This window comes from Providencia sp. PROV223, from assembly GCF_028479245.1.
GTDB classification, from domain to species: domain Bacteria; phylum Pseudomonadota; class Gammaproteobacteria; order Enterobacterales; family Enterobacteriaceae; genus Providencia; species Providencia rettgeri.
In genome coordinates this window covers 1-48,414 of the sequence record NZ_JAMPNG010000024.1, presented here as the reverse complement: position 1 = coordinate 48,414, position 48,414 = coordinate 1, and the positions used below count along the sequence as shown (strand labels likewise).

The window sequence follows — 48,414 nt, the reverse complement described above, 5'->3', positions numbered from 1 at the left end:
TTCAATTTCATCCCTATTCGCAGGGCCATTAATCATGAATATAACCACCACGATACAAAGTAGTGAGTAACAGCTCACGGTTTGTTTGGTATGTAGCGAAATTTTAATGAAATTAGAGGTTGAATGCTAATGAGAGACTCAGAGTAGTAAGTAACAGCTCACAAGTTGTTTGGTGGGTAGCAGAGTTTTAGTAAAATCCAATGGATATAGCGGGTTGGTGGTTTACCTATCACCTCGATGAATGGAATTGCCTGGGAAATAAGTGACAGTCCACTTAAAAAATAAAGTGGAGCAGTGAAGGTAAGCTTGAACCATCATTTCTTAAATAGGTATGAAATGAATTCATTTATATACCCTACCGATAGATAAATTCTAATCTATTAAAATAAATAATGAATTAGTAAGGTTAGTTCATCGATTTACTCTACTTTACTTATTTGGATTTTTTCTATTTTATGGTTTTTATAGTGTTAATTAGTATGTACAAAAAGTATGTGTTTATCATTTAAATATTAATAATATCAATAGATAAAATGTTATAAGCCATTTTTTCTGATATAACAGCAATTCATCACCATTTTAAATTTACGTCTAAAATTTATTCGAATGGTTATTTTTATATATAAAAATTGTTAAATTGATGTTTTATTTTATTGTGCTTATAATGAGTAAATCAACTTAAGATATTACATTAGATATAAAATTTGTTTATAAATAGAATTTTCAATGGAAAGAACACAGTCCAAGGTGTCGTTAATAGCATAAGCTGTAATCATTAACTAACTGTATTTCATGTAAATATTGTTTATGTGCCAAAGGTGGATCACATGAAAAAGGCAAAAAGCGCTAATCATAAGATTTTTGATCAAATTCTTTCTGTAAATAAGCAGAATGAATTTGAATTTAACAATGGGCAAGATGGTGCAATTATTCTTTCTATACTTGTGATGTTTTTTGTACCATTTTTACTATTAAATGCAGCAAGAATTTATTTTGGAATAGATTACAGCTTTGTCGCGGTGATCTCCATGTTGGCGGTTAGTGCCATCATCACATACACATTGTATAAGCGTCTAAAAATGGATTCTGAATTTGCTGAAAAGCATATTGTATTAGACCAATTATTGATGCGTTATACGCCAAAAAATAAAGCAGAGTTTAAGAGCCTTCAAGAAGAGAGAAAGGCAAACCCATCAAGTACTTATTCACTTGTTGAAGATTGGGCTAATAGAGAAAGACTGCACTATGCAAATTAGCACACACTAACAATCTAATAAATGTTTGCATATCCCTCGGCTACTTTTAGTTGGGGGATTTTTTATCTATTGCAAAGGCTGGCCCTACATTGAGGGCTAGATTAATAAAAATAACTAATTCCAATTTTTACCTAGAAGATATGCAATTTCGAGAGATTGCATTTTGTTGAGTCTAGGGTCATATAATGACTGATATTTATAACTAATATCTTCTTCGCTGATTTCAAGGATACCTCCCTGTGCACTCAGTAACATCTAGTCCTGTCATTTCTAAATGGGCACCTCCTAGATGTACTCCTGCCTCCTTTAATATATGAATGAACTGAATCATTTCATTAGTAATACCCGTAAAATAACGTGTTTTATATCCTTCTTTGGCATTTTTAGTATTACCATGCATAGGGACAATCATCCAAATGACGGGCTTGCCACTGGGCTGAATTGATTTTATGAGAGCCGGGAGTTTTTGTTTAATAACACCTGCTCCCATTCTAATGATGAGAACTGTTTTTCCTTTTTCTTGACTAGGGTTTAATTTCTTTATTAATTTCAGCAATGTATATGATGTGATATTTGGCCCGCATTTGATACCAATAGGTTTTTCCACCTCTCTTAAATATTCGATATGTAATTGTTATTCATTGTTATTTAATATTTACGTTATATAGAATAAAAAAAACGGCATAAATAGCCGTTTTTTATTCTATATAATTATGAGAGGTCGACGTTAATGCGATTTTCCTTGTTCAATACCAAGCCCAATCTGTGAACGAATAAATTGTTCTTTAAAGCGCTCTCTTTCCATTTTTCCTTGTTCTGAATTATCTGTTACAGAGAATAACCAGGCAGCAATAAACGCAACAGCCATAGAAAAAATTGCTGGGTATTCATAAGGGTAAATTGGTTTCTCATGATGAAGAATGCTGACCCAGATGGTTGGCCCTAAAATCATCAAGACAACTGCAGTAATTAAACCAAACCAGCCACCAGCTAATGCTCCACGAGTAGTCAGTTTGCGCCAGTACATTGAGAGTAAAATGATTGGAAAATTACAGCTTGCTGCAATTGAGAATGCCAAGCCAACCATGAAAGCAATGTTTTGTTTTTCAAACAGAATGCCTAACCCGATAGCAACAAAACCTAAGATAACAACGGTAATTTTAGATACGCGTAATTCATCTTTTTCATCAGCTTTACCATTTTTCATTGCCATCGCATATAGGTCATGAGAAACCGCGGAGGCGCCTGCTAAGGTTAAACCAGCAACAACTGCAAGGATGGTGGCGAATGCAACTGCAGAAATAAAGCCTAAGAAGAAATTACCACCAACTGCATCAGCAAGGTGTACAGCGGCCATATTGGTACCACCAATTAATGCACCAGCAGCATCTTTAAATGCAGGATTGGAACTGACAAGAACGATGGCACCAAAACCAATAATAAAGGTTAATATGTAAAAGTAACCGATAAACCCTGTGGCATAGAACACACTTTTACGTGCTTCTTTCGCGTCACTAACGGTGAAGAATCGCATAATAATGTGAGGGAGGCCTGCTGTACCAAACATTAATGCTAAACCAAGGGATAAGGCGGATATAGGGTCGGAGACCAGCCCTCCAGGACTCATGATAGCAATACCATTTTTATGAACTTCTACGGCTTCTTTAAATAAGGTATTAAAGTTAAAGCCAACATGCTTCATAACCATAACAGCCATGAATGTTGCACCAGCTAATAACAAGATGGCTTTAATAATTTGAACCCAAGTTGTGGCTAACATTCCACCAAATAGGACATACAGCACCATCAATATACCCACAATAACAACCGCGACGTGGTAATTGAGACCAAATAATAATTCAATTAATTTACCCGCACCCACCATTTGAGCAATAAGATACAGTGCAACAACAACCAGAGAACCAACCGCAGATAGAATGCGAATTGGTCTTTGTTTTAATCGATAAGAAGCGACGTCAGCGAAAGTATAGCGACCTAAATTACGTAAGCGCTCGGCAATTAAGAATAGAATGATCGGCCAGCCAATTAAGAAGCCAATCGAGTAAATCAGGCCATCGTAGCCAGAAGTATAAACCAGGGCGGAGATCCCTAAAAAGGAAGCCGCTGACATAAAGTCGCCCGCGATAGCCATCCCGTTTTGGAAACCTGTAATTTTCCCGCCTGCAGTATAGTAATCAGAGCGAGAACGCGTTCTTTTTGACGCCCAGTAAGTTATATATAAGGTAAAGCCGACAAACAGTAAGAACATCACAATCGCCTGAATATTCACAGGCTGGCGTTCAACATCCCCTGTCAATGCATCGGGAAACGCCATTGAGGAGGTAAAAAAGAGAATGAGTGAGAGCAATATTTTCATTTTTCTACCTCTTTTAAAATTTCTGCTGTTAAACGGTCGTATTCACCGTTAGCCCGGATAACGTAAAGCCCCGTTAGTACAAATGAAATGACGATCAGCCCTACACCAACAGGAATTCCTCTTGTAATGTATGAACCTTCGGATATTGGTGTTCCAAGCCAGCTTGGGTCAAAAGCGATAAGAAAAATAAAACCAACATACAGCACGAGCGTTATTATTGATAACAACCATGAAAAGCGACTACGTTTTCTAACCAGTTCTTTAAAGCGAGGGTTATCCTCTACCTTTTCGTAAGCAGTAGCATTCATCAGAGTTCTCCTCTGTTATACTCGTCATACTTCAAGTTGCAGCTTTGTTGACTACACTCACTCACACGAGTTACATACTTGTGTATGCCCCTCGTGCTTCGTTCGCTTGTCGCCTAGCTACCCCTCGAATTATTTAGAGTAAACCATCTTGTTGGGATGTATGTAAGGCCGCCTCTATGAGTTGGCCTTTTGGCGTTATGACATACTCATAGACTGTTTTTCTTCGAGTAGTTTTTCGACAACACCAGGATCGGCCAGCGTGGAGGTATCTCCGAAATTACTGGTGTCTCCTGATGCAATTTTTCGTAGGATGCGACGCATGATTTTACCGGAACGAGTTTTAGGTAGTGAATCCGTCCAGTGAAGTACATCCGGGGTGGCAATAGGGCCGATTTCCTTACGAACCCAGTTGCGAACTTCGGTGTATAGCTCTGGTGATGGCTCAACCCCAGATATTAATGTGACATAAGCATAGATTGCTTGGCCTTTAATATTATGAGGAATCCCGACCACTGCAGCTTCGGCCACTTTCGGATGTGCAACGAGCGCTGATTCTATTTCTGCGGTACCTAAACGATGGCCCGAAATATTCAGTACATCGTCAACACGGCCTGTGATCCAGTAATAACCATCTTCATCACGACGAGCACCATCACCACTAAAGTACATGCCTTTAAAGGTTGAGAAATAGGTTTGCTCGAAGCGTTCGTGATCGCCAAATAAGGTTCGGGCTTGGCCCGGCCATGAATCAACAATCACTAAGTTACCTTCTGTGGCGCCTTCGATAGGCTCACCAAGGTTATCGACTAATGCAGGGCGAACACCAAAGAATGGCAATGTTGCAGACCCTGGCTTTAACATGGTTGCTCCCGGAAGTGGAGTGATCATGAAACCACCTGTTTCGGTTTGCCACCATGTATCAACCACTGGGCAGCGGCTATTACCAATTTTTTTGTAGAACCATTCCCAAGCTTCAGGATTAATGGGTTCTCCCACTGAACCGAGAATTCGTAATGAGCTGCGATCTGTACCTTCAATGGCTTTATCGCCTTCGGCCATTAATGCACGGATAGCAGTTGGGGCGGTATAAAGGATATTGACTTGGTGTTTATCAACCACTTGGCTCATTCGGTTAACTGCTGGGTAATTAGGTACCCCTTCGAACATTAATGTTTTAGCACCATTGGATAATGGGCCATATAATAAATAGCTATGGCCTGTAACCCAGCCCACATCTGCAGTACACCAATAGACTTCACCTGGATGGTAGTCGAAGGTGTATTTAAATGTCAGTGTGGCATAGACTAAATAACCGCCAGTGCTATGCAGAACGCCTTTTGGCTTACCTGTAGAACCAGAGGTATATAGGATGAATAGCGGATCTTCTGCGTTAATTTCTTCTGGAGGGCAATCCGCACTGACCCCTTTGATGACGTCATGCCACCAGAGATCACGCCCTTCTACCCAGCTCGGCGCATTGCCTGTACGTTGGTAAACAATCACATTAGAAACCGTAGTGACTTGCGGGTTAGCGAGTGCGTCATCCACATTTTTCTTTAATGGAATTGCACGACCTGCTCGTAAGCCTTCATCTGCGGTGATGATTAGCTTTGCTTTACAGTCAATAACGCGACCAGAGACCGCCTCAGGGGAGAAACCAGCAAAAATGACTGTATGTATCGCGCCAATACGAGCACAAGCCAGCATCGCGACAGCAGCTTCGACAACCATCGGCATGTAAATGGCGACAACATCGCCTTTACGAATACCTTGTTGTTTCAAAACATTAGCAAACTGACAAACATCATGGTGTAGTTCGCGGTAAGTGACATTTTTTGACGATGAGGGGTCATCGCCTTCCCAAATAATCGCAGTTTGGTCGCCTTTTTCAGCCAGATGGCGATCCAAACAGTTTGCACTTAAATTTAACGTACCATCTTCAAACCAGCGGATATCAATATGGCCGGGGTCAAAAGAGGTGTTCTTGACACGTGTATAAGGTTTAATCCAATCAACGATTTTTCCTTTTTCGCCCCAAAATCCTTCAGGGTCTTGAATCGAGCGTTGGTACTCATCGTTATACTGTTGTTCGTTTATCAGGGCATTTTTTGCAATTTCAGCAGGAACGGGATGTTTAGTTATTTGAGTCATATTATTATCTCCTTGCAGATGTTAATACTATGTCAAAAAATGGTTAACTAAAGCACGATTTTTAAATTTGTTTTTCTTTTGCGCGGAAGATCACGTATTAATTGTAATGAGATTTGCAGGATTATCATTTGATGCTAAATATCAAATTGAAATATAAAGCTAAAAATATAATAAAAGGTAGATTTAAAGAAAAATAAACGATGGGGTTATTGGTATTAGTTACTGAATAAAGGAGTTCTCATAGCGAATATAAATATCCATATATTTACTATGGGTTTGATAATGATTTTCATTAACAGTAAAATAACTATAATAGATAGTTATTCACAAGGTGCGAAGTTACGCAAGTGTTTACCCTATGAGCCTTGTGGTAAAAATGAGAAACATAGCGGTATTTACGTCACTGGAGACAATAATATGAGTTATACATTACCTGCTTTACCTTATGCTTATGATGCGCTGGAACCACACTTTGACAAGCAAACCATGGAAATCCACCATACTAAGCACCATCAAACCTATGTGACTAACACCAATACAGCGTTAGAAAAACTACCTGAATTAGCGGGTTTAGATATCGATGTTTTGATTCAAAAATTGGACCAAATCCCAGCTGATCAACGTACGTTTGTTCGTAACAACGCTGGTGGCCACTCAAACCATAGTCTGTTCTGGAAAGGTTTGAAATTAGGTACTGAATTAAAAGGCGAACTGAAAGCTGCGATTGAGCGTGATTTCGGTAGCGTTGATGCATTTAAAGAACTGTTTGAAAAAGCAGCTGCAACACGTTTCGGTTCTGGCTGGGCATGGCTGGTTCTGAAAGATGACGGTAAATTAGCTGTCGTTTCAACTGCTAACCAAGACAGCCCATTAATGGGTGAGGCTATTTCAGGCGTATCTGGTTACCCAATTATCGGTTTAGACGTATGGGAACACGCTTATTACCTGAAATTCCAAAACCGCCGCCCTGATTATATTAAAGCATTCTGGTCAGTTGTGAACTGGGATGAAGCAGCGGCACGTTTTGCAGCAAAAGCTAAATAATTTTATAAGATAATTTATTTGCCATAAGCGCAGCGTTAATGCTGCGCTTTTTTTATTTATACTCCACCAATTGTTATCTCTACTGGCATTCTTTATGATGGAAGTTCTATTACTTTGCTAAGTGGAGAGCACTGTTCATGTCATATTTTCCCCAGGTCTTTATCGGTAAAGTCCAAGCAACTCAATCTTGTGGGCACAGCGCTATTCACAAGCAAGCTGCCGACGGGTTATTGATGTTAGGGCAATTGGGGCTTGATGGCGATGAACAAGCTGAAAAGCGCTTCCATGGTGGGCCAGATAGAGCACTTTGCCATTATCCTAGGGAACATTATGATTTCTGGGTCAATGCATATCCTGATTTAGCCGATTTATTTGTTGCCTCTGCATTTGGGGAAAATATATCAACGTTGGGTATGACTGAAGAAAACGTATTTATTGGGGATATTTTTGCATGGGGTGATGCGCGTATTCAGGTCACTCAACCTCGTTCCCCTTGTTATAAGCTCAATGGGTTAACGGGAATTGAAAATTTTGCACAAATGATGCAAGACAATGGGCGCTGTGGTTGGTTGTACCGCGTCATTAAAACAGGCAATGTTAGTGAAAATGCGCCATTAACGCTATTGAGCCGCAATAGTGATATTTCAGTACAAGAAGCCATTATGATTGCATTTCACGCTCCTTATGATGAGGAATTATACCAGCGCCTGTTAAGTGCTGCAGGGTTATCCGCAAGTTGGAGCTTAACCATGCAGAACCGTTTAGATAACCACCGCATCGAAGAGTTTAAGCACCGGTTGTTTGGTAAACGTTAATCGCTAGCGAAAAGCTATTGTGCGCTTATAACAAAGAGAGTCTTTAGCCATAAGCGTTTGCTAGCAATATAACGTGCGATATTGAGAATGCCTATATCTTAGGTGTTTGTTGTATAAACTGTTGGTACCACGGGATATTCGCCATTAATTCGAGATGTGTTCCCTGAGCGATAATTTTTCCTTTCTCCATATACACAATTTCATCCGCTTGGCGGGCAAGGTTAGGCTGGTGGGTGACGACGATACGTGTCTGTTGTTTGGCTTGAGTAATAAGGTCAATCACGGAGGCTGTATTGATGTTATCAAGGCTTGCTGTTGGTTCATCCATTAAAATGATATTAGGATGCTGTAGAATCAATCTTGCAATACACAGCCGTTGTCTTTGTCCTCCAGAAAGTAACATACCGCCAGAACCAACCTCTTTTTCTAAGAACGTATGATTGGCAGTGAAATTAAGTTGTGTCAGTAATGCACTGATTGCCCGGTCATCAATATTATCATCATCAAGTACCAAATTTTGGCGTACGCTACCGCAAAATAAACGGCTATCTTGTAGTAAGACTCCCCGGTGAGCACACAACACCTCTTGTGATAGGTTTTTAATATTTTTATTACCGTAGTTCACACTGCCATATGTTGGGTCTTGTAAGCGAGCGAGTAAGCTTAATAATGTACTTTTGCCTGCTCCTGATGGCCCTACAATGGCGGTAAGTGTATGTTCCTTAAAGCTAAGACCTATGTTTTGTAAAATGCATTTTTTATTGTCACTGTAAAATGATAACTGTTCACAGCTAACGCTATCGATAGTGGGTGTTGATGAACGATAAGGAAATGTTAATACCGGAGCCTGCAAGGCTATTTCGATTCGTTGAATTGATTTTTTCATTTGTCTAATTGATTGATCTAAATGAGAAAGTAACCACATAGGTTCAATTAAGCGCGCTAATAAAACTAACCCTGCTAGCCACATATTTAATGGCATCTTTGCATGATCAACTAAATAAATACCGAACCCAAAGAGCGTAATAAAGGCGGTTTGCACCATTAATGAAAATAATAAGTGAAATGGCAAGCTTCTTCGTTGTAGCTGTCTCTGAGTTTGATACTGGGATGCTAAGGCAAGTTTGGGATGCAGCTGCTCATAATGGGTATTTGAGCGACGAATCAATGGCTGGTGGAGCGCATATTGGTTGAGTGCACTCATTGCTTGTTGTTCTGATTCATGAGCTGCTCGTTCAAAAAAGGCAATTTTTCTGGCTGATAAGCGTAAAGAGACTAATAACAAAAGGAGTATAAACAGTAAAATAACGCTAAATGTACGTTGATAGGCTAACACTCCAATCACGATAGTACAGGGCGTGACTAACCCGCTAATAATAGGATGGAGTAAATGTGCGGGTACAGACATAACCTGTGATACAGGTCCTGAAATTAATTGGTTGCTGTTTGAAATGGGTTGCAATGAAAGCGGCAGATGGCGAATAAGTGCCGTAGCAAGATAGCGCATCACCAATCCCCCTGCAAAATAGCCTTTCTGGGTGGCTATAAATGTTATGGTGAGTGTTATTAAGCTAGAAAGAGTGAATAGTATTAATGGGATAGTGGTATCAAGGTGCCAATCTAAAATAACAACAAATAAAAATAACCCGCTAATTCCCTCTAAAACAGCGCTTAGCGTCATCCAAAATATAGCATTACGTACGGTGTATAATAAGCGTTTAAGCACAGTTCTCCTCCAATGCACGTAAAAGTTGCTGATAGGGTTCTGAATGTATTGAAAGTTGTTGATGAGAGCCTTGTGCGATTAATTTTCCGTTGTCTAACAATAATATGCGGTCTGCTAGATTCAAGCCGTTTAAGTCATGGGTAACGAATACACAAGTTCGCGGCTCGCTATGCAATAAATTAAGCACCCGCTGTGCATTTCGAGGGTCAAGTGCGGATGTCGGTTCATCAAGCAGCAATAAAGGCGCTGGTGATAGCAATGCTCGTGCAATCGCGAGGCGTTGAGCCTCTCCACCGGACAACACTATATCTTGCTCTATTACGGCATCCAGCCCTTTAGGTTGTTGTTTTACCAGTGATAATAAATTGAGCTCACCAAGGTAACGGTACATATCATCTTCAGTGGAGTTAGGGGCAAATAGCTGTAGATTTTCACGCACAGAACAAGGCAGAGGCGGGGTGCTTTGCATGACGATGGAAACCGTACGGTTCAAACTAGTTAATGATAGCAGTGGTAATGGAACCGAGTTAAAGAGGACATTTCCCTCTGTTGGGTCTAAAAAGCGCGCCATAAGTTGTATTAAGGTGCTTTTTCCCGCTCCAGACGTTCCGACAATAGCAATAAATTCGTTGGGGGCTACGGTGATATTAATATTCGATAATATTGGGTTATTACCTATTTTAACATCAACTTGGACAAGTTTGAGCTCACCTTGGGATGGGGTAATTGCCTTTTCTCCGTAATGCATACCCGGTTCAGCTAGAAGTTGGCGAATACGTTCTGATGCGCTAACAGCAAGGTTCAAGGCGTCGGCACCATGCCCCATTGCAGCAACGGGGGCGGCAATACTGCTAATTAATAGAATGAATAAAATGATTTGAGCGAGAGGTACGGGCTCAGAGAGTAATGAAACCCCAAAAATAACCCATAATGACAGCAATGTGCTGCTGATACCGACTTGGGTCAGTGAGCTCAAGGCGCCTATTTTACTTATCCATCGCTTAAAGGCGATTTCAAATTGGTATAACGCTTGTGATGTTTTTTTTTGAATGGATTGATTGGGATATTGCCTTGCCTGTAGCGGGTTATCTGCAAGTTCAGCATATTGTTCATACAGGGCACTTATTGTCCGGTTACGTGAGGTATATAGCGCCTGATAACGTATAGAACGCATTTGTTTAAATAAAAAAACCGAGGTGATTAATGGCATTAAGCAAAAAATGGTGAGTAGTGCATTTTGCCATAATAAAATGAGAGTTGCTGTTATTGGGACGATAATTAATTTTGTGATATCTGCGGGGGCATGAGCGGTTAATTGATGTAGCGAACGGACATCACGGTCAGCTATTTGCAAAAAGCCATCTCGACCATGTTGGGCAAAGTGGTTTAGAGGGAGTTTTTCTACTTTATCCAGAAGTTGTAGCCTGAGTTGATGGCAGAGATGGTTATCAGTTTGATGCGTTAAATACAGAGCAAAAGTTTGGCAAATTAACCAGCTGACACCACCGATGGATGCAATAATAACCCATTCATAATATTGATGAACGGAAGTGTTGGCAACTTGGCTAATTGCTATCAATGGAATGAGTGAACAGAGGCCTGCGATGGCTTGTAAAATAAGTGCAAATAATAGTGTGAAGCGATAGGGACGAAGTAATTCCCAAAGTGCGCGGTACATGCGAAACCTCCATAGCGAATCGGTCACTTTAATTTATTTCGCTTTGTTATCGTGAATTAGTTGTTTTGCTTGCCAGACTATTTGTTTTGTTTGCAGGCCTTATTGGCGATATTCATTTTTAAAGCGCTTTTTTGGGGTTTTTAGTAAGATGGCGATATTGCGATTAGGAATATTGAGGGGGGTGAGATGCAATATGATTTAAATGATCTCTACTATTTTGTGAAAGTTGTCGAATATGGTGGTTTTTCACAAGCGGGTTTGGCTCTAGGGATCCCTAAATCTAAATTGAGTCGACGTATTGCAGACTTAGAGAAAAACCTTAATGTTTCATTGATTTACCGTTCTACTCGCCAGTTTCATGTCACGGAAGTGGGGCAAGTCTTTTATCAGCAGTGTAAAAATGTGGTGGATGAAGCTGAAGTTGCTCATGAATTGATTTGTTCCGTTCAGTCACACCCTAAAGGAACGATCAAGTTATCGTGTCCAGTCGCACTGTTACAAGTCTATCTCAATGAATTACTTGTAGATTTTATGATAAAGTACCCTGATATCGATGTTCAAATTTTAGCAGTTAACCGCCCTGTGGATGTGATTAGTGAAGGGTTGGATTTAGCTATTCGAGTGCGTTCATTGCCATTAGATGATTCAGGCTTAATGATGAAAGTACTAGGATATTCACGGCGTATCTTAGTGGCTAGCCCGCAGTTATTCGCAGAGCACGGTGAACTCACTGAGCCCGAAAAGCTGGTGGATTACCCGATGTTAGCGAATACAGAGCACTCACAAAATTACACGTTGACCCTCAAAAATAGTCACGATCTTAGCTTTACGCAGCATTTCACCCCGAAGTTAGCGACAACAGATATTTTAACGTTATACCATGCGGCACGCAAAGGTGTTGGGATCGCAAGGTTGCCTTATGGTGTGGTAGAAAAAGACATTGAATCAGGGGATTTGATAGAGGTATTACCGAAATGGCAGTTTCCTGAAGATATTATTCATGCGGTATATCCATCACGCAAAGGGTTGTTGCCATCAATCCAATTATTATTAAATCATTTAGCAGATAATATTTCGCCGTCAGTGAAATAAATTTCCCCGATAGCGCATTAGGCTATCAGGGAAATATTTCTCATTTACTGTGTTTCAGGAATGCGGCCAAATTTCCCACTATTGAAATCATTCACTGCTTCATTGATTTCTTGCACAGTATTCATCACAAATGGGCCGTAGCCAACAACCGGCTCGTTAATAGGATCACCACTGAGCAACAGTACTAAGGCATCTTCTGTGGCTTCTAACAGAATATTGCTATCTGTATCGTCGAGGATCATCAGCTCCCCTTCGTTTAAAGCGGAACGACCATCAACAAATATTGAACCACGTAACATGACTAAACCGACATAGCGTCCCGCTTTGGTTGGGATACCGACCGTTTTACCTTTGTTAAGCTGCAAATCCCATACATCTAATGGACTAAAGGTTTTTGCTGCACCTTTATTTCCTAAATAGTCACCCGCGATCACTCGCAGTGTTCCTGCATCATTGGGTAATGCGACTTTTGGCATACTATGGCTTTCTAACAGCTGGTAGCCGGGGGCCGCTGATTTGTCTTTTGCTGGCAAATTAACCCACAGTTGTACCATATCAAGAGTGCCACCTTGTTTCATGAAGGCGTCAGACTGATACTCTTGATGTAAAATACCCGATGCCGCAGTCATCCATTGAACATCGCCTGGGCCTATCACACCGCCTTCCCCTGTAGAGTCATGGTGAGCCACTTCGCCATCATACACTATTGTAACGGTTTCAAACCCACGGTGTGGGTGCTCGCCAACCCCCCTATTTGCTGAATTTGAGCTTGGGAAATCAAAAGGCCCCGCTCTATCGAGTAAAAGGAATGGGTTGAGGTATTTCCCATGATCGTTATAGCTAAACATTGAACGGACAGGAAAGCCGTCTCCGACCCAATGGCTGCGAGGAGATTGATAGATACCAATAATTTTTTTCATGGTTTTGCTCCTAAAATTGTTTTGATGACTGAATAATAAAGGAGCAAATCATTTGGCAGTAGTAGCAAAAATAGGTTTCATTGTTGCAGTGATAGAACAATAGAATAAAGTCTAATTATTCTATTTATAGAACAGTGTTTATCAAAAACTGGACTACTCAGCCTTAAATCGATGAATTAATCTAAATAACACGAAAACGGAGCGGCTATAGTTCTATTTTTAAATCAAAAACAGATTTCATATTTTATCGATTGAGAGGTTTCATCATGAGTAGCCCAGCTAATTTTAACGGTCAACGTCCTGCTATTAACCCAGAAGATGCGGTGATGTTATTAATCGATCACCAGAGTGGCTTATTCCAAACCGTAGGTGACATGCCAATGACGGAATTGCGTGCTCGTGCTGCTGTTCTGGCTAAAATGGCTTCTCTAGCTAAAATTCCAGTAATAACAACGGCTTCTGTACCTCAAGGCCCAAATGGTCCGTTGATCCCAGAAATTCATCAAAATGCGCCACATGCACAATATATTGCACGCCGTGGCGAAATTAATGCATGGGATAACCCTGAGTTTGTGGCAGCGGTAAAAGCAACAGGTAAAAAACAATTAATTATTGCAGGAACCATTACCAGTGTTTGTATGGCTTTCCCTGCGATTAGTGCGGTGATGGATGGTTATCAAGTATTTGTGGTCATTGATGCATCAGGTACTTACAGCAAAATGGCGCAAGAAATCACCTTAGCCCGTGTCGTTCAAGCGGGTGTCGTTCCAATGGATACTGCGGCTGTTGCTTCAGAATTACAAGGGACTTGGAACCGTGAAGATGCGGCGGAGTGGGCAATGGCTTACACACAAATTTTCCCTGCTTATCAATTATTAATTGAAAGCTACAGCAAAGCGCAAGATGTTCTGAAAAATAATGAGCAATTAGATTCTGAACGTTAATTCGTGATAAACCCCACATTTAACTTACGGAATTAAATCAGGTGGTGGATGGCATATTTACTCCAACCCATATGTGATATTAATCTAATTGATTGTTATTGAGCATGGTAAAAACGGGAAATTTATCCCGTTTTTTATGAAAAATTTATTTGGGGTAGCAAACATAAACCCAAGCGGGTGGAAAATTGAGATAGACACGTTGTTTTGTAAAATTAAAATAGCGAGAAAACATCTTTTCGCAGGATTGGGTGTATTGAAATAAAATAAAAACCCCTTGCTTGGCAACTAAGCATTGATTCGCTTTTTTCAGAATTCTCATGCCTATCTTTTTATTTAGTGAGAGAAAAGGAATACCAGAGATAATCACATCATACTCATCTTGAAGATATTCAGCCGAAATGGGGTAAACGACAACTCGGTTATCTTTAATCTGTTGAAGTTGTGTAATAAACGTATTATTAACTTCATAAATATCTAATGATGTATTTAATGAAGACTTTTGCAGTATTTGCTTTGTCATTACGCCATTACCAGCACCTATTTCTGCAAATTTACTTTGTTTGTCCCAATCGATATAACTCAGCATGGTATTACAGAGTGAACTAGATGATGGAATAATCGATCCCATCTCCCTTGGCGAAGTAATAAATTGCTTTATATATTCTTTGTATGAATTAAGCCATAGCGCATTAATAATAAACATTTGCACCTCCAATTAGGGGTATAAGAATTGTTTATTGACTTCGCACGGGTAAACCGCACTCACTACAGAATTTATCGCCATATCGGATAATTGAGCGACATTGTTGGCACTGCATTACGTTACGGTATTGCTGCTCGATCTGCTGTTTATCGTTGTAGTACCCATTATTATGGTCACTGTGTTTGGATGAGTGTCCTTGGTTTGAATACCCCCCATGCTTGGATGACCCACCATGTTTGGAATAGCGTGAACCTCGATTTAACCCAAATAATTTGCTGAAAAATGACATAGGTAATTCTCCGTTATTGAGTGTGTTCACGATTAATATAAACGTTAGAGTTAACTCCAGACACAAGGCAAAAAGAGATTAATTACACGATATTACATTTAATTACTGTGGGTAATTAATTTGACGTTTTGAATTGATGGGTTGGGTATTACGGGAGGAAATAGGCGTTGTCAGTAGCCTAATGGGGGACGAATTTCCCCCACTACACTTAATTTAAGTGGTGAATATTACAACTGCGGGCGTTTAACGAAGCCAATTGCTTCATAAACTTTATCTAACGTTTCTTGCGCGCGAGCAGCCGCTTTAGTTGCACCTTCATCCATAATTTGGTTGAGCAGCGCTTCATCATTACGGAATTCATGGTAGCGAGTTTGAAGAGTAGTTAACATGCCAGAAACAGCTTCTGCTACAGCACCTTTTAGATAACCGTACATTTGGCCTTCAAATTCTGCTTCGAGTTCTGCGATTTTCTTACCAGTCACGCCCGACATGATATCTAATAAGTTAGAAACACCCGGTTTGTTTTCTAAATCATAACGAATACGCGGTGGCTCTTCGGAGTCAGTCATTGCGCGTTTGATTTTTTTCACGACAGATTTCGGGTCTTCTAATAATGCGATAACGTTGTTACGGTTATCATCAGACTTAGACATTTTCTTGGTTGGATCTTGTAGCGCCATAACACGGGCACCACCACCAGTCGGAATGAATGGATCGGGTACAGTGAAAATATCACCGTAAATAGCATTGAAGCGTTGAGCAATATCACGGCTCAATTCAAGATGTTGTTTCTGGTCAATGCCAACGGGTACTTGATTTGTTTGATAAATCAAAATATCGGCTGCCATTAGTACCGGGTAATCAAATAGGCCTGCATTGATATTTTCTGCATGACGGGCAGATTTATCTTTAAACTGAGTCATACGGCTCAATTCACCGAAATAGGTGTAGCAGTTAAGCGCCCAGCTCAGTTGAGCGTGTTGTGGTACATGGGACTGAACAAAAATAGTGCTTTTTTTCGGGTCAATGCCACAAGCTAAATAAAGCGCGAGTGTATCAAGGGTTCTTTTACGCAGCTCGATAGGGTCTTGGCGAACGGTGATAGCGTGCTGGTCAACGATACAGTAAATGCAATCGTAGTCATCTTGCATTTGTACCCACTGACGTAATGCACCCATATAGTTACCGATGGTTAATTCACCGGAAGGCTGTGCGCCGCTGAATACGATTGGTTTTTGGGGTTGCTTTAAATTTTCAGTGGGAGTACTCATTTAGTTATGTCCTTGCTTATTTTATTTCAGATAACCCAATTGCAGGTAATAAATCAGAAAAATGTGTTAATACACAGTTCGGTTCACTCAGTGCAATAGATTCACCATAGTTATAACCGTAGGTCAGACCGACACACGGGCATTCAGCGCTTTTCGCTGCAATAATATCATTACGAGAATCGCCGACAAAAAGCAATTCTTCTTTACGTAAACCGAATGTTCCCATCGTTAAGTAGAGAGGAGCTGGATGCGGTTTTAAAGCTTTGACATCATCGCTACCCAATACCAGAGAAAAGTAGTGTTCAATGCCTAATTTCTTCAATAATGGCGCAATAAATGGGGTTGCTTTATTCGTTACAATTCCCATAGGCAGGCCATGTTTCGCTAATTGCTCTAAAGTGTCTTTTACTTCAGGGAACAGTTGGCTGCCTGTTGTGACAGATGTTGCATAGAATTTATCAAAACTGGCTCGCGCTCTTTTTTGTAGCTCGGGCGTGATTTTGGCTCCTGCCCAAGAAAGCGCTCGCTCAACTAATATATCAACCCCATTGCCGACCCAAATAGAAACGCGTTCTTTACCTGCGGGAGGGAAATTTAATTCGTTGAGCATGTTGTCGATAGCGTCAGCTAAGCCGCTGGCGCTGTCTACGAGAGTGCCGTCTAAATCGAAAGCTATCGCTTTGATATTCTCTAATACGACTTGAGTCATTGAGATACCTTTTGTAATTCGTTACGCATCGCGTCGATAACAGTTTTATAGTCGGGTTGGTCGAAAATAGCAGAACCTGCAACGAAGGTGTCGGCACCTGCTGCTGCAATCTCTGCGATATTATTCACCTTGACACCGCCATCGACTTCCAAACGAATATCATAACCACTCTCATCAATTAATTTACGGACTTGGCGCAATTTATTGAGTGTTTGTGGGATAAAGGATTGTCCACCAAAGCCGGGGTTGACAGACATGAGCAGGATCATATCGACTTTATCCATCACATAATCAAGGTAGCTAAGTGGGGTTGCTGGGTTAAATACTAGCCCTGCGGTACAGCCATGCTCGCGAATTAACTGCAGTGAGCGGTCAACGTGTTCACTGGCTTCAGGGTGGAAGCTAATATGGGTTGCACCCGCTTTAGCAAAGTCAGGGATAATGCGGTCAACGGGTTTCACCATTAAATGGACATCAATAGGTGCGGTTATTCCGTAGTCTCGCAGTGCTTTACATATAGGCGCCCCAAACGTTAAGTTTGGTACATAATGGTTGTCCATAACATCAAAATGCACGATATCGGCACCAGCTGCAAGAACATTGGCAGTATCTTCGCCTAAACGGGCAAAGTCAGCAGATAAAATAGATGGGGCAATGAGAAAGTTTTTCATTATTGTCTCCGATTATTAATCGTTATCTGAGAGCCATTCATCGCTAGGTACAAGGCGCTGTGTTTTTTTCTTATCTATTTTTCTAGGAGAAAGGCTATTTGGTATACCCGGATATAATGCCAGTAACTCATTGACTTTTGTCCGGTTCAATATATTTCTACTGATAGTGCGACGTACTTTTACAATATGTAATTGGGCTTGATGATACCACTCTCTCGTCATCGGGGTATCATGATTTGAGATCAAGACAGGGATTTTGCTTTCTGTTGATAACTTTTGTGCCAAAATCGCTAAGTTTTGTTGTTCAAGCGAATTAAATGAATTCGTATGATACGCGGTGAAATTAGCGGTATCTGATAAAGGTGCATAGGGTGGGTCACAGTAGACAACAGATCCCTCTTTTGCGTTGAGCAAAGTTTCACCATAATGCTGAGTCATAAACATCGCATTTTGTGATTTTTCAGCAAACCACAGTAATTCTTCTTTAGGAAAATAGGGCTTTTTATAGCGGCCGAAAGGAACATTAAATTCACCACGAGAATTATAACGGCATAACCCATTATAGCAGTGGCGGTTTAAGTATAAAAAAAGGACACTGCGTTTCTCAGTATCGGTCGATTGGTTAAAGGCTTCACGCATTAAATAATATTGTTCGGAAGTATTATATTCAGGTGTGAAGATTTGCTGGGCTTCTTCGATAAAAGAATCAGCACGGTCTTTAACTGTATTATAGAGGTTGATGAGGTCACTGTTGATATCTGCCAGTATGTAGGAATCATAACTGGTGTTTAAAAACACTGACCCAGCACCAACAAAAGGCTCAATTAAGCAATCACCTTGTGGAAGGTGTTTTTTGATTTCTTCCACAAGGGGGTATTTGCCCCCAGCCCATTTTAAAAAAGCGCGTTTTTTTTTCATGCCGTCTTTATTATTACAATCGTTTAGAGTACTAAATCTATACTCTGTCAGGACAACATAATGCGCCCGGGGAAAAACGTTGTTATTTTTGATCCTGTTTGACTTGTTTCATATTTCTAACCCACGGTTTTTTCGCTTGCACTGCAGCAGGTAAGGTTCCTATTGCATTTTTTGCGTCGGTCACTGAACTATAATTTCCGTGAATAAGAACATACCAGGTTTGCCCATTACGTATAGTTTTATAGACTTTGTAATTGGCCAGTTTGTTTTCTTTTGCAAAAGCTTCCAATGTATCAGAGCGGCTTGCGCTGCTGAGTTGTAATGTATAGCTACCAGCTGGTGCAGACATGATATTACTACCTTGGCTACTTGCTGTTGATGCAGGTTTCGCTGGCTGTTTAGTCTGCACAGGATGTTTTTGCTCAACGGGTTTTGCAGGTGTTTTTTCTGGTGTAACTGGTTTTACCACGGGTTGCTGTTCGACAGGTTTAACGGTTGGTGGTGTTAACTGTGTCGTATTTTGTGGTTGGTTAGTATTTGGTACAGAAACTTGGCCTTGATTTAAGGCATCAACGACATCACCAGGTATTTCGATACGCTCACCCAGACCATTTTGTTGAGTTTGAGGCTCTCCTTGGGTTGGTGTCGGTGTGATTTGTGAACCGGTAATTTCTTGCGGTTGCCCTGATAACGTTTGACCTTGTGAATTTGTCAACGATGAGGAGCCCGATAAGTCGATATTCTGTGAATTATTTGCACCCGTTGTTTGTTGCTTTTCATGCTCTGTAGGGGCCTTTAAAGCTGAGCTGATAGCAATAATGAGCAGCAATAGAACCAGAACACCTACACCAATCATAATATGTTGGCGTGAGAGTGCAATTTTAGGTTTTGCAGTAGATGATGATTGGCGTGAGCGCCCTGTCGGTCTATCTGATGTATCTGGCCTAAGATCATTTTGACCTTGAGGCTGGTTATCTGGTTTAAATTCGTCCATTTTCCTCTCCCGAATAAAATTTGCCTATAGTAGAGATAAAATGTCTCTTATCAGTACAACCTCTTAACGACCAAGCAGGGCATCGCTGCTTATTTTAAAGCATATATCCTTTCGTAATACCACGCTAGCCAAAGTGGTATTGATAATACGCTTTTTCAGAGTTTCGTATATAGGCGTAGGCATACCGTATAATTTAACGACTTTAGCGAACATCTACCAGTAACATTTTAAAACGTCAGTAAAAATTCGGGTTTTTCTTCGTTTTATGACATACAGGATGATATTGCCGCAATGACAGTCTGCGTATCAACATCTGAACGCATTTCCGAATGGCCGATAGTGGTAGGCAAAATTAAATGTAGTTTTCCACCCATCACTTTTTTATCTCGCATCATATGTGGGAGATAATCATCGGGCTTCATTTGTGACGGGCCTGTGACGGGAAGTGATGCACGTTCTAAAAGAGTGACCACCCGCTGTGTTTGTTCAGGAGTAAATTGGCCAAGTAGCTCAGCTGTTTTTGCTGCCATAACCATGCCAGCCGCGACAGCTTCACCATGTAACCAGACGCCATAGCCCATATGTGCCTCGATAGCATGGCCAAAAGTATGGCCTAAGTTCAATAGTGCACGTAACCCACTAGTTTCTTTTTCGTCTGCCGCAACGACTTGTGCTTTTAATTCACAACAACGGCGAATACAGTAAGCCATCGCTTGGTCATCAAGAGCGACGAGAGCATCGATATTATCTTCTAGCCAGCTAAAAAACTCACTATCGAGGATAATGCCATATTTAATGACCTCAGCTAAACCAGAGGCGAGTTCTCTTGGGGGAAGTGTTTTTAAACAGTTGAGATCAATCACGACAGAAGCGGGTTGATAAAATGCACCGATCATATTTTTCCCTAATGGATGATTGACGGCAGTTTTACCACCGACAGAAGAGTCCACTTGAGATAATAAGGTCGTAGGAACTTGAATAAAACGCACTCCACGCTGATAACTTGCTGCTGCGAAACCGGTTAAGTCGCCAATGACGCCCCCACCAAGAGCGATGAGGGTGGTGTCACGGTTATGGTGTTTTTCAAGTAATGCGGTAAATACATCATTCATAATGAATAATGATTTGTATTGTTCGCCATCCGGTAGAATGATGGTATCAACTTTTACACCTGAAGATTCAAGAACATGCTTTATCTTATCAAGATAAATAGGGGCAAGAGTTTCATTTGTCACGACCATTGCTCGTTGACCTGCAGTTAATGGCCAAAATGCATCCGTTTGTTGATATAAGCCGGGTGCAATATTGATTGGATAACTACGTTCGTCTAGAGTGACGGTGACTTTTTCCATCTTGCTTTACCTTAAGTTCATTTTTGAAAATAACACCATGAATAATTAGTTTTTTTCTAATAGTTCAATGATTTGGCTGGCAACAACTTTAGCGCTTTGTTCATCAGTATGAATGGTAATATCAGCAATTTCTTCATACATCGGATTACGTTCGTCAGCCAGTTTCTCAAGAACTTCACGTGCAGGTTCGTCAACTTGTAGTAGTGGACGTTTTTTGTCACGCTGTGTACGAGATAATTGTTTCTCAATTGTGGTCTCAAGATAAACAACGACACCGCGAGCGGATAAGCGATTACGGGTCTCTTTGGACTTAACAGAGCCACCGCCTGTTGCTAAAACAATGCCTTGTTTCTCTGTAAGCTCATTGATGATTTTTTCTTCGCGATCGCGAAAGCCTTCTTCACCTTCAAGGTCGAATACCCAGCCTACATCTGCGCCAGTGCGTTTTTCTATCTCGTGATCAGAGTCGAAAAACTCCATATTAAGCTGTTGAGCCAACTGACGGCCAATAGTACTTTTGCCAGCACCCATTGGTCCAACCAGAAAGATATTGCGTTTCTCTGCCATGTTTTTTGGTATTACTACGATTATTCGTTAATGATTACCCGCCCCGCCAATCAGATTAGCGGCGGGACCTAAACTGAAACCTCATAAGTGATGATGTGAGATCAGATAAGAAAATTATCTCAATACATCAACCTGAATTGCAACTATATAAATATGGCACTAAGCAAGCAAAGTGCCATATTTAAAATTGCAGGTTTCTATATTTGAGCCGTCTATGTTGTCTAATACCTTGTTTATCATGGTTTTTAACAGTTTTTAGCTATTGGTATCAGCAAGTTATTTCTGTTAAGTGTAGAGCAACATTAATTGTGGCTGTTTTATAAGCGACTGACAGCTTGTTCTTTAATCTACGGATAGTTAGAACACTCAATGGATAACCTTGTATGCTAAAACGACGTCAGCGTCAAATTTATCCGGTAGGTTTATGGCATAAAAAATATTTTTTTTTGTCATCTTTGACTTATTGCTTATTCAACTATTTGAAGTATATGCGTTATTTTTTCTATATTAAATATTGATAAGTTTTGGTGTTATAAAAACGATAAGGACACGTTTATCTATATGCTCTGCCGTATTTGTGAATAATGTACCTAGAAAAGGAATGTGAGATAAAAAAGGTAACCCCGTCTCTGTTTTTTCTTGTTTTTGCTGAAAAATTCCCCCAAGGATAAGGGTTTCATTATTTTTGATAGTGACGGTCGTTGCGATTTCTTGCTTATTGATGGCCAAGTGATGATGTTGACTGCTAGTGAGTGCAGTATCAGGCGAGTTATGACTAATTTTTAGATTTAACTCAACTTTTTCATCACGCACAATAGCGGGAGTGACATCCATTCCGAGTACAGCATCTTTAAATTGTACGTGCGTTTTCTTTTCATTACTGGTGACGTAGGGGATCTCTGTACCTTGCTGAATACTTGCGGGTTGTTGGTGTGAAGCAACTAAACGAGGACTCGCAATAATAGAAAGCAAATTTTCTTTTTCTAATGCTTTAAGTTTCATTTCAAGTAAACCCTCTCCAAGGCTAAGAACATTGAAGGAAAATTGCCCGGATATTGAAGAGTAACGGTTGTAACGATGTAAATGATTAGCGCTCAGGTTTCCCCCTGCCATCATTCCCCATTCTAAACCCAATTCTTGTAATGCAGTTCGGCTGCTACTAATGATATGTGCGGTGATTTGCACTTGTTTATTTGGCATATCTTTATGTTTTATCCATTCATCAATCAGTGCTAATCGGTCTGGATCATCTTTAATAATGAGGCTGTTTGTCGTGATATCGTGATGGATAGATGCATTTTTTGATAATAACGACGTATCAGGGTGTTCTAATAGGAGACGAACCTCTTGAACATTGATTGAGACTAATTTAAATATTTTTTCGGCTTGTGGTGTTTTACTTGGCGCTATCGGCGCTATTGTAATCTCCGAAGTGGGCTGATTTTCTATTACTAAAGGTGGGGTAAGTGGTGCAAAGGGATCTCTAATTTCTTCGGCAGAGACTAAAAATGAAGATAAAAAGAGGAGTCCTCCAATAATTATCATGTGAATGTTAGTTAGTGAGCTATTCATTATGGTTATCATCCTTGATAGCAAGAGTGTTGTTGAAAAAAGAAAATGAGATGGTGGTAACAATAACTCCTTGTTTTAAATTTATTTTTATGTCATGAAAATGCCATCTCTGAGTTTGAGGAAGAGTAAGAAGTTGCTCTATAACGTAATAAATAGCAGCAAAATTGCCTTGGAACTCCATAAAATAGGTATTGATATCTGTGGGTTGCAATTGATTAAGTGTGACTGAAGAACGAGAAAGTAAAGTATTTAACTGTGTAAGTAATTCAAGAGGGGCTTCGTTAATATCAACTGATTGTTTTAACAATTGAGCCTGCTTTTCTAGCTGTTGCAATGAAGGTGAGCGGTGGAGAGTTTTCGTTTCTTTTGCAATTGTTTCAGTTAAACTCAGGTTCTCAGTGGCTAATCCCATGATCTGATTTTGGTTTTCTTTCCAGTATAAAAAATATCCAGCAGTGATACAAAGAGCCATGAAGAAGCAAACCGGTAGCGTTTGTTGCCAAAAAGGGCGATACCAAAAAGAATGTGTAGATTCACTCATCGAGCTCCCCTTGGTATTTAGCAGTTAGGTGTAAACGATTTAATTGATTCATTCGGCTGATTTTTTTCAATTGAATATCGCTCAAACCAGGGTGTTTTTTAAGCTGTAAGCCGAGTGAATTGATATCTTGAAAATCATAACTGTTAGCTTTGATCTCTATTTTGTTATCCATTAACTGTAGATTTGTGAGCCAACTTTTGGGCGGTGTTATAGTTGACAGATTTTGTAATAGCCTAAGTAAAAATTGATTATTTTTCATGATGCTATCTATCTGTCTTTTTTTGTTCATCAAACGGTTATTCTGTGCTTGTTGAGCCGTGATTTGTAATGTTAATTGCTGTATCTGTTCGTATTGCAGTTGGCTATTATGCTTTCTGTTTTTTAGGTCATTTATTTCAATTTGTTGAAATAAAAGTAAAAAAATACAAGCTATAATTACTGAACAGCAAACTACAAAACAAAAGAGTAAAAACTCTCGTATCTTCTTTTTTATTTGCTGTTGGCGCCAAGGAAGAAAATTAACTTGGTATAGTTCCATCAGTTAAATATCTCCATGACGCAAAGCAAGGCCGGCGGCAATCACAAAATCCCCCAATAATTGCGGTAATTTAATATTATGCTTTTGAAAAGCTTGACGTAATTCCCAATGATGAGCAACCTTAGCGGTGTGATGAATATGTTGATGATCTGTAATCAGGTAGATAGGCGAAGTAGGGGGAGTATCATCTCGATCAAGAAAGGGCAGCAAGTGGGAAAGTGTCGGTATGTCGGTATCTTGTAAATGGTTGTAATTCGCTGGTTGGCTAGTTGGCCCTGACCAAAGCCATTCACCTTGTCGGTAATGAATAACCCAACATTCATCGGGTAAACCCGCATTTCTTGCCACATAACGTAAAGCTATGGGGGCGACATCAATAGCAAGTAGGTTAAACCCGCTTTCTGTAAATAGATTTTGCCAAAAGGTAATATCTGACTGGCGAGCCCCATTAAAATAAACTTGTTGTTTGATGACGCGATAGTCGATAACCAGCTCTTGGGCGTGCATAGAAAAACGCTTTTCAGCTTGAGATTGTAAGTACCACCCTAATTCCGGTTGTGGCAATTTGATTTCACTGGGTAATGAAATTTGTTGTTTTATTGTACGAACGGCAGGTAATGCGAAGGATACTGAACACTTTTTAGGTAATTTCTGACGCCATTGTAATAAAATATCCAGTAAAATTTCATACTGCTGATGGCTAGAATTATCCGTTAATTCGAATGGTAATTGCTGCTGCCAACATTCACATAAATGCCAGTATTGTCTGCGCCGCTTTGCAGCGACTAGCTGGATTCTATCTCGATATAGGTCGATCCCAATGTTCCATTTTGATGTATACATAGTTAATTTCCTTATCATTAACAAATAAATTACGTTTTCTATTGTGCTGTATAAGCTTTATACTGTGTGTTAGTGATATCTAAACCCTCTTGTTAGCCGAGCATGGGAATTTTCCGGTGAAGTTCGTAAAATACTTTTTTATTCTTGTTTTCTGTTGCATTTTTTTGGGAACCGCCTCGATTTATGGCATGTATAAATATGTCGAAGGTGAGTTACCTGATGTCGCAACAATGAAAGACATTCGTCTGCAAATTCCAATGCAGGTATACAGTGCGGATAACGAATTGATTGCCCAATATGGGGAAAAACGTCGTATTCCTTTACCGCTGGCAGAAATTCCTCCTTTAATGATAAAAGCGTTTATTGCAACTGAAGATAGCCGTTTTTATGATCACCACGGGATTGATCCTATTGGTATTTTCCGTGCTGTTACTGTCATGGCATCATCTGGTCATGCTTCTCAGGGGGCCAGTACGATTACTCAGCAGCTCGCGAGAAACTTTTACTTAAGTCCTGAAAAAACCTTGATGCGTAAAGTTAAAGAGGCTTTTTTAGCTATTCGCATTGAGCAGCTTTTTACTAAAGATGAAATTATGGAGCTGTACCTGAATAAAATTTATTTAGGTAACCGTGCTTATGGCGTCGGGGCGGCTGCGTACGTTTATTTTGGTAAGACAGTAGATGAGTTGACGCTTAGTGAAATCGCGATGATTGCGGGTTTGCCAAAAGCGCCTTCTACATTTAACCCGCTGTATTCTTATGACCGTGCGGTAAGTCGTCGTAATGTGGTTCTTTCTCGTATGTTTGAGGAGAAATACATTACTCAAGACCAGTATGAACAAGCAAAAAATGAAAAAATAGTTGCTTCATATCATGCGCCGAAAATCGATTTTTCTGCGCCGTATTTAGCTGAAATGGCGCGTCAAACCTTGTTTGATAAATATGGTGAAGATGCCTATACCGATGGGTATAAAGTTTACACTACAGTGATCCGCAAAGATCAGGAAGCAGCAACAACTGCAGTTCGTAATAATTTGATCGACTACGATACTCGCCATGGTTATCGCGGTCCTGCCGAGGTTTTATGGAAACAGAATGAAACGGCTTGGACAGCAGAGCAGATTGTTGAAAAATTGAAGAAAATGCCTGTTTATGGGCCATTAATGCCTGCCGTCGTAACATCTGCAACGGCTTCAGAAGCACAAGTGATGTTAGCTGATGGCTCGCAAATCCCAATTACGATGACCGGGGTGCGTTGGGCACGTAAATTTATTTCAGATACTCAGCAAGGCGCCACGCCAAGAGCTGTAAATGCAGTGATGCAAGTGGGTGAGCAAATTTGGGTTCGAAAAGTTAAAGATAACTGGTGGTTAGGGCAAGTGCCTGATGTAAATGCTGCCTTTGTTGCTTTGAATCCGAATGACGGTGCAATTATTGCGCTTGTTGGTGGGTTTGACTTCAATATGAGTGAGTTTAACCGGGTTACCCAATCATTACGCCAAGTTGGTTCGAATATTAAACCTTTCTTGTATACCGCTGCGATGGATAAAGGCCTGACATTATCATCATTACTTAATGATGTGCCGATTAGCCGTTGGGATGCGGGCGCTGGTTCTGATTGGCGTCCTAAGAATTCACCGCCTCGATATGATGGACCTATTCGTTTACGTCAAGGTTTAGGTCAATCAAAAAACGTTGTGATGGTTCGCGCAATGAGAGCCATGGGTGTGGACTATGCCGCTGATTATTTGACTCGCTTTGGTTTCCCAGCGGAAAATATTAACCGTACAGAGGCGTTAGCGCTAGGTGCGCCATCATTTACACCAATGCAAATGGTTCGTGGATATGCCGTCATGGTCAATGGTGGGTATTTGATTGACCCATACTACATTTCGAAGATCGAAAATCATAATGATGAGGTTATTTTCGAAGCTAATCCTAAAATAGCATGCCCGGATTGTACGAATATTCCTGTGATTTATGGGGATACTGAACGCACTATTGCGAGTAAAGGTATAGATGATGAATCTACCGAAGAAGTGACGCAATCGGATGATAATACCGTCATACAAGAGCCAACAATGGAATTAACAACGGCATCTAACCTAGACGGGAACGCCGGTGATCAATATGCACCTCATGTGATTAATACTCCTCTCGCATTCTTAATTAGGGATGCGATGATGACCAATATCTATGGCGAGCCTGGTTGGTCTGGTACAGGTTGGCGTGCAGCGAGAGACTTAGGTGGCCGGCGTGATATTGGTGGAAAAACAGGAACAACGAATAGTTCGAAGGATGCTTGGTTCTCTGGCTATGGTCCAGATGTTGTGGCTTCAGCATGGATAGGTTTCGATGACAATAGGCGCACACTAGGTCGTGGTGAAGCAGGTGCTAAAAGTGCACAGCCTATGTGGGATGACTTTATGAAGTCTATTTTGGATGGAGTGCCTGTGAAAACAATGAAGCCACCTAAAGGGGTTATTTCTGTATCCATTGATAGCCGGACAGGTAAGTTAGGTTCTTCCCGTCGTGAGTATTTTATTGAAGGAACAGAACCGAAAGAACATGCAGTACAAGAGGTAGGCACGACAATTTCTACGGAAGGTGGGGCTAGCCAAGAGCTATTTTAAAATTATTGTTGGCTAAACTCTCTCAATTAGCACCCCATTGTTGATTTAAAACATGGGGTGTTTTCTATAGAGACATTTAATATATCAGGCGATTATGTGCCAATATTAATAATTGGTTATGGAAATCACATACAGCTGATACAATAATAAGTGTTTTTACTTACTACTTTTTAAGTAACGTTCTAGATAGAAAAGTGCGCTAATATTCCGAGCTTCGTTGAAATCAGGATGTTCCAGTAATTCCATCATTCGAGATATTGGCCATAGCTCTTGTTGTAGTGGTTCTGGCTCATCTCCTTCGAGTTTTTCGCTGTATAAGTCTTGAGCGATAAGAATGTTCATTTTACTTGAGAAGTATGATGGTGACATCGTAAGTTTGGCGAGCTGAACAATGTGATTAGCGCCATAACCTATTTCTTCTTTGAGTTCACGTTGGGCTGCTTCAATGGCTATTTCACCGGGGTCGATAGCACCTTTGGGAAAGCCTAATTCATAGCTTTCAATTCCGACAGCGTATTCGCGAATGAGGATGAGGTTATCACCCATGATAGGAACAATAAGAACCGCTTCACGTTTTGCGGGCCGCATTCTTTCATAGACTCGTTTTTCGCCATTACTAAATTCGAGATCAACTGATTGAATGCTGAATAATTTTGATTGAGCAACATCTTGAATATTCAAGATTTTTGGTTTTTTTAACTCTGTCATAACGATTTCCGAACAGGATGAGTGAAATCTATTGCTAAAAGCATATTTCATTGATTTACGAGACGCGTTGTACTTAGTACTGCCCGTATTTTGAAATCACCGTACAACTATGACCTATATCAAAATAAAATGATAGATATTATCGAGTCGATAAAATGCTGTTAGTATAATCGTCGTTCAAAAATAGCACGGATGAATAAATAAAAAATTTTTTTACAAGATGTTGTAATTTAAAATAAAAATCCTAAATAGAATAGGAATTGGCTTATTTTTAGAAAGCCTGATGGTTGATATGCTTTTCTTATTCATTTTTCATTGGGGAAACAATGCTGAACCATGTCATTATAACGGCTATAATTGTTATTAGCCTGACTATAATGGCTTCCTTCCTATATTTTAGGCGGGGGCGGCGTTCTGGCGTCTATCAAATACCCTCTGTAGCGTCACCATCATTTAGAAAAATGATTGATTTAGATTACCAAACCATCTCTCAGTATTTAAATTATTGCTCTGCTGTATCAATAAATTCTTCTCAACATCCATGGCAAATCAAAAAAAATTCAACAATAGCAACAATTTGCCATTCATTAACGCGTTTTAATTTGCGCCAAGAGCAGGGAAATAGCTGGCGTTATTTTATTGATACCATTGAAGTTCAGCTCCCTTCACAGCTTGAACCGTTTTTGCAGCGCCAAAATGTCATGGAGATAGTCGAAACAGATCATTTACCATTGATTATTTCAATGAATAGTCACTCATTGAAAGATTTTAGTAGTGAATGGCAAACTGACGTGCCACTCGATTCAATATTGCCTGATGCTGCAATTCAAGAACGTGGCCAACATAGCATTGAACGATTAAAAGTGCGTAAAGAGACGATAGAAGAGCATAGATTACACCATTCTACGGGCTGGCTTGGCGCTGCGATCATTTGCCTGAGTTTTTTATTTGGTTATTTAACCCTCGTTTCAATCCCGTTATTACAGGAATCGGGGTTAGTGATTTCAATGATTACGTTTGTCATTGGGTTACTTGTTCTTTTTCGCTCTAGGATGTTTCCTCGAAAATATCAAGATATTCAATGTATTCACGGTCAACCAAAGCGCTGGGAACTTTATGGCGAGCTTGATAAAAAATATTCCACAAATACCTCTATTGCGGGTATTGATTTGCACTACCCCAGCCATTGGGCGAGTTATTTAAAATACGAAGAAAACCAAGCCGTTAATATTGATTTTTATACGACGGGTGAGGTGGTTAGACTCGGTAAGTATCTTTCTTTGCATGAAGAAGAACGTTATTACCCATATAAGCGGTTCAAAAAGAATGTGTTGATGTTAGTTGGGGCATTATTAACGATGGCCTTGATATTTGCATATCAACCGATGGGGTTACCGATAAAACTGGGTTTTGCTTGGTTAGGTGGTACAGAGAAAATTAAGGTTGAGGACCCTAATGACCTCGTTTCCCGTCAGATCAAAATTGGGGATACATTAGTTGCCCAAGGTAAAGGGATGTGTTACCGCCCACCGAATTTGAATAAAGAAAACCAAGCTCAATTTGTACCGTTTGATTGCTCTGGTATTTATTGGAATGATGTTAGTTTACTGACTGAACCTCAATCAGAGGTTGTCGAACGTTCAATATCATTGCTTGATACTGTCAAAAGCCAATTACATCCAGACAAAAACTCAGTCGGGGTTAATCCAAGGTTACAGCGCGATATTATGAAATCTGGGATGAATATCATCTTTGATTTTTCGGCTATTATTATGGGAACAGAACAACTGTGCCATAATTCGGATAACTGCTTAAAATTAAAAAATGCACTGACTAACTTAGGAAGTACAGAGGATTGGCCTACATTAGTAAAGAAAGCATCCACAGGAAAATTAAAAGGGGCTCATGTTTTATTGCGTGCGGGTAGCGCAGAGGCCTTGGAAAACATCGTGGAAGACACCATATATGATTTTATCAGGACAGAAATAGACAGAGAAGTGCGTAAAATTAATAGTCCGCCTCCTGGAGGTGTTTTATTAATTAGTGATGAAAATAAGCCTTTAGTCGATTCGATACCGGGAGCTTCTTTTAATGAGTTATCGCCATTACAGCGTTGGCAAGAATTGCAAAGGTTATCAAATCTTCTAATCAATACACCGTTCAATATTGAAGGGGTCATTACGAGTTTATCAGTAGATGCTAATGGCACATTGCAAATTGTGTTGCATGAAGAGCCCAATTCAAAAGTGGTATCTCAGTATATACGTAGTGCGATTTTTATCCTGTTTTTGTTAGTGTGTGCTTTGTTAAATGGTTCGTTGATTGTGCTACGTGTTTTGAATAATAAGAAGCGTTTGCGTAATATCACAGAATATTATGATAAATGCTTTGAGGCTAATCCCCCTTCCTATCGTCGATAGTATCATCCCGAAAATAGAGGGAGCCTCTTCTTAGTTTGATTCAGACTTATGTTGAGGAGGCACCATGAATCAATCCACTATAGAACCTGTTCGCCTTGATAAATGGCTGTGGGCTGCGCGATTTTATAAAACGCGTGCAGTCGCCCGTGAAATGATTGAAGGTGGTAAAGTTCATTATAATGGGCAAAGAACTAAGCCCGGGAAGATTGTTGAGTTACACGGAATCGTTAAGCTTCGACAAGGTAATGATGAACGGACGGTTGAAATCATGCAAATTAGTAGCCAGCGTAAAGGCGCGCCGGAAGCACAGTTTCTGTACTGTGAAACCGTAGAAAGTATTGAACAACGAGAGAAAATGGCACAAGCGCGTAAGATGAATGCACTTACGATGCCGCATCCAGAGCGACGTCCAGATAAGAAAGAACGGCGTACTCTATTAAAGTTTAAACAAACAAATTCTCATGAGTCGTCTTGATGACGGCCTGAGCAACAGCCCGAGCAATAGAGAGATATTATGGCAAACCAAGACTTACTCCACCGTTTTTTATTTGAGCAACATTCCGTTCGTGGGGAAATGATCAGTGTTGATGAAACCTTTGAACATATTTTAGAAAACCATGACTACCCAACAGCGGTGAAAAGTTTGTTAGGTGAGTTACTTGTTGCTACCAGTTTATTGACGGCAACGTTGAAGTTTGATGGTGATATTACTGTCCAAATTCAAGGGGATGGGCCGGTTAATCTGGCGGTTATCAACGGTAATAATTTACAACAGATGCGTGGTGTTGCACGTGTAGATGGCCCTGTTGTGGCTGGTAGCACTCTGAAGCAGATGATTGGTAATGGTTTTATGGTGATTACCATCACACCGAATCAAGGTGAACGTTATCAAGGAATTGTGGCGATCGAAGGGGATTCTATTGAAGAAAGCATTGATGCCTATTTCCGCCAGTCAGAGCAATTGCCAACCCGTTTATTCATTCGTGTGGGTGAAGTAGATGGGAAACCAAGTGCAGGTGGCATGTTGTTGCAAGTTTTACCAGCGGCAAATGAAACAAGCCATGATTTCTTTGACCACTTAGTGCAACTGACAGCCACAATTAAAGGCCAAGAGCTGAGCACATTGGATGTGAAAGAGGTTTTACATCGTCTTTATCATGAAGAAGATGTCACGTTATATGACCCACAATCTGTCGAGTTTCGTTGTACTTGTTCAAGGGAGCGTTGCGAAAGTACATTAGCGACGTTACCGAAGGAAGATGTTATCGATATTTTACACAAAGATGGAAAAATTGATATGGAGTGTGAATTTTGTGGCTCACATTACGTATTTATTGAATCCGATCTTCAAGGGTTAAATAATGAGCTAAATCAGCAACTTCACTGATACGATTTAGCAACCTAATTATGTGACAAGGGTGCAATTCTGCACCCTTTTTTTATAATTTTAAAGCATTATTACGTGCTCTAAGTCTCATTATGAATTAAAAAAAATTATACATTTTCAATTCTTTGATAGCAATCGCTGTTAATTAGTCGTAAAGAATTATGATCATCCGCAGATTAATTATGTTTACCAGGAGCAATATAATGAGCGCTAAAAGCATTACCCTGAAGGAACTTGAAAAGTACGGTATTCATGATGTAGCTGAAGTGGTTTATAACCCAAGTTACGAGCTATTATTCACGGAAGAAACTAAGCCAGGACTTGAAGGTTATGAGCGTGGAACAGTAACCACTTTAGGTGCGGTTGCGGTTGATACAGGTATCTTTACTGGTCGTTCACCAAAAGATAAATATATTGTACGTGATGACGTGACTCGCGATACAGTTTGGTGGGCAGACCAAGGTAAAGGTAAAAACGACAACAAACCGATGTCACAAGAAGTTTGGGCGGATCTCAAACATTTAGTGACTGAACAACTGTCTGGTAAACGTTTGTTTATCATTGATGCATTCTGTGGTGCGAACGCCGACACTCGTCTAAAAGTACGTTTCATCACTGAAGTTGCATGGCAGGCGCATTTCGTTAAAAACATGTTCATTCGCCCATCAGATGAAGAGCTAGTGGGCTTCGAACCTGATTTCATCGTCATGAACGGCGCGAAATGTACTAACCCGAATTGGGAAGCACAAGGTTTGAATTCAGAAAACTTTGTTGCGTTCAACTTAACAGAGCGCATGCAACTGATCGGTGGCTCTTGGTATGGTGGCGAAATGAAGAAAGGTATGTTCTCTATGATGAACTACCTGCTGCCATTAAAAGGCATTGCATCTATGCACTGTTCTGCTAACGTCGGCGAAAAAGGCGATGTCGCCATTTTCTTTGGTTTATCTGGAACAGGTAAAACCACACTTTCTACCGATCCAAAACGTAAGTTAATTGGTGACGATGAACACGGTTGGGATGATGACGGCGTATTCAACTTTGAAGGCGGTTGCTACGCAAAAACGATCAACTTATCTAAAGAAGCTGAGCCAGACATCTATGGCGCTATCAAACGTGATGCGTTATTGGAAAACGTGATGGTGTTGGCAGATGGTACTGTTGATTTCAATGATGGTTCAAAAACGGAAAATACCCGTGTTTCTTATCCAATCTACCACATTGACAACATTGTAAAACCTGTTTCTAAAGCGGGCCATGCAACAAAAGTTATCTTCTTAACCGCAGATGCATTTGGTGTGTTGCCACCTGTTTCTCGTTTAACGCCTGAACAAACGCAGTACCACTTCCTATCAGGCTTTACCGCGAAATTAGCAGGGACAGAGCGTGGTGTGACGGAACCGACTCCGACATTCTCTGCATGTTTTGGCGCTGCATTCTTATCATTGCACCCAACACAATACGCTGAAGTATTAGTTAAACGTATGGAAGCGGCTGGCGCGAAAGCTTACTTAGTGAATACAGGCTGGAACGGTACAGGCAAACGTATCTCCATCAAAGATACTCGTGCCATCATCGATGCTATTTTAAGTGGTGATATCGAAAAAGCGGACATGATTAAACTGCCTGTGTTCGATTTAGAAGTCCCAACAGCATTACCGGGTGTGGATACCAATATCCTTGACCCACGTAATACTTATGCAGACAAAGCGCAGTGGGATGAAAAAGCGCAAGACTTAGCAGAACGTTTCGTGAATAACTTTGATAAGTACACGGACACGCCAGCAGGTGCCGCACTGGTGAAAGCCGGGCCAAAACTGTAATTAGTTTTGTGAATCAATAAATAATAAAGGCTCTACCAATGTAGAGCCTTTTTTGTTGTGAAAATGATTATTCTGCGGATGGTAAGTCAAACAACAGGATTTCACTATCTTCACTTGCTTTGATGGTGAGTGCTGTTTCTTGCCAAATAGCTAAACCATCGCTGGTGGTTGCTTTTTGGCCATTGATTTCCACATTCCCTTTGACGACTTGAATCCATACAACTCGCTTATCAGCGACCGCATGAGTGTGTGTTTCATTTGCAGGTAATGCCCAGCGCCACAGTTCCATATCTTGATAAACTTTTAATGAGCCATCACGTGCATCCGGTGATAGCACCAATTGCTTGCCATCTTTGGAATCGAACCGTTTTTGCTCATAACGTGGCTCAATACCCGTTCTCTCAGGAATGATCCAAATTTGGTACAGGTGTAGCTCTTCTTCATTGCTTGGGTTGTATTCAGAATGACGAATACCCGTACCTGCACTCATAATTTGGAATTCACCCGCAGGGATTTGCTCCATATTGCCCATGCTGTCTTTATGTTCGACAGTCCCATTGAGCACATAGGTCAATATTTCCATATCTTTATGGGGGTGGGTTCCAAACCCTTGGCCCGCAGCAATAAAGTCTTCGTTAATTACTCTCAGTGCAGAAAAGCCCATAAATTGCTCATCATAGTAGCTAGAGAATGAAAAAGTATGCCAACTGTCGAGCCATCCATGGTTTGCATGACCACGTTCGTTTGCTTTGCGTAAATAAATCATCGTGTTCTCTCCTGTACGGATTTCAACCTTGGTTGAACTCGCTCTAAATGTGTTGATGACAGTTTAACCAATTTATACGCAGAGAAAAGTAGCTCCCATTAACCATAGGATCCAAAAAATTTGAATAAGATACGCGGTGATTGCAGAGAATTGTGGTGTGGATAAAAAAATAGCCAGCGCAAGGCTGGCTAAAGTAAACACTGGAAGCAATGTGAGCAATGTCGTACCCCCTGCAAAAGGGTGACTAAGTAACCCTATCGAGGAAGTGATGATAATGATAATAGTTATCACTATCGTTTGTAAAGCATTATTTTTAACCAAAATAATATATCTTATAATTAAAACTGCAATTATATGATTTATATGAAATTAAATATTAACCATTATTTTTCAATGGATTAAGATTTTCTGGGCATCAATACAGGAGGATACTCCTAACAGAACAATTCCATTAAGCGTCGAGTTAAGACTGAGTATGTTTCCAGTCTTTTTCCTATTATTCAGTGAAAGGGAGAGGCAAGCTTTCCGCACATGCAGCCGCGGAACTCCATGCCCATTGAAAATTATAACCTCCGAGCCAGCCAGTTACATCCATCACCTCACCAATAAAGTACAGGCCAGACACTTTAAGCGATTGCATGGTTTTAGACGATATTTCGTGAGTATCAACGCCACCTAATGTTACTTCAGCTGTGCGGTACCCTTCCGTTCCATTAGGTTGTACCTGCCATTGGTGTAATGTGGTGTGCAACGCTTCAATTTGAGGATGGTTAAGCTGTTTTAGCGCACATTCAGGGATTTGCCCTTGAGCTTGTAATATCTCAATTAGCCGTTTAGGTAGTATTTTTGCTAAGGTATTTTTCAACGATTGATTTGGGTGCTGGTGTTTCTCTGAAGCGATAAAATCATTTACGGCAATATCGGGAAGTAAGTTAATACTTACGTACTCACCAGAGTTCCAGTAGCTGGATATTTGCAAAATGGCTGGACCAGAAAGCCCCCGATGGGTGAATAAAATATTTTCTTTAAATACGGTGCCATTTGCTGCTGTTACCGTTGCAGGGACAGAGATGCCTGAAAGTACCTGCAATGTTTCTAAAAGGGGTTTATGTAAAGTGAAGGGCACCAGTGCTGCTCGTGTTGGAATAATAGTATGCCCAAACTGTTCCGCAAGGCGATAGCCAAAGGGGGTTGCACCTAAACCAGGCATCGATAAGCCGCCGGTTGCAACGACAAGTGAGTGGGTACTTACTTGAGAGCCGTTAATCGTGACTAAAAAACCATCATCTATTTTGTCAACGGCAGTGACCTCACTACGTAACTTAATAGTGATATTAGGTAGGTTACACTCACTTTGCAGCATATCGACGATATCTTGTGCGCTATTATCACAAAAAAGCTGCCCTAAGGTTTTTTCATGATAAGGGATATTATATTTAGCGACTAAGGCAATAAAATCCCACTGTGTATAGCGAGCAAGTGCTGACTTACAAAAGTGCGGGTTCGTAGAAATGTAATTACTGTGCTCTGTATACATATTAGTGAAATTGCAGCGTCCGCCACCGGACATCAATATTTTCCTGCCTAATTTTTTCCCGTTATCAACCACTAGCGTTTTCAAACCGCGTTTGCCAGAGTGTGAGGCACAAAATAAACCTGCGGCGCCAGCACCTAAAATAATAACGTCGAAATTTTTCACAATAAGTGTCTCTATATATGTTTGATTTTAAGCATAATTACATTGATAACTGGGATATTTTACGTCATCTCATCGAGATTGTAATGTAAAGCTTTGAGGAAGAACTGATGAAAACTATACAGGACGTATTATAATTAGAGAAATTCGTCTAAAAAAAGCAAACAACGATTATTTTCTGGAAATATCGTTAAAAAGTTTCAAAAATTCAGAATAAGTTTGATTGCTGCAATTCATTGAAATATATGGGGTAATTGCTATGAGGTACTTTTTTGATGGGTAGTTAAATCAAAAAAAGGTTAGATTTTGCTTCCACCGCCAGCGTTTGTCACTGATAATGCGCCGCGTTCATGTCCAACATATAATGGCTTAACGTCTATGCTACATCTTTTTACAGGTTTAGAATTTCATACAGGTCTATTATTAGTTCTGGCACTGTTGTTTGTGCTGATCTATGAGGCTATAAATGGCTTCCATGACACCGCTAACGCGGTAGCAACGGTTATTTATACCAGAGCAATGCGGGCTCAGTTCGCAGTTGTCATGGCAGGGGTTTTTAACTTTTTTGGTGTCTTGCTGGGAGGGTTGAGCGTTGCATATGCCATTGTCCATCTCTTACCAACAGACCTCTTGCTTAATGTGAGCTCAGCTCACGGCCTTGCAATGGTTTTCTCATTGCTCTTGGCTGCAATTATTTGGAACCTTGGAACTTGGTACTTAGGTATTCCTGCTTCCAGTTCACACACACTTATCGGGGCGATAATCGGGGTGGGTTTAACCAACGCGATTGTGACTGATTCGTCTGTCGTTGATGCCTTGAATATACCGAAAATGATCAGTATTTTCATGTCATTAATTTTGTCTCCCGCTATCGGTTTTGTGATTGCCGGTTTGATGATTTTCTTTTTGCGCCGTTATTGGAGTGGCACAAAGAAACGTCGTCGTATTCACTTAACACCTGCGGAACGTGAGAAAAAAGATGGTAAGCGTAAGCCGCCATTCTGGACCCGTACTGCATTGATTTTGTCAGCAGTTGGGGTGAGTTTCTCCCATGGTGCGAACGATGGTCAGAAAGGCATCGGTCTTATCATGCTGGTGCTAATTGGTGTTGCTCCAGCAGGTTTCGTTATGAATATGAATTCTAACGGTTATGACATCGCAAAAACACATGATGCGGTTGTCCACCTGCAACAATACTATGAAACACATAAACCAGCGTTAAACCATGCAATAGAAAATGCCCCGACCGTTGCAGAAAGTAGTGATGAACCCGGTGGTGAATTCCATTGTGATAGCACACGTACTGGCGCTATTTTAAATCAAGCGCAAACGATGCTTGATGGCATTCAAAGTTATGAAGAGCTGACGCCAGACCAACGTAACCACGCACGCCGTTTGCTGATGTGTATCTCTGATACTGCGAATGCGGTTGCAAAATTACCAGAAACCAGTTCCAAAGATGCCAGCTTACTGAAAAAACTCAGTAATGATTTGCTGTATACCGTTGAATATGCACCATTGTGGATCATTATTGCGGTTGCTTTAGCATTATCATTAGGCACCATGTTTGGTTGGCAGCGTGTTGCTGTGACCATTGGTGAGAAAATTGGTAAGAAAGGTATGACTTATGCGCAAGGTGTATCTGCTCAGGTAACTGCGGCAGTCTCTATCGGTGTGGCAAGTTATACTGGTATGCCAGTTTCAACAACGCAGGTTTTATCTTCTGCAGTGGCGGGTACGATGGTTGTCGATGGTGGTGGTGTACAAACAAAAACCATTAAAAGCATTGCGCTAGCATGGTTATTAACTTTACCGGTGTCCATTGTGTTATCCGGCGGTTTATACTGGCTATCGCTGCTGTTTATCTAGTCGCGCTAATTTTGGCTTCATACATGAGTATGGAGCCTTTAACAGTTACATGAACACAGTAATCTACATATACAAAATAGTGATGATCGAAAGGCCATCACTATTTTTTCATTAGAAAGTTACGATCATAGTTAACCTGTTATCAATAAATACGCTAAACTCACGATAACAAGTATGCTGAGCCTGCTTATCATCATGAATTGCTTACGGATTCGCTCACAACGCAAAATAACTTCAGGGTCATAATGTTCAAGGTATTGTTTGTTATTTATGTATCGAACTAACCGGAGTTGTTTGTTTAGCTGGCCGTGTGTAGTAAAAAAACCATTACCATCAACGGATTGATAAAGCAGAGGGTCTGAATCCCTTAAAATAGACAATAGAACACGAACGGAAGAAAAGTACCGCATCATATTTAAGATGCACAAAATGCATAATGCCCAAAACAATGCAATCATACTGAACATAATCCTCTCCTTAGAACCTAGCTCAAGCTCACAGCAATTGTCGCAAAGGAAATACAGCAGAAAAATTATACTTATACTCAGTTATTTTATTGTAGGATAAATTATTGTTTAAAAAAAGTGCAATTAGCGCAAATTTGTGATGACCTTTTGTTTATATTGAAGAAAATAAACCTGAGTTACTGAACTTTAATATCACAGTTTGCTGGGCAACTTTGTTGTTTTACTAAGCTAAAGAGTCTCCATAACTCGAATTTTTTAGGGCAATATATTAATATTGAATGAATGATGTTATTGTTTTATAAAATGTTATATGAAGTGATGATTTTAAGGTTAATCTGCTTAGATGTGATCAAAGCAACACTTAATAATCACAATTAGCAGGTATAGTATTCATAAAGATGTGGTGAAGGCATAACCACCAGATAATCAGCATTCGGAAGGAGTTTACTTATGGCTTACAAACATATTCTCGTTGCGGTAGATTTATCACCTGAAAGTAAAGTATTACTGGATAAGGCTGTCTCTATGGCAAAACCTTACGGGGCCAAAGTATCTATGATCCATGTTGATGTTAACTATTCAGACCTCTATACCGGTCTTATTGATGTCAATCTTGGTGACATGCAGCAACGTATTACTGATGAAACGCGTAATGCTCTGAAAGATTTGTCTGCAGGTGCAGGTTATGAAATTCAAGAAACACTCAGCGGTAGTGGTGATCTAGGCCAAGTACTGGTCGATGCCATCAAAAAATACAATATGGATTTAGTGGTCTGTGGGCACCACCAAGATTTCTGGAGCAAGCTGATGTCGTCTGCTCGCCAACTAATCAATACAGTCCATGTGGATATGTTGATTGTGCCACTAAATGATGATGAAGAATAATCCATATCACGTTGTTTGAAATATTATTCACTAAAAACGCTTGCTTATGCAGGCGTTTTTTTTGTTTCAAAATATGTATTTTGAGGTAGTTATTGGCAGGTCAAGCAATTTATTTTGCTATAGAGTGAAAAAAAACCTTGAATTTAGAATACAAACTAATGATATATTCAATAGGCAAACGCAAATCAACCTCACATTTCCTAAAAATAATGATAAGAAAGAGTGAGGCACATCACAACAACTACATGTTAAAAAGGAAGACATAGATGACACAATCACTATCTTCGTTCTTGGAGTCTGTCCAAAAAAGAGACCCTTCTCAACCTGAATTTTTACAAGCGGTACGTGAAGTATTCACTTCCCTTTGGCCGTTCTTAGAGCAAAATGCGAAGTATCGTGACCAAGCATTACTTGAGCGTTTTGTTGAACCTGAACGTGTGATTCAATTTCGAGTGTGTTGGGTAGACGACCAAGGTAAAGTTCAAGTCAACCGTGCATGGCGTGTACAATTTAGCTCTGCAATCGGCCCATTCAAGGGTGGTATGCGTTTTCATCCATCTGTGAATTTATCCATTCTGAAATTCTTAGGTTTTGAACAAACACTGAAAAATGCCCTGACCACATTGCCAATGGGTGGTGGTAAAGGTGGCTCTGACTTTGATCCTAAAGGTAAAAGCCATGGCGAAGTGATGCGTTTTTGCCAAGCATTGATGACAGAACTTTATCGCCATATTGGTTCTAATACTGACGTCCCTGCGGGGGATATTGGTGTGGGTGGACGTGAAGTGGGCTTTATGACAGGTATGATGAAAAAACTGTCTAATGACACTTCTTGTGTATTCACCGGTAAAGGATTGTCTTTTGGTGGTAGTTTAATTCGCCCTGAAGCAACCGGTTACGGTTTGGTTTATTTCACAAATGCAATGCTAAAACGCCATGGCCTAGGCTTTGAAGGGATGCGTGTAGCAGTTTCCGGTTCAGGTAACGTTGCACAGTACACCATTGAAAAATGTATGGAGCTTGGCGCTAAAGTGGTTACAGCTTCTGATTCAAGCGGTACTGTGGTTGATGAAGAAGGTTTTACAACAGAAAAACTTGCACGTTTGGAAGAAATCAAAAACAACTATGGTCGTATTGAAGAATATGCAAAAGAGTTTGGCTTAACTTACTTAGCGGGCCAGCAACCATGGAATGTGTCTGTCGATATTGCTTTGCCATGTGCAACACAAAATGAGCTGGATGTTGATGCAGCAAAAGTGTTAATCAAAAATGGTGTTAAAGCGGTCGCTGAAGGGGCTAATATGCCAACGACGATCCCTGCAACCGAACTGTTCCTTGAAGCGGGAGTGCTGTTTGCTCCAGGTAAAGCGGCTAATGCAGGTGGTGTGGCAACGTCAGGTCTTGAAATGGCTCAAAATGCGGCTCGTCTAGGCTGGAAAGCAGAAAAAGTTGACGCTCGTCTACACCATATCATGTTGGATATTCACCAGCACTGTGTGGAATTCGGTGGCGAAGAGAAACAAACAAACTATGTTCAAGGTGCTAATATCGCGGGCTTTGTAAAAGTCGCTGATGCAATGCTTGGGCAGGGTGTGTTGTAATTCTCTGACCTCAAAACGTACGCGAAAGGGCGGCTGTATCATACTGATAAATTCACCTGTACATACGCCCTTCGCCGTTACGTTTATTCGTTATTTTTAATGCATGGATAGATATCAAACCGATGGTTTTTAGTGGTAATCGCTGATGGCGCTTTTTGTCCCGCAAGGGGCTCTGCATAGTCAGGGCGCTTAACAACTACCCTACGTTTAGCCAAAGCAATCGCAGGGGCTAATAATGAATCTGCATCATCATCTGCTCCCACCAATGACTGAAATACTCGCATTTCCTTCTTCACTAAAGCACTTTTTTGCCGATGAGGGTACATCGGGTCGAGATAGATAACATCAGGCGCGTGGGTTATTTCACTCAGAGCGGTAATACTGGATGCATGGATCAATGACATTCGCTCTTGTAACCATGGGCCAATTTCTGCATCTTGATAGCCCCGTTGTAAGCCATTGTCTAATAGGGCAGCAACCACAGGGTGACGTTCCAACATGCGGACATGGCAACCGAGAGCGGCGAGAACAAAGGCATCACGCCCTAGGCCAGCAGTGGCATCAACCACATCGGGAATATAATCTTTTTTGATTCCCACAGCTTTGGCGACCGCTTCACCACGACCCCCTCCAAATTTACGGCGATGAGCCATAGCCCCAGAGACGAAGTCGACAAAAATTCCCCCTAATTTAGGTTCATCTAGCTTACGCAGTTGTAAATTTTCAGGCGTAAGTACGACAGCCATAACGGCATCAGGGGTATGAGAAAGCTGCCATTTTTCAGAAAGTTGAGAGAGAGTGCCGGGATCGGCACCCTCTTCACAGATCAACTGGATCGCAATGTCATTAGCCATGGATACCATAGCTCTTTAACATCGCATCGAGTTCTGGTTTACGACCACGGAAGCGTTCAAACAGTGCCATTGGCTCTTCAGAACCCCCACGACTTAGGATATTGTCGAGGAAGGACTGACCCGTTTGACGATTAAAGATACCTTCTTCACTGAAGCGTGAGTATGCATCTGCCGCGAGTACATCTGCCCACAAGTAGCTGTAATAACCTGCGGCGTATCCCCCCGCAAAGATATGGCTAAAGGCATGTGGGAAACGTGACCATTCAGGAGAGGGTACGACAGCGACTTTGTCTTTAATTGCATATAACGTTGGCATGACTTGCGCACCTTTTGCTGGGTCATATTCAGCGTGTAAGGTGAAGTCAAATAGACCAAATTCCAACTGACGCAGAACAAACATGGCTGACTGGTAATTCTTCGCCGCTAACATGCTATTGAGCATTTCTGTTGGTAATGGTTCGCCTGTTTCATAATGGCCAGAAATAAATTCGAGGGCTTCGGGCTCCCAGCACCAGTTTTCCATAAATTGACTTGGTAGCTCGACGGCATCCCATGGCACCCCGTTAATCCCTGCGACATCTGCAACATCAATTTGTGTTAACATATGATGTAAGCCGTGGCCAAATTCATGGAATAAGGTAGTGACTTCATTATGGGTAAACAGTGCGGGTTTATCACCGAGTGGCTTGTTGAAGTTACAAGTTAAGTAAGCTACAGGATTTTGTAACGAGCCATCTTTATGCACCATACGACCCACACAATCGTCCATCCAAGCCCCACCACGTTTATGTTCGCGGGCGTAGAGGTCAAGGTAGAAACTACCGCGCAGAGTGTTGGTATCGTCATAGAGTTCGAAGAAACGTACATCTTTATGCCATGTTTCGACGTCATTGCGTTCTTTAGCGGTTAAACCATAGATACGATGAACAACCTCGAATAACCCATTCAGGACGCGCTGTTCAGGGAAATAAGGGCGTAACTGCTCATCATTTAATGAGAATTTATGCTGTTTTTGTTTTTCGCTGTAATAGGCTAAATCCCAAGACTCAAGCTTATCAATACCATAATGTTCTTTAGCAAAAGAGGTCAGTTCAGCCAGCTCATTTTCCCCTTGCTGATGAGCACGGTCGGCTAAATCATTGAGGAAATTCAGCACTTGCTCTGGGGATTCGGCCATTTTGGTCGCTAGGGATTTTTCTGCGTAGTTTTTAAAACCTAATAATTGCGCTAGTTCGTGGCGTAAAGCCATCAGTTCATCAATTAATTCGCTGTTATCCCATTTACCTGCATTTGGGCCTTGGTCAGACGCACGGGTGCTATATGCATGGCTCATTTCACGACGTAATTCTGCGTTGTCAGCATAGGTCATAACAGGTAAATAGCTTGGCATATCAAGAGTGAGTAAGTAGCCTTCTTCACCTTTTGATTCAGCCATGGCTTTTGCTGCAGCAATTGCACTTTCTGGCATACCCGCTAATTCATTTTCGTCTTTAACGAGCTTACTCCAACCCATGGTAGCATCAAGAACGTTATTGCTAAATTTAGACGCTATCTCCGATAAACGTGCGACGATTTCACCGTAACGTTGCTGTTTTTCAGCGGGTAAGCCAATGCCGGATAACTCAAAATCACGTAAGGTATTTTCGATGGATTTACGTTGAGCTTGGCTAAGGGAATTAAATTCAGCCCCTTCTTTTAATGACTTATATGCTTGATATAAAGGCTCATGTTGCCCCATCCAAGTACTGAATTCAGACAGTAACGGCAAGCATTTTTCATACTCTTCGCGCAGTTCTGGGCTGTTTTTCACCGAGTGCAAATGACTAACTGGCGACCAAACACGAGAAAGCTTATCGCTGGCTTCTTCTAAAGGTTGGCACAGGTTGTCCCAAGTGTATTGATCCGTTGCACTCAGCAGGTTTTCTACTGTTTGGCGATATTCATTGAGTACATGTTGGACTGCGGGGAAAACATCCGCAGGCTCTATAGTAGAAAAGCGGGGTAGTGCGGAATCGGCTAATAATGAATTTGTCATAAAACATCCTGTGATTGCAGGCTTGTGCTCGTAGGCCAAGGCTTACTGTATTGACAATAAAAGTTAAATGGCGAACTTATACCCAAATAGGGTTAATGTTATGGATCATATAACCAGTACGCCATAGCGAATATAAGAAAGTATATGGGGGCAGATGTACAAACCTCAATATCAATCTAACGTTTTTTCTTATTAACACTTATCAATAAATGGGTTTTTTGTTGGCTTTTATCAATAAAGGCAATAGTTGTAGTTTCAATGCTTTGGAAAATAATGAATTCAGTCTATAATCACTTTCCAATCTATAGAGGAAGATCGTCGTCTCCGGTGAGGCGGCTGGATTTCAAATCCAGTTGGGGCTGCCAGCAGTCCCGGGCAGGTTCGACTCCTGTGATCTTCCGCCAAACGCAGTTTCTGAATTTCTTCCAAAAGCTATATTTTCTTTGTAAATCAATAAGATTAATCATCTCAAAGTCTGTCTGATTCTCCCCTTGTTTACTGGTTTCTACCCCTGTTTGGGGGCAAAATTGGGGGCATAATTTTTCCCTATTTTTTGGATGCCCCCACAATGAAGCTCAAAGCCAGTCAGGTAGCGGCCTCAAGGCCAATGGTAACCCCCTATAAAATGACCGATGGAGGGGGGTTATATCTCGAGGTTATATCAGCGTTTGCAGGAGAGCTTAATTAAAGGTGGATTATCGGACCGAAATGCAAAAGGTAAGCGAGCTCGTACTTGTTCAGTAAATGGTCTTGATGGGGATATTAAATTAAATAAAGCATTGTGGGTGATGACTGAAAAGATGCACAAACATTTTTCTTGCAGAGAATGGATATAGGTAATAATAGTATATTGTTTTTACATAAAATAATGTGCTTGCTAGCTATTCATTGATGGCCTTATTTTTTTGTTAAATATGCTATATTGTTGTTCATAGTTTATGCATAACATATAGAAAGTGGGGGCAATTTGATGAGCGAAAATCTTCCTGAAGCACCACAGGGCGAATTTGTTTTGTTCCGCAGTGAAGATGGTCAAACTCGTGTCGAATGCCGCTTTGAATCCGATACTTTGTGGTTATCTCAGGCTGAAATTGCCAACCTTTATCAGGTAACACCTCAGGCAATAACCCAACATGTTAAAGCGATCTATGAAGAGGGTGAGTTTGTACAAAATTCAACTTGTAAGTCTTTCTTACAAGTTCGACAAGAAGGTAATCGACAGGTTAATCGCAACACGTTGCATTACAATCTCTCAATGATCCTTGCGATTGGCTACCGCGTTCGTTCTATTCGTGGCACTCAGTTCCGCCAGTGGGCAAACGCTGGAGCAGTATCTGATCAAAGGGTTTGTGATGGATGATGAGCGGCTAAAAAATCCGCCTATCGGTCAGTCAGTCGTGCCAGATTACTTTGATGAAATGCTCGAACGCATTCGTGATATTCGTGCCAGTGAGCGGCGGGTTTATTTACGGGTGAAAGAGATTTTCACCATGGCAGCGGATTACGAGCCTTCGAATAAAGAAACCAATCGTTTCTTCCAAACCATCCAAAACAAGCTGCATTTTACTTGTACGGGAATGACTGCTGCTGAGCTTATTGCCTCTCGCGCATATGCCTGTCAGCCGGATATGGGATTAACTAGCTATAAGTCGGACGAAGTTCGTAAAACGGATATGACAGTTGCGAAGAATTATCTACGTGAAAATGAACTGAAAGAATTAAACCGCATCGTCAATATGTGGCTCGACTTTGCCGAAGACCAAGCACTGCGCCGTAAGCAAGTATTCTTACAAGATAGGGATACTAAACTGGATCAGTTTTTAAGTTTCAATGACCGAGACGTATTGCAAGGCGCTGGTGGAATAAGTAAGAAAGCCGCTGATGAAAAAGCTAAAGAGATATTTGATATTTTTGCTCAAAAATGTCGTCGGTTAAAAGAAGCGGAAGGAGCGAGAGCGAATATCGCGGCGCTGAAAGATTTACTGAAAATAGGAAAGTAGAAAAATAGTAGAATCACTATTTTTAGTTAAATTGCTAAAATTAGCTTAGTACCTGAGGTGGTCGTAGTAAACAAGAGGGAACTCATACTCACTAACGGTTCATAACCACGAAAAGTGTACTAAGAACCTTTTAGTATTAGTGAGTCATTACAGGTTTTAGTTAGGTTGACTCCCTAACTAGAAATCAGCCTTAGAAAAACCAGTCATAACATCCAGTTCCATTTCGCGGCCTAATGCTGTCATTGGATGGACAATTATCAAACCTCGCACGGACTTCTTCAGCTTGCCAAGATCGGCTTGTTCTTTCTTAGTGATTGGGCGTTTGAATGGCATATCGACTAACTTCTGTGCTTCTTTGCTGAGCTTTTGGTTACGCACTGCTTTCAGACGAGTAATTTCAGTTTCCAACGTCACTTTTTCTTTTTCGAGTTCTGCGTATTTTTCTGCATCGCTCGTCAGTTGCATACTTGCCATCTGGTGACGAATAAGGTCTAAGCGGTCGCTAAGAAGCTTAATTTGTGTTTTTTCAATTTCTTTCATTATTTAATTAACCGTGAATAAATTTCTTGTCGGCAAGTATACACTATTTCGTATTAGAGGGTGAAAAGGGATATAGACTAACACCCCATGTGAGGACGCCTTTATCGCTCATCATTCATGCAATGAAAACAACATAATTACCTTATAAATCAACTTATCACTCAACCACTCACAATTCTGTTTTTTTATGCCTTAGTGATATCATGATTAAGTGCTTGCATTTCGGTATCATCACTGACCTTTCTGACATATTATATTTAATTTTCTGAAAAATTATTATTTTTAGTTAATTTATCGTTGGTATATAGCAAAATATAACGAGGTATAGATGAGATCATAATGACTAAACGTAAATTTATTACACGTACAGAGGTGAATTCTTTATTGGATGCTACAAAGCAAGGTCGCTATCCTAATCGCGATTATTGCTTGTTATTAATGAGCTTTTTGCATGGGTTAAGAGTTAGCGAGCTCACTCATATCACAATGGCTGATATTGATTTAGTGCAGAAAGTGATATTTATTAGGAGACTAAAAGGAGGGCTGTCTACCGTACAGCCTATAATTCCCGAAGAGTTTAATGCGATTGAAAAATGGCTAGCTGAAAGAGATTCTTGGAAAACAGCGGGATCAGATTGTTTATTTATTTCACAAAAGGGAAGCCAAATTTCTCGTTATCAAATTTATCGTTTATTTGAGCAGTATGGAAAAATAGCTGGGCTTCCTGTAAAGCTTCATCCTCATATGCTAAGGCATGCATGCGGCTATGCATTAGCTGATTTGGGCCGGGATACACGATTAATTCAAGATTATTTAGGGCATCGAAATATCGCTCATACTGTAATTTATACTGCGAGTAATGAAAAAAGGTTTAGTGGTATTTGGTTGAATCAATAAGCAATTTAATGACTTGTATCAACATAAGGCTAGCACTAAACATAATAATATGAACTAAACACCAAGAATACCTCAGTTATTTAGGCAATTGATTTGATAAAACTGAGGTATTCTTGTGCATATTAAGGGCAATAATTATTTTGAAAGCCACAAACAACATACTCAACTAATTTATTTCACAGCCTTTAAAAATAAAATTAGTTAATAATTTTATTTATTCTTTTTTTTTTGAATTATCATGATTTAATTACTCCAATTAAGAGTGACAGCAAATCACTTTCGTTGTTAACTAATTGTTATCATATTTTAATCATTTTTTTTACAATAATAGTCCGTTTTTGATTGCTAAATAAAGCCACTCTGTGAAATGGTAGGATGTAAGTGAAATTATTTAGATGATAAATTCATGTTTTTGGTTTTTGTAAGTTAAAAACTTTTAATTTCCGCTGTAAAATACAGCAATATAATATATAACAAAAAAATTAATCAATTATCAATGATAATCAATTGGATAAATAAAATATCTATAAAAATCAATCTATAATGCAACATAA

Annotated in this window: 42 protein-coding genes, 1 tRNA gene and 2 pseudogenes; 17 read left to right on the top strand and 28 right to left on the bottom strand. The window is 40.5% G+C overall.

The window, feature by feature from the left end:
* The first annotated feature begins 827 nt into the window (after nucleotides 1-827).
* Nucleotides 828-1,256, top strand: coding sequence for a hypothetical protein (locus tag PR767_RS19445; protein ID WP_004906643.1), 429 nt, complete (start codon nucleotides 828-830; stop codon nucleotides 1,254-1,256).
* 114 nt (nucleotides 1,257-1,370) lie between these two features.
* On the opposite strand, the gene PR767_RS21305 is transcribed toward PR767_RS19445, so the two are convergent.
* The 5 genes from PR767_RS21305 to acs form a co-directional block, all read right to left on the bottom strand.
* A complete protein-coding gene (locus PR767_RS21305) occupies nucleotides 1,371-1,511 on the bottom strand; it encodes a 3-deoxy-7-phosphoheptulonate synthase (RefSeq protein WP_109913247.1) in 141 nt (46 codons plus the stop codon).
* A complete protein-coding gene (locus tag PR767_RS19440; RefSeq protein ID WP_162598879.1) occupies nucleotides 1,480-1,863 on the bottom strand; it encodes a 3-deoxy-7-phosphoheptulonate synthase in 384 nt (127 codons plus the stop codon). The genes PR767_RS21305 and PR767_RS19440 overlap by 32 nt, the downstream gene beginning before the upstream one ends.
* A gap of 120 nt (nucleotides 1,864-1,983) precedes the next feature.
* Nucleotides 1,984-3,633, bottom strand: a complete 1,650-nt coding sequence (gene actP / locus PR767_RS19435) for a cation/acetate symporter ActP (RefSeq protein ID WP_042851474.1) — start codon at nucleotides 3,631-3,633, stop codon at nucleotides 1,984-1,986.
* Nucleotides 3,630-3,941: a DUF485 domain-containing protein gene (locus tag PR767_RS19430; protein WP_004906633.1), complete on the bottom strand. Its 312-nt coding sequence runs from the start codon at nucleotides 3,939-3,941 to the stop codon at nucleotides 3,630-3,632. The genes actP and PR767_RS19430 overlap by 4 nt, the downstream gene beginning before the upstream one ends.
* Before the next feature lie 195 nt (nucleotides 3,942-4,136).
* The gene (acs, locus tag PR767_RS19425; protein WP_115166313.1) at nucleotides 4,137-6,092 is read right to left on the bottom strand and encodes an acetate--CoA ligase; all 1,956 of its coding nucleotides are present in this window, start codon (nucleotides 6,090-6,092) and stop codon (nucleotides 4,137-4,139) included.
* 417 nt (nucleotides 6,093-6,509) lie between these two features.
* Between acs and sodA the strand changes: the two genes are divergently transcribed.
* The gene (gene sodA / locus PR767_RS19420) at nucleotides 6,510-7,136 is read left to right on the top strand and encodes a superoxide dismutase [Mn] (protein WP_004906628.1); all 627 of its coding nucleotides are present in this window, start codon (nucleotides 6,510-6,512) and stop codon (nucleotides 7,134-7,136) included.
* Nucleotides 7,137-7,273: 137 nt separating this feature from the next.
* Nucleotides 7,274-7,951: a 6-hydroxyaminopurine reductase gene (gene yiiM / locus PR767_RS19415; RefSeq protein WP_117162887.1), complete on the top strand. Its 678-nt coding sequence runs from the start codon at nucleotides 7,274-7,276 to the stop codon at nucleotides 7,949-7,951.
* A gap of 91 nt (nucleotides 7,952-8,042) precedes the next feature.
* On the opposite strand, the gene PR767_RS19410 is transcribed toward yiiM, so the two are convergent.
* Complete coding sequence (locus PR767_RS19410; RefSeq protein ID WP_123382681.1) at nucleotides 8,043-9,677, bottom strand: ATP-binding cassette domain-containing protein; 1,635 nt, start codon at nucleotides 9,675-9,677, stop codon at nucleotides 8,043-8,045.
* Nucleotides 9,670-11,355 carry an ABC transporter ATP-binding protein gene (locus PR767_RS19405; protein WP_272520829.1) on the bottom strand — a complete coding sequence of 562 codons (1,686 nt, stop codon included), beginning with the start codon at nucleotides 11,353-11,355 and terminating at the stop codon, nucleotides 9,670-9,672. Before PR767_RS19405 ends, PR767_RS19410 begins: the two co-directional genes overlap by 8 nt.
* A gap of 186 nt (nucleotides 11,356-11,541) precedes the next feature.
* Here PR767_RS19405 and PR767_RS19400 point away from each other — a divergent pair, with 186 nt between their 5' ends.
* Nucleotides 11,542-12,447, top strand: a complete 906-nt coding sequence (locus PR767_RS19400) for a LysR substrate-binding domain-containing protein (RefSeq protein ID WP_004906621.1) — start codon at nucleotides 11,542-11,544, stop codon at nucleotides 12,445-12,447.
* A gap of 44 nt (nucleotides 12,448-12,491) precedes the next feature.
* Here PR767_RS19400 and PR767_RS19395 read toward each other — a convergent pair whose 3' ends face one another.
* Nucleotides 12,492-13,367 (bottom strand): pirin family protein, encoded by an 876-nt coding sequence (locus tag PR767_RS19395; RefSeq protein WP_109913242.1) that lies wholly within the window; start codon nucleotides 13,365-13,367, stop codon nucleotides 12,492-12,494.
* A 266-nt stretch (nucleotides 13,368-13,633) separates the two neighbouring features.
* Here PR767_RS19395 and PR767_RS19390 point away from each other — a divergent pair, with 266 nt between their 5' ends.
* Complete coding sequence (locus PR767_RS19390; protein WP_004906617.1) at nucleotides 13,634-14,311, top strand: hydrolase; 678 nt, start codon at nucleotides 13,634-13,636, stop codon at nucleotides 14,309-14,311.
* 145 nt (nucleotides 14,312-14,456) lie between these two features.
* Here PR767_RS19390 and PR767_RS19385 read toward each other — a convergent pair whose 3' ends face one another.
* From PR767_RS19385 to PR767_RS19325, 13 genes are all read right to left on the bottom strand, one after another.
* A complete protein-coding gene (locus tag PR767_RS19385; protein WP_272520828.1) occupies nucleotides 14,457-15,014 on the bottom strand; it encodes a class I SAM-dependent methyltransferase in 558 nt (185 codons plus the stop codon).
* A gap of 31 nt (nucleotides 15,015-15,045) precedes the next feature.
* A complete protein-coding gene (locus tag PR767_RS19380; protein WP_115166319.1) occupies nucleotides 15,046-15,303 on the bottom strand; it encodes a hypothetical protein in 258 nt (85 codons plus the stop codon).
* 227 nt (nucleotides 15,304-15,530) lie between these two features.
* Nucleotides 15,531-16,574 carry a tryptophan--tRNA ligase gene (gene trpS / locus PR767_RS19375; protein ID WP_272520827.1) on the bottom strand — a complete coding sequence of 348 codons (1,044 nt, stop codon included), beginning with the start codon at nucleotides 16,572-16,574 and terminating at the stop codon, nucleotides 15,531-15,533.
* Between the two features lie 16 nt (nucleotides 16,575-16,590).
* Complete coding sequence (locus PR767_RS19370; RefSeq protein WP_272520826.1) at nucleotides 16,591-17,283, bottom strand: phosphoglycolate phosphatase; 693 nt, start codon at nucleotides 17,281-17,283, stop codon at nucleotides 16,591-16,593.
* Nucleotides 17,280-17,954: a ribulose-phosphate 3-epimerase gene (gene rpe, locus PR767_RS19365; RefSeq protein ID WP_004263207.1), complete on the bottom strand. Its 675-nt coding sequence runs from the start codon at nucleotides 17,952-17,954 to the stop codon at nucleotides 17,280-17,282. The genes PR767_RS19370 and rpe overlap by 4 nt, the downstream gene beginning before the upstream one ends.
* Before the next feature lie 15 nt (nucleotides 17,955-17,969).
* Nucleotides 17,970-18,872: an adenine-specific DNA-methyltransferase gene (gene dam / locus PR767_RS19360; RefSeq protein WP_004906600.1), complete on the bottom strand. Its 903-nt coding sequence runs from the start codon at nucleotides 18,870-18,872 to the stop codon at nucleotides 17,970-17,972.
* 82 nt (nucleotides 18,873-18,954) lie between these two features.
* The gene (locus PR767_RS19355; RefSeq protein ID WP_196723679.1) at nucleotides 18,955-19,866 is read right to left on the bottom strand and encodes an SPOR domain-containing protein; all 912 of its coding nucleotides are present in this window, start codon (nucleotides 19,864-19,866) and stop codon (nucleotides 18,955-18,957) included.
* A gap of 263 nt (nucleotides 19,867-20,129) precedes the next feature.
* Nucleotides 20,130-21,218 (bottom strand): 3-dehydroquinate synthase, encoded by a 1,089-nt coding sequence (gene aroB / locus PR767_RS19350; protein ID WP_004906595.1) that lies wholly within the window; start codon nucleotides 21,216-21,218, stop codon nucleotides 20,130-20,132.
* A 45-nt stretch (nucleotides 21,219-21,263) separates the two neighbouring features.
* Entirely contained in the window at nucleotides 21,264-21,785 is a 522-nt protein-coding gene (gene aroK, locus PR767_RS19345) for a shikimate kinase AroK (protein WP_004906592.1), read from the bottom strand.
* A 507-nt stretch (nucleotides 21,786-22,292) separates the two neighbouring features.
* Nucleotides 22,293-23,357, bottom strand: coding sequence for a transporter (locus tag PR767_RS19340; protein ID WP_227024235.1), 1,065 nt, complete (start codon nucleotides 23,355-23,357; stop codon nucleotides 22,293-22,295).
* Nucleotides 23,350-23,898, bottom strand: coding sequence for a hypothetical protein (locus tag PR767_RS19335; protein WP_209102293.1), 549 nt, complete (start codon nucleotides 23,896-23,898; stop codon nucleotides 23,350-23,352). The genes PR767_RS19340 and PR767_RS19335 overlap by 8 nt, the downstream gene beginning before the upstream one ends.
* Complete coding sequence (locus PR767_RS19330) at nucleotides 23,891-24,436, bottom strand: PilN domain-containing protein (RefSeq protein ID WP_272520825.1); 546 nt, start codon at nucleotides 24,434-24,436, stop codon at nucleotides 23,891-23,893. The genes PR767_RS19335 and PR767_RS19330 overlap by 8 nt, the downstream gene beginning before the upstream one ends.
* Before the next feature lie 3 nt (nucleotides 24,437-24,439).
* On the bottom strand, nucleotides 24,440-25,279 hold the full coding sequence (locus PR767_RS19325) for a pilus assembly protein PilM (RefSeq protein ID WP_109913171.1): 840 nt from the start codon (nucleotides 25,277-25,279) through the stop codon (nucleotides 24,440-24,442).
* Between the two features lie 116 nt (nucleotides 25,280-25,395).
* Between PR767_RS19325 and mrcA the strand changes: the two genes are divergently transcribed.
* Nucleotides 25,396-27,912, top strand: coding sequence for a peptidoglycan glycosyltransferase/peptidoglycan DD-transpeptidase MrcA (gene mrcA, locus PR767_RS19320; RefSeq protein ID WP_004906580.1), 2,517 nt, complete (start codon nucleotides 25,396-25,398; stop codon nucleotides 27,910-27,912).
* Between the two features lie 156 nt (nucleotides 27,913-28,068).
* Here the strand turns inward: mrcA and nudE are convergent, their stop codons facing one another.
* The gene (gene nudE / locus PR767_RS19315; RefSeq protein ID WP_004906579.1) at nucleotides 28,069-28,620 is read right to left on the bottom strand and encodes an ADP compounds hydrolase NudE; all 552 of its coding nucleotides are present in this window, start codon (nucleotides 28,618-28,620) and stop codon (nucleotides 28,069-28,071) included.
* A gap of 326 nt (nucleotides 28,621-28,946) precedes the next feature.
* Here nudE and PR767_RS19310 point away from each other — a divergent pair, with 326 nt between their 5' ends.
* The 4 genes from PR767_RS19310 to pckA all read left to right on the top strand — a co-directional run bounded on the left by PR767_RS19310 (nucleotide 28,947) and on the right by pckA (nucleotide 34,250).
* Complete coding sequence (locus PR767_RS19310) at nucleotides 28,947-31,040, top strand: IgaA/UmoB family intracellular growth attenuator (protein ID WP_272520824.1); 2,094 nt, start codon at nucleotides 28,947-28,949, stop codon at nucleotides 31,038-31,040.
* 64 nt (nucleotides 31,041-31,104) lie between these two features.
* Nucleotides 31,105-31,515 carry a ribosome-associated heat shock protein Hsp15 gene (hslR, locus tag PR767_RS19305; protein WP_272520823.1) on the top strand — a complete coding sequence of 137 codons (411 nt, stop codon included), beginning with the start codon at nucleotides 31,105-31,107 and terminating at the stop codon, nucleotides 31,513-31,515.
* 39 nt (nucleotides 31,516-31,554) lie between these two features.
* Nucleotides 31,555-32,427: an Hsp33 family molecular chaperone HslO gene (hslO, locus tag PR767_RS19300; RefSeq protein ID WP_272520822.1), complete on the top strand. Its 873-nt coding sequence runs from the start codon at nucleotides 31,555-31,557 to the stop codon at nucleotides 32,425-32,427.
* 203 nt (nucleotides 32,428-32,630) lie between these two features.
* The gene (gene pckA / locus PR767_RS19295; protein ID WP_004906570.1) at nucleotides 32,631-34,250 is read left to right on the top strand and encodes a phosphoenolpyruvate carboxykinase (ATP); all 1,620 of its coding nucleotides are present in this window, start codon (nucleotides 32,631-32,633) and stop codon (nucleotides 34,248-34,250) included.
* Nucleotides 34,251-34,317: 67 nt separating this feature from the next.
* On the opposite strand, the gene PR767_RS19290 is transcribed toward pckA, so the two are convergent.
* Both PR767_RS19290 and PR767_RS19285 read right to left on the bottom strand, forming a co-directional pair.
* A complete protein-coding gene (locus PR767_RS19290) occupies nucleotides 34,318-35,016 on the bottom strand; it encodes a pirin family protein (RefSeq protein WP_109913168.1) in 699 nt (232 codons plus the stop codon).
* A 496-nt stretch (nucleotides 35,017-35,512) separates the two neighbouring features.
* Nucleotides 35,513-36,715, bottom strand: a complete 1,203-nt coding sequence (locus PR767_RS19285; RefSeq protein ID WP_272520821.1) for an NAD(P)/FAD-dependent oxidoreductase — start codon at nucleotides 36,713-36,715, stop codon at nucleotides 35,513-35,515.
* A 375-nt stretch (nucleotides 36,716-37,090) separates the two neighbouring features.
* On the opposite strand from PR767_RS19285, the gene pitA reads away from it, so the two are divergent.
* Nucleotides 37,091-38,581: an inorganic phosphate transporter PitA gene (gene pitA / locus PR767_RS19280; RefSeq protein WP_004906562.1), complete on the top strand. Its 1,491-nt coding sequence runs from the start codon at nucleotides 37,091-37,093 to the stop codon at nucleotides 38,579-38,581.
* Between the two features lie 131 nt (nucleotides 38,582-38,712).
* On the opposite strand, the gene uspB is transcribed toward pitA, so the two are convergent.
* Nucleotides 38,713-39,048, bottom strand: a complete 336-nt coding sequence (gene uspB, locus PR767_RS19275; protein ID WP_004906561.1) for a universal stress protein UspB — start codon at nucleotides 39,046-39,048, stop codon at nucleotides 38,713-38,715.
* 450 nt (nucleotides 39,049-39,498) lie between these two features.
* Here uspB and uspA point away from each other — a divergent pair, with 450 nt between their 5' ends.
* The gene (uspA, locus tag PR767_RS19270; protein WP_004263149.1) at nucleotides 39,499-39,933 is read left to right on the top strand and encodes a universal stress protein UspA; all 435 of its coding nucleotides are present in this window, start codon (nucleotides 39,499-39,501) and stop codon (nucleotides 39,931-39,933) included.
* Nucleotides 39,934-40,199: 266 nt separating this feature from the next.
* Complete coding sequence (gdhA, locus tag PR767_RS19265) at nucleotides 40,200-41,534, top strand: NADP-specific glutamate dehydrogenase (RefSeq protein WP_117162895.1); 1,335 nt, start codon at nucleotides 40,200-40,202, stop codon at nucleotides 41,532-41,534.
* Nucleotides 41,535-41,617: 83 nt separating this feature from the next.
* Here the strand turns inward: gdhA and rsmJ are convergent, their stop codons facing one another.
* A complete protein-coding gene (gene rsmJ, locus PR767_RS19260) occupies nucleotides 41,618-42,388 on the bottom strand; it encodes a 16S rRNA (guanine(1516)-N(2))-methyltransferase RsmJ (protein ID WP_272520820.1) in 771 nt (256 codons plus the stop codon).
* Nucleotides 42,381-44,423 carry an oligopeptidase A gene (gene prlC / locus PR767_RS19255; RefSeq protein ID WP_272520819.1) on the bottom strand — a complete coding sequence of 681 codons (2,043 nt, stop codon included), beginning with the start codon at nucleotides 44,421-44,423 and terminating at the stop codon, nucleotides 42,381-42,383. Before prlC ends, rsmJ begins: the two co-directional genes overlap by 8 nt.
* A gap of 309 nt (nucleotides 44,424-44,732) precedes the next feature.
* Between prlC and PR767_RS19250 the strand changes: the two genes are divergently transcribed.
* The 3 genes and pseudogenes from PR767_RS19250 (at nucleotide 44,733) to PR767_RS19240 (ending at nucleotide 46,423) form a co-directional block, all read left to right on the top strand.
* A tRNA-Sec gene (locus tag PR767_RS19250) sits at nucleotides 44,733-44,827 on the top strand.
* A gap of 252 nt (nucleotides 44,828-45,079) precedes the next feature.
* A pseudogene (locus tag PR767_RS19245) lies at nucleotides 45,080-45,259 on the top strand (DUF932 domain-containing protein); the annotation flags it as partial.
* 134 nt (nucleotides 45,260-45,393) lie between these two features.
* Nucleotides 45,394-46,423: pseudogene (locus PR767_RS19240) on the top strand (virulence RhuM family protein).
* Nucleotides 46,424-46,600: 177 nt separating this feature from the next.
* Here the strand turns inward: PR767_RS19240 and PR767_RS19235 are convergent.
* Nucleotides 46,601-46,963: a YibL family ribosome-associated protein gene (locus PR767_RS19235; RefSeq protein ID WP_004266221.1), complete on the bottom strand. Its 363-nt coding sequence runs from the start codon at nucleotides 46,961-46,963 to the stop codon at nucleotides 46,601-46,603.
* A gap of 339 nt (nucleotides 46,964-47,302) precedes the next feature.
* On the opposite strand from PR767_RS19235, the gene PR767_RS19230 reads away from it, so the two are divergent.
* Nucleotides 47,303-47,860 (top strand): tyrosine-type DNA invertase, encoded by a 558-nt coding sequence (locus PR767_RS19230; protein WP_004266220.1) that lies wholly within the window; start codon nucleotides 47,303-47,305, stop codon nucleotides 47,858-47,860.
* Nucleotides 47,861-48,414 lie beyond the last annotated feature (554 nt).

Coding starts and splice junctions, on each gene's coding strand:
- PR767_RS19445 (WP_004906643.1), top strand. CDS start 828: ATGAAAAAGGCAAAAAGCGCTAATCATAAGATTTTTGATCAAATTCTT.
- PR767_RS21305 (WP_109913247.1), bottom strand. CDS start 1,511: ATGTTACTGAGTGCACAGGGAGGTATCCTTGAAATCAGCGAAGAAGAT.
- actP (WP_042851474.1), bottom strand. CDS start 3,633: ATGAAAATATTGCTCTCACTCATTCTCTTTTTTACCTCCTCAATGGCG.
- PR767_RS19430 (WP_004906633.1), bottom strand. CDS start 3,941: ATGAATGCTACTGCTTACGAAAAGGTAGAGGATAACCCTCGCTTTAAA.
- acs (WP_115166313.1), bottom strand. CDS start 6,092: ATGACTCAAATAACTAAACATCCCGTTCCTGCTGAAATTGCAAAAAAT.
- sodA (WP_004906628.1), top strand. CDS start 6,510: ATGAGTTATACATTACCTGCTTTACCTTATGCTTATGATGCGCTGGAA.
- yiiM (WP_117162887.1), top strand. CDS start 7,274: ATGTCATATTTTCCCCAGGTCTTTATCGGTAAAGTCCAAGCAACTCAA.
- PR767_RS19405 (WP_272520829.1), bottom strand. CDS start 11,355: ATGTACCGCGCACTTTGGGAATTACTTCGTCCCTATCGCTTCACACTA.
- PR767_RS19400 (WP_004906621.1), top strand. CDS start 11,542: ATGCAATATGATTTAAATGATCTCTACTATTTTGTGAAAGTTGTCGAA.
- PR767_RS19395 (WP_109913242.1), bottom strand. CDS start 13,367: ATGAAAAAAATTATTGGTATCTATCAATCTCCTCGCAGCCATTGGGTC.
- PR767_RS19390 (WP_004906617.1), top strand. CDS start 13,634: ATGAGTAGCCCAGCTAATTTTAACGGTCAACGTCCTGCTATTAACCCA.
- PR767_RS19385 (WP_272520828.1), bottom strand. CDS start 15,014: ATGTTTATTATTAATGCGCTATGGCTTAATTCATACAAAGAATATATA.
- PR767_RS19380 (WP_115166319.1), bottom strand. CDS start 15,303: ATGTCATTTTTCAGCAAATTATTTGGGTTAAATCGAGGTTCACGCTAT.
- trpS (WP_272520827.1), bottom strand. CDS start 16,574: ATGAGTACTCCCACTGAAAATTTAAAGCAACCCCAAAAACCAATCGTA.
- PR767_RS19370 (WP_272520826.1), bottom strand. CDS start 17,283: ATGACTCAAGTCGTATTAGAGAATATCAAAGCGATAGCTTTCGATTTA.
- rpe (WP_004263207.1), bottom strand. CDS start 17,954: ATGAAAAACTTTCTCATTGCCCCATCTATTTTATCTGCTGACTTTGCC.
- dam (WP_004906600.1), bottom strand. CDS start 18,872: ATGAAAAAAAAACGCGCTTTTTTAAAATGGGCTGGGGGCAAATACCCC.
- PR767_RS19355 (WP_196723679.1), bottom strand. CDS start 19,866: ATGGACGAATTTAAACCAGATAACCAGCCTCAAGGTCAAAATGATCTT.
- aroB (WP_004906595.1), bottom strand. CDS start 21,218: ATGGAAAAAGTCACCGTCACTCTAGACGAACGTAGTTATCCAATCAAT.
- aroK (WP_004906592.1), bottom strand. CDS start 21,785: ATGGCAGAGAAACGCAATATCTTTCTGGTTGGACCAATGGGTGCTGGC.
- PR767_RS19340 (WP_227024235.1), bottom strand. CDS start 23,357: ATGAATAGCTCACTAACTAACATTCACATGATAATTATTGGAGGACTC.
- PR767_RS19335 (WP_209102293.1), bottom strand. CDS start 23,898: ATGAGTGAATCTACACATTCTTTTTGGTATCGCCCTTTTTGGCAACAA.
- PR767_RS19330 (WP_272520825.1), bottom strand. CDS start 24,436: ATGGAACTATACCAAGTTAATTTTCTTCCTTGGCGCCAACAGCAAATA.
- PR767_RS19325 (WP_109913171.1), bottom strand. CDS start 25,279: ATGTATACATCAAAATGGAACATTGGGATCGACCTATATCGAGATAGA.
- nudE (WP_004906579.1), bottom strand. CDS start 28,620: ATGACAGAGTTAAAAAAACCAAAAATCTTGAATATTCAAGATGTTGCT.
- PR767_RS19310 (WP_272520824.1), top strand. CDS start 28,947: ATGCTGAACCATGTCATTATAACGGCTATAATTGTTATTAGCCTGACT.
- hslR (WP_272520823.1), top strand. CDS start 31,105: ATGAATCAATCCACTATAGAACCTGTTCGCCTTGATAAATGGCTGTGG.
- hslO (WP_272520822.1), top strand. CDS start 31,555: ATGGCAAACCAAGACTTACTCCACCGTTTTTTATTTGAGCAACATTCC.
- pckA (WP_004906570.1), top strand. CDS start 32,631: ATGAGCGCTAAAAGCATTACCCTGAAGGAACTTGAAAAGTACGGTATT.
- PR767_RS19290 (WP_109913168.1), bottom strand. CDS start 35,016: ATGATTTATTTACGCAAAGCAAACGAACGTGGTCATGCAAACCATGGA.
- pitA (WP_004906562.1), top strand. CDS start 37,091: ATGCTACATCTTTTTACAGGTTTAGAATTTCATACAGGTCTATTATTA.
- uspB (WP_004906561.1), bottom strand. CDS start 39,048: ATGTTCAGTATGATTGCATTGTTTTGGGCATTATGCATTTTGTGCATC.
- uspA (WP_004263149.1), top strand. CDS start 39,499: ATGGCTTACAAACATATTCTCGTTGCGGTAGATTTATCACCTGAAAGT.
- gdhA (WP_117162895.1), top strand. CDS start 40,200: ATGACACAATCACTATCTTCGTTCTTGGAGTCTGTCCAAAAAAGAGAC.
- rsmJ (WP_272520820.1), bottom strand. CDS start 42,388: ATGGCTAATGACATTGCGATCCAGTTGATCTGTGAAGAGGGTGCCGAT.
- prlC (WP_272520819.1), bottom strand. CDS start 44,423: ATGACAAATTCATTATTAGCCGATTCCGCACTACCCCGCTTTTCTACT.
- PR767_RS19235 (WP_004266221.1), bottom strand. CDS start 46,963: ATGAAAGAAATTGAAAAAACACAAATTAAGCTTCTTAGCGACCGCTTA.
- PR767_RS19230 (WP_004266220.1), top strand. CDS start 47,303: ATGACTAAACGTAAATTTATTACACGTACAGAGGTGAATTCTTTATTG.